This window comes from Flammeovirga aprica JL-4 (assembly GCF_012844305.1).
GTDB classification, from domain to species: Bacteria; Bacteroidota; Bacteroidia; order Cytophagales; family Flammeovirgaceae; genus Flammeovirga; species Flammeovirga aprica.
On the sequence record NZ_JABANE010000066.1, the window covers coordinates 1 to 49,971 of the forward strand.

A 49,971-nucleotide genomic window follows, 5' to 3' on the forward strand; every position below is an offset into this window, starting at 1 on the left:
GTACGCACGGTTCTGTGAGAGGGATAAATATGGGATAGACGTAGACTTATTCCATATTTACCCTACTTGATTATTATAGAATTGATTTTGATGAAGTACATCGATGAATATGTAATTTGATTTTATATCTTGCAGAATAGAACAGCATAACTCATTATGAAATTAATACAGATCTTATCCTTTTTTCTTTTCATTTTTTTACTTCAAGCTTGTAATGATACTATTACAGACCCTAATTATCAGTCTGGAACGGCCTATTATCCTATTGAAGAAGGGTGGTATATTCATTATCAGGTAGATAGAGAAGATTCGGAAAAAGAAGAAGGAAATGCTTCATATCAATTAAGAGAGATCATAGGAACACCTTATGATGACGGCTTTGGTGGACAGAATTATCCACTGTACCGCTATAAAAGAGATAGTGAAGGGATGGAGTGGGAGCTAGATTCTGTATGGGCTTTGGCTTATAGAAACAATCATGTGATCAGGTATGAAAATGCGATTCCTTATTTAAAATTAACCAATCCTTTAACGGAAGGAGCAAGATTTAATCAAAATACCTATAATGGTCTGGATGCCGTAACACCAACCGGTATGGATATAAGGTATAAAGTTGAAACCCTAGGAAGGGAACATTCTGTGGATGGGCAGACTTTTGAAAATGCTGCTGTGATTTTAGAAATTAATAATATAAGTACGATCACAAATTCTGAGGAGACAAAAAGAGCCGTTTATCAAAAAGGTATTGGTTTAGTATCTATAGATTATTTCAATATCAAAAAAGTGTATTATGAATTTAATACTACGCAACCTTCATTGGCAGGTAATCCTTATTGTGGCTTAAACGGTACTCAAGAGGTGATTACCCTTGGGAATGGAGAAAGAGTGGATAATCCTTTCTTCGAGCTAGATAACTGTGAAACCAATCCTATTTTTGGTGTGGATGATGATAGTGTTGCACGTTGGATTTTAAGGTGGGAAAACTCAGCTAATCCACCTATTATAGAGACGAAAGATGGAGATTCAGGATCTAAAATTTTAGTTTTGATTAATCCTGCCGAATTCAATGGTTTTAGAGAAACAGGGGAAACAATGAAGCAGAAAATTATAGGATATGGAATTGATAAGACTGTTGACTAATATTCTTTTATGAATACCCCTTAATACTTTTTTCTTTTTGGAATACAAACTCTAAATTGCAGTCCAATTTTTTCTAAAACACGTACCATTCAAAATTTATGGCATTTACGGCAGATTCTATAATGACAGAAATGAAAGCAGGCAAATTTTCGCCGCTGTATTTTTTACAGGGAGATGAGCCTTTTTTTATTGATCAAATCACTGCTTATATAGAGAAAAATGCACTTACTGATGCTGAGAAAAGTTTTAACCAAACGGTTTTGTATGGTAAGGACACTACGTTGACACAGGTTTTAGAAAGTGCAAGAAGGTTCCCTATGATGGCAATGCGTCAGGTAATCATTGTCAAAGAAGGACAGGATCTACCTGATTTGGGAAGAAAAGCAAGTTTGGATATTCTAAACAAGTATGCTGAAAACCCTGTTCCGTCTACAGTCTTGGTTATCGCCTTAAAAAATAAAAAACTTGATGGCCGTACACCCGTGAAGAAAACCATTGAGAAGAATGCCGTTTTCTTGGATGCTAAAAAAATGTACGACAATAAAATTCCTGCTTGGGTAAAACAGTATTGTAGGAGTGAGGGCTACAAAATCAAAGACCGTGCAGTCAACTTAATCACTGAATATATCGGTAATGATCTGGTTCGTATCACAAACGAGTTAGAAAAGTTGATGTTGAATTACAATAAAGAAGCTACTGAAATTACAGAGGCTTTGATTGCGAAACATATTGGAATCAGCAGAGAGTATAATGTTTTTGAATTACAAAATGCTTTGGGTACGAAAGATATCTTGAAAGCGAACAGAATAGTGATGTATTTCAATGATAACCCGAAAAGCAATCCATTTGTAGTAGTTGTAGGTACATTGTATGCTTATTTTTCTAAGCTATTAATGTTACATGAAAACTTCAGTAAAGGAGATCAGGAATTAGCCAAGATTTTGAGTGTGAACCCTTATTTTATCAAAGATTATAGATTAGCTGTAAATAACTTCTCTTACACTAAAGTTTTACAAATTATAGAACACCTTCAAGAAGCCGATTTAAAGGCAAAAGGGATTAGAGCATCACTTTCTGATGACGAAAATCTTAAAGAATTGGTGTTTAAAATCCTCCATTAGTCATTTTTTGATCATTTATCTTTGCGTGATTTTTATTAGAATTAATACGTAAAGATGAAAATATTCAAGTCATATACATTTGAAGCAGCGCATTTCTTGCCTCAAATGCCTGAGGGACACCCTTGTAGAAGAATCCATGGCCACTCATGGAAAATGGAACTTCATTTTGATGGGGAGTTAGTACTTCCTTATGAGTGGGTAATTGATTTTCATGAAATTGACTCAGTAGTTGATCCTATCTACAAAATACTTGATCATAATTTCTTAAATGAAGTGGAAGGATTAGAAAATCCTACTTCAGAAGTGATCTCAATTTGGGTATGGAATAAGATTAAAGAACAACTTCCTGCTTTATGTAAAGTTGTGATTTATGAAACGCCAGAAGCTGGTACAGAATACGTAGGGGAATAATTTATTCTACCTTAAACATAGAAAAAGCCTTAGGTTTATCGTTGAACAATGTTTTGGTTTTCTTCCAAGTAGATTGGAAAAAAGCAGATTGACGGTAATTATCTAAGGCTTTTTCATTTTCCCAGATACTAAACGTCATAAACTGATTTTTTGCAGTAGCATCTTGCAGTAGTTCGACGGATTTACACCCCTCAAATTTCTCAATTGTACCCTTCACTTCAAGGAATAAATTCTCAAATTCCTCAACGCATTCTTGTTTAAACGACATTCTTACAAAACGATGTAACATAATTGACTTGAATTCATGAAAAATATTACAAATTGTCCATGAAAATATGCAACTTTGCAGGATAATAAAAATCACTTCAAGTTATATTTTTAATAATGAAAGAGTCTAACATCAGAGTAAAGGTAGAATTGGATGAAAATAACGTTCCAGAGAAAATTTTCTGGAAAGCAGACGATTCTGATCAAGCGGGTCTACAAGAAACGCGTGCTTTTGATTTGAATATATGGGACCACGAACGTAAGGAAACATTGCGTATTGGTTTATGGGGCAAAGAAATGACAGTGGATGAGATGAAGTTCTTCTACATTGATACAATGGGAGGCATTGCTCAAAACATTTTCAATGCCACTGGAGATGAAAAAATGGCTCAAGAAATTCATGCTATGTGCAAGCGTTTGTCTGATCATGTACATGAAACAAAAAATAAAGGAGAGTAAGTTCTTTAAACAAAGAAGCAACGTTTTAAATAGCTTATTCCTTATCATTAGTCCACTATTCAAATGTGGACTAATGATGAATAAAAACTAATTTTATTGACTCTAAAGAGCATTCTTACCCAAGAAATAAATTTCGAAATGGCTATCCCTTTTAACTAAATTCCCCTTTTATTAGTATTCTATTCGAAATGTAACTAATCGATTTCTCTTTTAGTTTTGTTATTTAACTCCATATTTAGATTTTAAGAAAGAATAAAGAACTTCTTTCGACATGAGCTTTGTTAAAAATTAGAATTTCTATGAAAATTATTTCAATAGTTAGGAATCCTTATTATATTTGTGACAGCAATATTGCTCAACACTCAAAAACATTATTACAATGAGTAAATCAATTTTTTATCATGCAGGCTGTCCTGTTTGTGTAAGCGCAGAACAAGACCTTATCCATCTGATAGGAAAAGAAAAGGTAGAAGTGGTTCATCTAGGTGAAGAAAGTAGTAGAATTGAAGATGCTGAAAAAGCTGGTGTGCTTTCAGTGCCCGCTTTGGTAACTCCTAATGGTAATACACTACATATCAATTTTGGAGCATCTTTGGATGATTTGAAATCTTAGTCTATTTTTTTATCACTAAATGTTAGGAATCCTAATTTAAATAAAGATTGCATTTTATTAAGTTAGGATTCCTAATTAAAAACATTCGCTATGAAACAATTATCGAGTTTAATCTTGATCTTCATTTTTACATTACCAGTATTCTCTCAAGGGAAAAATGAAGATCCGACATTTAAGAATAGTTCAAATTTAAAAATCACGAATGCGACTGTGGTTTTCGATAGTCGATTACAACAGCTCATTTTCACAATGGAGACCGAAGGTTTAGCAGGTGAAGTAACTCCAAAACCTTATGGACAAATGGATGGAGCTCCGGTTTTAGGTTATGTTTTTCCAACTACATTGAGACCTGAAGATGTTGGTTTTAGTAGTACAGAAGGTATAGTAGCATTAGCGTTCACTTCTCATCCTGATTTTGATGATACTCCACTATGGAATGAAAATAACGATAAAAATTATGTGAATGATGGCGTGATTTGGCACCCACACTGGGTAGTGTTGACTCAAGATACTAGAGTACTTGGAGGTTTGGCAGTCAAACAATTCAACCCAAATGATGAAAATGTTGTTTTGCCCCCAACTAATCCTAGAATGCCAATGTATATGGATTCACCAGGGTATCCGGTAATCAATAAAGGAAATACGATAAAAGTGGTTGTTCCAGCCTATCGTATGAGTAACAAAACACAATTTAATTTCGATGCAGTAACCGTTTATATGCAAGTGAATGCCTCCAATTCTCAATATCCTATGCTAGGAGTCTATAATGTGTATTCAATTGCGTCGGGCGATTTGTCTTTGCCTTATTCAGTAAGTGAGAATTAAAAAGTAGTAAAATGAGAAAGTATAATAATATTCTGTCAGTCTTAATTTTAGGGATAATGTTTGGGTTAATTGGATGTTCAAAAGAACATGATATTCAATTAAAACCTGGTGTTGATGACAACTTTAATCTTACATCAGCCTCTGCTATTTACAATTCAGATTTAGAACAAGTTGTGATGTCTATGGAAGTGCAGGGTTTGGCTGGTGGGACAACCCCAACACCACTTGGACAATTGGACGGTGCATCAGTGTTTGGTTATGTTTTCCCGACAACGCTTAAAAGTAATGATGTTGGGTTTGGAATTACAGAGGGGATTGTGGCTATGGCGTTGTCTGGCATCCACACTGGGTTTTATTGATTGATGACCCAAGAGTAGAAGGAGGGTTAGCTGTAAAGCAATTTGAGGTGGATGATCCTAGTGTTATTTTACCTCCAACCAACCCAGGTATGCCAATGTACATGGATTCTCCAGGGTATCAAGTTGTGACGAATGGGAATACTATTTCGGTAGTGATACCATTGGCTTTTATAAATAATCAAACCAACTTCAATTTTGATGCTGTGTCTGTGAGGATGCAGGTGAATACATCAGATTCTGATTTGCCAATGTTGGGTGTTTATCAAGTTTATGAAATAATGTCAGAAAATTTATCATTGCCTTTTCAAGTACAATAAGATTATCTGAATTTATGTTCAGTTCTAGCATAAAAAGGAGTAAAATATTAACCTAAAACAGCTTAAAAAATGGAAGAAATAATACAAAGAGAGGTCAATGTATGGGATACTTATGTTACAAAAAAAGACGGTAATACCATGCACTTTGATATAATAGCTCCAGTGGAAGTGAGTGATGCCGAAATCATTTACAATTATGGTAAAGCTTATATGAAAATGAAAGGACAGGAAGGAGCTTCACTTTCCTCTAAGCAGTGTAAACTTTGCCATATTGAAACATTAAAACCGGAATGGTTAGAAGAAATTGTTCAGAAAGGGTATTTCATCATTGAGATGGAAGGATGTAATTAGTAAAATAAAATTAGGATTGCTAACTTTATGGTAAGTACTAAGTCAATAATTAATTTTTGGCTTAGTACTTCATCCTAATTTTTTAATTGCTATCAGTTTTGAATATCGAATCAAAAATACTCGGTGGATTAGAAAGGCTTTCAGAAGCTTTAAAAGCGTTGCTTTGGGAAAAGGCCAAAACGTTTGGAATTAGTCCTATTCAGATCCAGATTTTGTTGTTTGTGTCAAATCATAAAAGGGAAATTTGTAATGTGAGCTACCTAGCGAAGGAGTTTAATGTGACAAAAGCTACGATCAGTGATGCGGTAAGAATACTATTAAAAAAGGAATACCTAGAAAAGGATTATTCCCCAACAGATAACCGTAGGTATAATTTATTAATGACCTCATCAGGTGTAGAACTCGTTCATCAACTAGAGGGGTATGCTGATGTTTTCAATAAAGAATTATCCTCTTTCGGTGAACAGGAACTCGCTAATGTATTTAACACTTTATCAAAACTAATTTTCCAGTTAAATCAAAAAGGTATTATCCAAGTTCAAAGAACCTGCTACAACTGTAAATTTTATAGTGGAGATAAAATAGAAAACCATTATTGTAATCTACTAAATAGTAAACTTAGTGCTGAAGAAATACAAATTGATTGTGATGAATTTGAGGAGTAAATGATCCATTAGAAATCTGCAGTGCTGTCATAATAATTTTAGATAAGAGCTTGTTTTTATTTTTTCTGAACGTTTGATATGAACACAGGAATCCTACTCATTTGTTTAACTATTTTTGGATTAAGTCTTTGGAAAGTGTATCTAGGGGCTGTGATTGCCAATATTATAGGTCTTAATTACTTCCAAATGATCCTCTTGAATCTTTCTTCTGTTTTGACCTCATCCCTTATCACTATTTTTGTAGGGCAGAACATCAGTAATCTTATCATTAAAAAGAGGAAAAGTGGCTATAATAAAAATTTAAAGAAGGTAATGGTATTGTGGAGAAGATACGGTTTCTGGAGTGCGGTGACACTGGCGCCGGTCCTATTTGGTATCCCTACCTATATTTTGATTGGTATAAGGTTGAGAGAATCAAAATTCTCATTATTGGTATCAATTCTAATTTCTTCAACAATTTGGCTGACGGTCTGTTATTTCTTAATGGATATATGGGACTTTTCTAAATATCTTGATGTGGAGAAATATTTAACCTTTGTGTAGTTTATTCTAACTTATGTTAAAGTACTTTTAAAAATTTCTCATTCATTTTCTCAAGCTTTTATTTTGTCTTTGTACTAGAAGATTAAAATACAACTAAAATATAATGAAATACCTCTTTTTATTGTTTATCGCTTTATTTTTAAATACCTCTTTATACGCTCAAGAAGAACCTTTGTCCAAAACAGAAGCAGAAGAAAAGTTTAGACAAATTATGATGAGCAGTGATGTTAATGTTGGAGGTTTATCAGAGTTAAGGTATTATATCGAAACAGGAAATGTAAACTTTGATGATTACCTCTATATCGCTCAATTATTACAAGAATACCCTGCTTATACAGTGACACTTTTGGAAACAGCCCGCCAAATTTCCTTTTCTAGAAGAGAGACTACACTTTATAAAAGTTTGATTGAGTTGCCATTTTTAGATTTAGCCTCAAAGTATAAGTCTGAAATTCATAAATTTGTATTATTAGCACTGCGTTCAAAGAATGAAGAAGAGGATGCTAAATTGCAAGCCCAAATTGATGATTTGATCAGCAAGTGCCATTATAAAACAATGGAAGCCTTTAAGGAAGGTCAGACAAACTAAAAAATAAGGAAATGTGTATGGATTTTGGACGGTTAAAAGATATCTCAGGAGTTAATTTTAAACTTCCGGAGCAGGATCATTATTCTAAAATGATGCTTCGCAATCATCCAAACTTTATCAATTTATTTAATTTCAGAATTGGAGCTCCTGCTTGGTCTTGTTCTGAATGGAAAGGGAAAATATATCCTGATAAAGCACCACCCAATACCTTTTTACATTATTACAGTCAGCATTTTGATACCATAGAACTAAACTCCACCCATTATGGGATTCCAAAATCTGATACCTTGATCAAATGGAAATCTACCGTTCATGATTCTTTCAAGTTCAATCCGAAATTTCTGCAGTCTGTAAGTCATAAAAAAAGATTGCTTCACTGTAAAAATGATATTTATGAATTCACAGAAGAGATGCGGTTGTTTGAAGATAAATTAGGGTATACATGGTTACAAATGCCACCTGATTTCACAACCAAAGAATCACTTCCTCTGCTGAAATTTATAGAAGCCTTTCCTGATGATATGAAGTTAGCATTGGAGCTTCGACATCCTTCATGGTTTACTGATGAGCAAAAGTTGGATGAACTATCTGAGTTGTTGACAGCAAAAGGCTATGCAATGATCATTACTGATGTGGCAGGTAGAAGAGATGTGCTTCACATGAGAGTGACTACTCCTACAATTATGGTGAGGTTTGTTGGTAACGAAATGCACACAACGGATTTTTCAAGAGTGGATGATTGGATGAAAAGAATTCAATCTTTCAAACGACAAGGTTTACAGGAAGTCTACTTTTTTGCTCATCAACCCGAAGATATTTTATGTCCGGAGCTGGGGCATTATATCGGAACTCAGGTGAAAAAGTCACTCGATCCCAACATTATTTACCCAATTCTTAGAGAAAAGACAGAACAACGATCACTTTTTTGATCTAGTTACAAGCATTGACATACTTTATTTGCTAATTGAGAAGAACTCCTTTAGCTTTGCACAAACAAAATGTGAAATCTTCGAAGTATGTCTTCTCGTACACAAACAAAATTTATTTTTGTCACAGGTGGTGTGACATCATCCCTTGGAAAAGGAATCATTTCTGCGTCTCTTGGCAAACTATTACAGGCAAGGGGCTATTCCGTAACCATTCAGAAATTTGATCCATATCTAAATGTCGATCCAGGTACTATGAATCCTTATGAGCACGGTGAGTGTTATGTAACGGATGACGGTGCTGAAACTGACTTGGATTTAGGTCACTATGAGCGTTTCTTAAATGTTCCTACTTCTCAGGCAAATAATGTAACAACGGGTAGAATCTATCACAATGTTATCTCAAAAGAGCGTGAAGGGGCATATTTAGGAAAAACAGTTCAAGTAATTCCACACATCACAGATGAAATTAAAAACAATTTCTACAAAGTAGCTGATAATGGCGAGTATGATATCGTTATTACAGAGATCGGTGGTTGTGTTGGTGACATTGAGGCCTTGCCATTTATTGAAGCCGTTCGTCAAGCAAGATTAGAGCTTGGAGCTTCAAGATCTATGGTAATTCACCTTACGTTAGTTCCTTATTTAAGAGCTGCGGGTGAATTAAAAACAAAGCCTACACAGCACTCAGTAAAACAATTATTGGAAGCAGGTGTACAGCCAAACATCTTAGTTTGCCGTACTGAGCACCATATTCCAATGGACATGCGTCGTAAGATTGCATCGTTCTGTAACGTTGACCTTAATGCTGTAATTGAATCATGTGATGCATCTACTATCTATGATGTGCCGTTATTGATGCAAAAAGAAAAACTTGATGAAATCGTATTGATGAAATTAAGTTTGCCAGCTTACCAAGATCCAAATATTGATAATTGGTTGAGCTTCCTTCAAAAATTAAAGAATCCAAAAGATACTTTAAGAGTAGGTTTGGTTGGTAAGTATGTTGAATTGCCAGATGCTTACAAGTCAATCGTAGAAGGTTTTGTTCACGCAGGTGCTGTGAATGAAGTAAAAGTGCAGTTGGAATACATCAAAGCGGAAGAACTACTAGATAGAGAAGAAGCTGTGAAGATTTTGACAAGTTTAGACGGTGTTCTAGTAGCTCCAGGATTTGGTGAAAGAGGTATGGAAGGAAAAATCAACGCTTGTAGTATTGCAAGAGAAGAGAAAATTCCTTTCTTCGGTATCTGTCTTGGTATGCAGTCAGCAGTAATTGCTTTCGGTAGAGATAAGGTTGGTTTGTCAAGTGCTAATTCATCAGAGATGGATGAGACGACAACTGAACCGGTAATCGACTTGATGGAAGACCAGAAAAACCTTTCTCAAATGGGAGGTACAATGCGTTTAGGTGCTTATCCTTGTGAATTAAAAGAAGGATCTAGAGCACAAAAGGCGTATAAAACTTCAAAAATCTCTGAGCGTCATAGACACAGATATGAGTTTAACAACAAGTATTTGGAGCAATATGAAGCAGCAGGTATGATTGCTACGGGTATCAACCCTAAATCAGGCTTGGTAGAGATCGTTGAAATTCCTGATCATCCTTATTACGTGGGTGCACAGTTCCACCCTGAGTATAAGTCTACAGTAGAAAATCCACATCCTTTATTCGTTGCATTTGTAAAAGCAGTGAAGGATTTGAAAGATAGCAAAGAGGTTGTAAGTGCTTAATTACAATCTGTTTAAAAGTAAGCCCATAGGTAATTCTATCTATGGGCTTTCCTTTTTAAAATTCTTTTATTGTCTTTTTTCAAGATTAAGACAATAAAATTCGTAACTTTGCACGCATTTTAAGTACAAAAAGAACGAAATCATCAATAATATTTATTGATGTCGTAAATTAATAAGAGTAAAATGGATAAGAATCAAACGACAGGTTTTCTGTTGTTATCCGCACTATTAGTAGGGTACATGTTTTTCTTTCAACCGGAAACTCCGTTGGAAGAACCTACTCAGACGCAAGAAACTACTGCTCCTGTAGTAGAAGGACAAACAGAAAATCAAACTTTTCAAACAGCTCAAGTTGAAAGTGACTCAGTATTAATGCAAAAATTTGGTGTGTTCGGAAGTGTAATGAACGGCACATCTAAAGAAGTTGCGATAGAGAATGAAAGTGTAAAGATCACTTTTGATACTAAAGGAGGTCACGTTACCGATGTATTGTTAAAAACTTACCAAACATACGACAAACAACCTTTACATTTAGTTGACCCTGCACATTACAAAGTAGAAGAGAAAATACCTACGCAATATGGGATAATTGATATCAATACATTAAACTATACTGCAAACGTTTCTATTGCTAAAGATAAAGTGGAAATGATTGCTACAACTGCTGAAGGAAATGTTCTTATTAAGAGAACATACTCTTTAGAAGGTGAAGATTCTTATGTAGTGGATTATGATTTGGACCTTTCAGGTGCTCAGCCATTCATCCAAGGACAAGATATCTCTTATGTGTGGCATCAAGATATGAAAGCAGTAGAGAAGGATATGAAAACTTCTCGTCAGAAAACTACTGTAAACTACTTCACGAAGAAAGACGACTTTGATTACTTGTCAATGACTTCAACTTCAAAAGAAGAAGAAGCAATTCAAGAACCGTTAGCGTGGGTATCTGCAAAGCAAAAGTTCTTTAACGTTGCATTGATCACAGACCAGCAATTCAACAGAGCGAATTTGATTTCAGATTATGAAGAGAACAATACAGAGATCGTAAAATCTTTTGATATTGCTTTCCAAATTCCTTTAAATACGCTTCAAGCTGCGAACCTTAGATATTACTTCGGACCAAACGATTACCGTGTTTGTGAGGCTGTAACTACAGGTTTTGAAGATAACGTATACTTAGGTTGGGCTTGGACTACTCCACTTTCAAAATACATCTTTATTCCAATCTTCGAATTCTTAGAAGAATTTGAGTTAGGTTACGGATTGATCATCTTTATTATGGTGGTATTGGTGAAGTCAGTACTTTACCCACTTACTTTCAACTCTTACAAGTCAATGGCAAAAATGCGTTTGTTGAAGCCAGAGATGGATGAGTTAAAAGAGAAGTACGGTGATGACCAAATGAAGATTCAGCAAGAAACGATGAGCCTTTACAGAAAGGTAGGAGCGAACCCATTATCAGGTTGTATTCCTATGTTGGCTCAGATGCCTTTCTTCGTTGCACTATATAACTTCTTCCCTAATGCCTTGCAATTAAGAGGACAAGCATTCTTATGGGCAGATGATTTGTCAACATATGACTCGATCTTAGATTTACCATTCAGCATTCCTGCATATGGTGATCACGTGTCATTATTTACTTTACTTTGGGCGGTTTCAATGTTAGGTTATACTTACTTCCAGAACCAGTCACAGGTACAGTCAAACCCTCAGATGCAGATGGTATCTTACATCTCACCTGTATTCTTCTTGTTTTTCTTCAACAGCTTTGCAGCTGGTTTAACGTACTACTACTTCGTATCGAACTGTATCACTATCGTTCAGCAAATTGCTTCTAAGAAATTTGTAAACGAAGAGAAGATCCGTGCCGTCATGGAAGAGAATAAAAAGAAAAATGCCAATAAAAAAGCAGGTGGATTTGCTGCACGTTTAGACGAGGCAATGAAAGCACAGCAAAAGGCACAACAAGAAAATAAAAAGAAGAATAAATAATTCTCTTTTAGCGATAAGAAAAGCCCATCAAATTAAGTTTTGATGGGCTTTTTTGATGCTTTAAATTTTATATCAATAATTTTGATGCAAATTCTTTTCTAGTCGACATTATGAAAAGAACCCCTTAATCTTGTCCCAGATCGTTTCCTCAATTTTATTTATTTCTCCAACTTTTACAGAGGGGCTACTTTTTTTCTTTCCTTTTGGTTGTAAAGGAATTGGGTTGTTTGTCAGTCTTTTGAACCACTGTCTTTGCTCAATCTGTAATAGATAATCCTCTAGTGGCATATCCTGACCCCACATTCTCTGAAGTTTTTCGATTCTACCTTTAGCGTCATCTACACTCATTTCTGTGCGTGCAGCGATAGATTCATCAGATAGTTTTTGGTTAAAATGCAGTTGAAGTAAAAGTAGGTCTTCATCTTTAAATTTAATTTCTACTTCTTCTATATCAAACTCATCTGGATTACTTGGGAAATGCCTCTTGATGATATCAATAAATTCTTCCTCGCTAGAGGTCTTTGCATAAAGCGTATGAGTCAAGGCCTTACAGAAGCCTCTCTGGAATAAATATTTATCTTCTATATCCTTTTCTTCTAAAATAGGGTAGAAGAAGTCGTTGTAGGCTCTTTGAATAATTCTTTCTTCTTTATTCTGAAAACCTAATATATATCTTGACGAGGGGAGTAGTATTCTTTCTTTCATAGTTTAAAATTAAAAACAAAAAGGCTAAGATCTTTCAATCCTAGCCTTTTGTTGAGAAGAAAAGTTTTGCTTAGTAAGCTCTAACTTCTTTTCCTTCCATATAATTTACAAAAGCTGTGTGTACCACTTTCATACCCCCTTTAGTTGGGAAGTTACCAGTGAAGTACCAATCACCTAAGTGATTTGGACAAGCTTCGTTTAAGTTCTCTACAGATTGGTAGATAACCTCTACATCCGCCTTAATATGATCTAACTTGATAATGTTCGCAATTTCCTTGCTGATTTCATCATCTGTAAAGTTATTGTAAAGCGATTGTACGTGGTTTACTTCAAAGTCCTCAGCACGTAAGATTGATTTTGAACGATAGTAGATTTCGTCCAGTAAATCTTCTTTGCCTGTCTTTTTCATCAAGTTCACCATTGCTCTGAAAGCAACGAATTCCTTCATTTTCGACATGTTGATGCCGTAACAGTCAGGGTATCTGATTTGAGGCGCAGAAGAAACAACAATGATACGTTTTGGCTCTAAGCGGTCTAACATATTGATGATAGACTTTTCAAGCGTAGTACCACGAACAATAGAGTCGTCTAAAACTACTAGAGTATCTACTTTCTTTTTGATTACTTCGTACGTAGTATCGTATACGTGAGCAACCATATCGTCCCTCATAGTATCATCAGCAATAAAAGTACGAGCTTTTACGTCTTTGATTACTAATTTTTCCTGACGAGGTCTGAAAGTCATTAATTGTTCCAACTCTTCTCCAGAGACACCTTTTTCTACTGCTTCCAGACGCTTTTTCACTAAGTACTTGTCAATACCAGCCATCATACCCAAGAATGCAGTTTCAGCTGTATTTGGAATGTATGAGAATACTGTATTTTCAAGATCGTAGTTTAATGATTCAAGTACTTTTGGAACAAGCAACTCACCAAGTTTCTTTCTTTCGCTGTAGATAGCAGGATCAGTACCTCTTGAGAAGTAGATTCTTTCAAAGCTACACGAAAGTTTTTCTTTAGGAGTCAAGTATTCCACTTCCTTGTAATTGGCGTCCTTGTCAATGATAAGAGCATTACCAGGACCAATTTCCTGAATCTTATCATATTCAGCATTGAAAGCTGTTTTGATAGCTGTTTTTTCTGATGCAACAACGATGATCTCATCATCAGCATAATAATATGCCGGACGGATACCGTTTACGTCTCTTGCAACAAAACCAGCACCATGTCCTGTAAGACCCATGATAGCATAACCACCATCAAAATCTTTACAAGAACGAGAAAGTACTTTTGAAAGGTCAAGCTCTTTTTCAATACGCTCAGAGATAGCAATATTGTCTAAACCTTGCTCTTTGTACTGTTGGAATAAATCCTGAACTTCAATGTCAAGGAAATGACCGATTTTTTCCATTACTGTCACCGTATCAACATTTTCCTTAGGGTGTTGCCCTAAAGTAACCAACTTGTTGAATAACTCGTCTACGTTGGTCATGTTGAAGTTTCCAGCCATGATTAACTGTCTGCTTCTCCAGTTGTTGTTACGCATGAAGGGGTGGCAATGTCCAATAGTGTTTTTACCATGAGTACCATAGCGGAGGTGCCCCATGTAAACATCGCCCATGTAAGGAATGTTTTCTCTTAAATAATCTGCATCAAGATATTTGGTAGTGTCCTTGCTTATCTTGTTCAGTTTTTTTCCTACCTTTTTGAAGATGTCATTGATAGGATCAGCTTCAATCGACCGAGCTCTGTCAATAAATGGATTGCCGGGTTTCATATTGAGTTTGATACTCGCAATACCTGCACCATCTTGACCACGGTTGCGCTGCTTTTCCATTAATAGGTACATCTTACTGATCGCATATGTAGGAGTGCCATATTTCTCTATGAAATAAGACAGCGGCTTCCTAAGTCGTAGCATTGCAATGCCACACTCGTGTTTTATGACTTCACTCACTGGAGTATAGAGGTTAAATTAAATCCACTGCAAAAAAAGTCTTATTTCTATCTATTACCAAATTACCATCAATAAAATATTAAGGATATGTGATATAAAGATGAAATAAGACTCATTATTATGTCTCTTTTACAAGTATTTGAAGTTCTTAAAAGAAATCAGTTTCTACCTCAGGTCTTGCCTTTTTGAAAGCGTCTACATTCTCCGGACTCACTTGAGAGTCTCTGAAGTACATTATAGTGAGTGGCTTCACTTGCTCCATAGGTTTTACGTCATTGACTTGAGACCCTGTGATGATTAAAATGCTCAATGAAGGCAGAGCAATCAGTGGGTTTAGGTCCGTTACAGGTGTGTTGGAAAAAGTCAATTCATTCAAGCCCGTTGTTTTGGCTAATACTGAAATATCAGTGACTTTACTGTCAGAGAAATAGAAAGTATGGAGGTTTTTTAGTTTCCCTAAAGCTGAAATATCTTCGATTTCAGTATTGCTGATATTCAAGTGTTCTAGTTTTTTTAATTTCTTGATAGGGGACAAGTCCGTCACTTTTGTTTTTTGGATTTGAAGTAACGTCAGGCTTTTGCTTTTCTTGATAGGTGTTAAATCTTCTACTTGAGTATAAGAAAGCTTAAGCTCCTTCATATTTTTAAGTCCGCTTAAAAAAGAAAGGTCTGTCACTTTTGTTTCATCCAATGATAAATAAGACATCGTTTGGAAAGCAGACAGAGAAGCCCAATCCTCAAACGCTTTGTTTTGGAAAAGATCCAGCGTCTGCAAAGGGATATTAGCTAATGGAGCAAGACTTTTAACTCTCGTTCCAGATAGGAAAATTTCGTGTATTGTAGTAGAGTGATCCAATGCAGTAAGATCACTAACTCTTGTATATGCTAAATTCAACCTTTTAAGATGATGCATGTCTTTCAAAGGCGAAAGGTCTTTTACTCTGGTATAAGATAAATCTATATCTTCAAGTAGGGTTAATGTGGCAATGGGGTCAAGTTTTGTGATAATTCGCTCATCTCCAAAATCATCATAACCTGAAGCATTAATTGCCGTCAAGTTCTGAATCCTCACAAGTCCTTCTTCATTCATTTCATCTTCTTGCCACATAATCTGAGACATAAAGATTCCCTTCCAATATTTATCGAGTCCGTTCCACCATTCCATAGTTAGCTTTTCTTGAGCAAAGGAAAAAGTAGAGGACATAAAAAATATGGCTAAAAAGAGAAGGTTCTTTTTTAATGTCGTTAATTTCATTCTTGAAAAATGTTCAATTTCGTTATTTTAAGGAAGCGAAAAACTAATAAGCCTTCATTTTTAATACGATGATTTTGTATTCATATTGTGCTTCCTTTATAATTCTGTTATAGTATATCTTCTTTTTTGATGAATGAGGTCGCAGTGATCCTCTTTTTTTTCAAAAAACGAGTACCTATATTTCGCTATAAGATCGTACCAAAAATTAGTGAAACCATCAGGAAAGTACTTCCCAATCTTAAATAAATACCAAGGAAAGCTTAAGTGTGCAACAATTTTCAAGACGGCGTCTGCTTTTTTATAAGCATTATCACCATCTATCAGTACGATACTGTCGGTGTAGTCTTGAGGTAAGTGATGTTTATTTAATAGTGCAATTCCTTCTGGAGATTGAAGTGAAGCAAATCTGAATACTTCCTTTTTATCTCTTTTAATAATAAATTGAACACTCTTGTCACATAAATTACATATGCCGTCAAATAGAACTATTTTAGGTGTTTTATCCATTTCTGCTAGTCGATAATTTTACAAGAAGGGTTTCTTAATAAAACGGTTTGCAGTTGAGTTTGTTCTATTGCACAGCCTTTAATACTTAGAATTTTTAATGGTAAATCTATTATTTCTGTGATGTCATCTACAAAAGTATTATCGATGTAAATCTCTTCTAATCTTGAAGTCAACATCAAAGCATCTAACGCCATGATCGTAGTAGACTCAGCATGAATCTTTTTGGTCAATGGGAAATACATAATTGGGTCAATATCATCTACAGGAAGGTAGGCACAATAAATTTCTTCAAGGGGAGAAAGACGATGAAAGAAAGTAAAGTTGGGCCAGTCTTCAATCAGCATTTTTTCATTGAAAAGTAATTCATAAACTTTATTAGCTTCTTTATGTTCCTTCAATAAAGAAATAACTTTTTCACTATCCGTTTTTTCTTCTTGAATTTTAATACTCAAGACGATTATTTCTTTCCAAATTGATGGTATTTTTCTCCAAGTAGTAACTTTCATTTTCGTATTTTTATGTGATTTTGAATAACTCTTGCATTTTTTCGCAAGGTAGAAAACATATAGTAAAAAAGGTACAATGGGAAAAATAGTTTTTTTAGACGCCGCTTCATTGGGTAATGATATGCAAACAGAGCTTGATCGATTCAAGTCATTAGGTGAAGTGATTTTTTATGACGCAACAAAGCCAGAAGAAACCAAAGAAAGAATAAGTGGGGTAGAAGTAATTGTGACGAATAAAGTAGTAATCGACGGGGAAATGATGAAAGAAAATCCTCAATTAAAGTTGATTGCAATCACTGCCACAGGTATGAATAATGTAGATTTAGAGGCTGCTGAAAAGTTAGGAATAAAAGTGAAAAATGCTGTCAATTATTCATCTGAAAGTGTAGCACAGCAAACATTCGCAATGTTATTATCTCTTTTAAACCATATTCATGAATATGATTCTTTTGTGAAGACGAAGAAATACTCCAAATCAGATTCATTTACATGGATTGGGCAAAGTTTCTATGAGTTAAAGGATAAGACATATGGTATTTTTGGAATGGGGAATATCGGAAGAAGGGTGGCAGAGATAGCAACAGCTTTTGGGGCTAAAGTAATTTACTTTTCTACATCTGGAAAGGTAAGGGATGAACGTTTTGAATTAGTCAGCCATGATGACTTTTACAAAAGGGCAGATATAATCTCTATACATGCTCCATTAAATGAGAAAACGTTTAATGCTATTTCAATGAATGAATTTGAAATGATGAAGCCTAATACAGTTCTAGTTAATGTTGGAAGAGGTGGGATTGTGGATGAACATGCTTTAGCTTATGCTATTGATCAGAATCAGATTGCAGGTGCTGGAGTAGATGTTTTTATGTCAGAGCCAACTCCATTAGACAGTCCATTGATGAAAGTAAAAAAGAAGGATAAGTTGATACTTTCACCACATATTGCCTGGGCAAGTAAAGAGGCTAGAGTAAAATTGTTGGGAATTACCTTTGAGAATGTGAGAGGGGTGATTGCCGATTAGCTAAATTGGACAGAATATAATTAGAAGCTAGCATTTTTTAGATCAAAGTGTTGGCTTCTTCTTTTCGTTAGAGTTTGATCATCTTATGATATAAACACTTTAAAACTAGCATTTTATTTCACATATTAGCAAAAGGCACATTTACATCATTACAAACTACCGAATAGTGAAATCATTTTTCTTAAACTTACTCTTACTGTTTTTTTCTATCACTTCTTTTTGTCAGGAAACAAATACCAGAGGCCTTGTGCTTCAGGATGGAAAAAATAATCAAAACACCATAAAAGCATTAATTATTGGAGTTTCAAGGTATGCCAATTATCCTGAACAATCTCAACTAAGATATGCCGATAATGATGCTGAAGCTTTTGCAGAATTCCTCAGACAGCATACTTCCATCGATAATGAAAATATTCACCTTTTGACAAATGAAAAGGCTTTTTCAATTAATGTCAAAACTAAGTTGAAACAGGTGTTTGATAGTGCTGAAAAAGACGATTTAGTTATCATTTATTTTGCAGGACATGGTGATGTTGATAATGATGGGGAGGCCTATTTGATCACCAATGATGCGGTTGCACCTGAAGAAGGAGGTCATGATTGGGGGATTGAAGGGGCTATTGAAATTTTTAGGCTTCAAAGAAAAATCCTCTCCAGTACCACAAAAAAAGGGTTTCAAGTCCTGTTGATCACAGATGCTTGTAGATCAGGACATATTACAAAAATGGATAATAGTAATGCAACGATAAGTGCTTTGATGCAGGACTGGAATAATACTTATAAATATGTCTCTTGTGGTCCTAATCAGCTGTCACAAGAGGGATCACAGTGGGGTGGTGGTCATGGTGCTTTCACTTATTATTTTTTAAGAGGTTTGATGGGTGAGGCTGATCAGAGTGGTGATAAGAAAATTCTCCATGGAGAGTTGGGAGTTTACTTAAGCGGTAAAGTGAGTATGGATACTGATTTTAAGCAGATGCCACAATATAAAGGTAACGCCAGTGATGTCTTAATGAACGTAGATGATAAATTATTAGACCTTGTTAAACAAGATAACTATAACTTATTATCAGGAACTGTAGCTTCAAGAGGGACAGGAGAGATAAGTAATATATCATCCCCTATATTGAAGTCTTTTTATGAAGCAATTGATTCTAATAGGATTCTTCACCCTAAATATTTACCCTACACAGAAAACGTCAATATTAATTTTTTTGATGGTGTTCCGTTAGGTAAAGTCTCACAAGTGTCAGTGGATGATGATAAAATCTTAGTTGTAAAGAATGGTAGAACAGTAGAGGTTTTTGATCATAAGAAAAAGGATAAATTGGTTTTTACACTTCCTTCATTTCCTCAGTTGATAGGTTACTCTTCAAATCATTTTGCTTATTCAGATAAAAGCAATACCGTTCGAATTTATGAAGGAAAAAAGGAGTTAGTATCAGAGAATTACCATAAAACATCAATTACAGCGATCAAAATGACCTCTCGTCAGAAAGTATATACAGGAGATACAAAGGGTAATATTTATACTTTTTCATCTACCCAGAAACCGGCAAAAGAACATAGAATTAAAGGTGAGGTGACAGCTATTGCATTAAATGATATAGAAGACAGAATTGCTGTAAAAAATGAAAAAGGAGAGGTGTCTATTCTAGATGTGAATTACAATCTTATTTCGTCTTCAAAATTATCTGCATCCAAAACACAGAGCATGTTCTTTATGAATAATGGCAATTTGCTTTTAGGAATTAATTATGCAACAGTCAGGTCTATTCACACTTCAAATGGAAAAACCATTAAAGAATTTCGTTTGCCAAATAATGAAAAGCCAAACAAAATCATAAAGCTAAATGATAATTACCTTTTGGCTTTGAGTGAAAATGCCAATCTCTTTTTTATCAATGTGGTAGAGGGAAGTATTACACCTGCAGGTCGACATCCTCTAGGAAAGAATTTTAAATGGAGTGGAAGTCAAGGGGTGATATCTTCAATTAGTACTTCTTCTATTGTAAATGCTCAGATCGATGTTCCTATTCCTTTTGCAAGTGAATGGTATGATAAAATTCAGAAAGATAATTCGTTGAGTGAAAGAGAACGAAGTGATGCTAAAAATACATTGGCTGTGGCATTACAATACAAAGCACAGAAAATAATTACGCCGTTTGTTTTAGGGAAAACAATCACTCCGTCTGCCATTGAAATAAAAGAAGCAATTTATGAATTGAATTATGCTACTAAGCTTTACAGGGGGGAAACAGAGTTGATTGAGATGATTAATGTCAGAAGATGGTTTCTGCAGGCTTACCTGATTATTGTTGAAAATAATGTAAAAGACTTCCCTTTAGCGATTTCCTATTTGGAGAAAATACTTACGGTAACTCCTGATGTAGCTTATCCCTATAATGGCATTGCTTTGATCAACCAAAAATTAATGAAATTGGATAAAACCAAAGAGACAGTAGCCAAAGCAGAGCAAATTAAACCGACTTGGACAGAGCCTAAAAACACAATGGTAAATACTTACCTCAAAGAAGAGAATTATAAGGAAGCATTAAATGAATGAGGAGATCATTAAGATCATACCTAATGGTTTAAAGGGGTATTTAGGAAAAGCGAATATTTATTTAAAAATGGGTTATTACCAAAAGGCTTGGGAATTAGTACAAAAAATGGAAGGTATTAAAGTGGATGATCCTAGTGTTTGGGAAACAAAACTGCAGGTGCTTTTAGCTTTAGGGCAATTAAAAGAAGCTCTCGTATTGGTGAATGATAGTGATAAATTAGAGAAAATATCAGAGAAGGGATATGCGGTACAATCTAAGTTTTGGACGAAAATTTACGATAGGCAGACACAAACAGCAGATAAGTTATTCTTAGCTGAAAAGTCACTTTTGAAAGGTTTGGAGGTTTACCCCACTTCACCAGAATTAAAAGCACAATTAGGTAAACTATATACTGACTATGATTTTGTTTTCAAGAAGCCTAGCAAAGAAGTGAATGCCTTACTGGATAAAGCTTTGATCTTGGATCCATTCAATGCCACTGCATTAAGATATAAAGCTCAATATGCAATTCAAATAGAAGGAAATGTTTCAGTAGCGAAAAATTATACAGTGAAATACACCCAGAAAAGAGGGAAGTTCTCCGATTTAGATATTTTTCTAGGGTATGTAGCTTATGCACAAAGAGATTTAAAAACACTTGAAACTTGTTCTAAAGGAGCTTTGTTGAAGAACCCTTATAAATTAGAAAACTACAAACTTCTGTGGAATACCTATGTTGAATTGAATAAGGAAAAGGAACTTCAAAAGCTTTACTTAATGGGAAAAGATCTGTTACCGTCTTCACCATGGTTTGATTATAAGTACGGACTCTATTATGCAGGTCGAAAAGATTATAGAAAGTCAGCATCTTATATCGAAACAGCTCTAAAAATTGCTCCAAATTACAACTTTGCTTATGTGATGAAAAACCCTACAGTAGGGATAAAAAAGTTGTATGATTACAATACCGTCAAAAAGAAAGGAGCATTTTATTTAGTATCCAATAGAAGCGCACAAGGTTTGATTGATTATGCAGGGCGTGCAGTGATTCCGTTGGAATTTGTGAGTGTGGAAGTATTAAAGGATGGATTTACAATCAGTACAACAAAAGACGGTAAAAAACAATTTACATCCCCAAGCGGTGAGCTAATCGGAGGACAGAAATATGATCTTATGGAACGATTAGAATGTGGTTTGTTGAAAGTGCAGTTAAATGGTAAGATGGGATGTATTGATCCTAAATCTGGAAAAATAGTGGTACCATTGAAATATGATAAAATTACAAACGGGAGATGGTCAGGACGTCCAACCGCTTGTTGTAGATATAATGCAAATGACAGCGATAGGTCTGCTGATTTCTATGATGGGACAGGGAGGTGTGTTTCTTGTGATTAAGGAAGTCATTTGTTTTATTTGCAAGTATCTGAAAGCAAATTATTAAAGCAAAATGATTCAACTTACAAACAACTCCTTAAAAACTACATTATTCTTTAGTTTATTTCTAATTGCATTAAATGCCAAAGGTTATGATGTAGAGATAAAGAATTATGTACATGAAAACTTCAAACGGAATAAGGTAGTAAATGACTATGCAAAGGTCTTATCTGATAGTGATTCTGTGGCCTTAAACAATGAACTGTTAGAGGTGAATAATAGGTCTACTATTGAATATGCGATTTGTATTGTAGAAAATTTGGGTGGATTTGATAAAAAAGATTTGGCAATAAATCTTGGGAATTATTGGGGCATTGGGAATAGGTTTGAAAGAAGAGGATTATTGATTCTTATTTCCACAGAGGACAAATCGGTATTTGTTGCTACAACTAATGCTGCTCAAGAATTAATTTCTGATGATCAAGTACAAGAATTAGTTGATGAACATTTAATCCCTAAACTGAAAAATGCAAATTATAAGGAAGCAGTATTGTCGTCTTTGGAGATATGTGAAAGATTGTCTTATGAGGGACAAAAAGAAAAGCATAAGGATACATTTTATTTATATTGGGCAGGGATTGTATTGATGTTGCCTGCGATGTTTTTATTAAAATACATTCATGAAAATCATGTAGATCTTTACGGATCAGATCCTTACTGGTCTTCTGGTGGATCTTCTGGAGGAGGTTGGTCTAGTAGTGGAGGAAGCGGATCTTCCGGAGGAGGATTTGATGGTGGCGGAGGCGGAGGTGATTTCTAGTGTGAAAATAAGAAGTTTATATGTTATAAATCTTTATCAAATAAAGAATAAATTAGTGTTCACCTTCGTTTTTTAGTCTAATAAACTTTTATTTAATATTCGTAAAATATTGAAAACTAGCTCTTTATTAATCTTACTTTATAAGCTTCGTTATTTTCTAAATTATTAATACCCAATTCTTAATTTCAATCTGCTTTTTTGTTTAACTTTGCAGATCTGAATTCATGGGTGTTTTCATGAATTTACTTTATAATTTTAGTTTTTGTAATTATTAAATCATAGCTATGGAGCTAGCGTCAAAGTACAATCCTCAAAACATAGAGGACAAGTGGTACCAATTCTGGTTAGATAATAAATACTTCCATTCGGAGCCAAATCCTGAAAAGAAGCCGTTTACTGTCGTCATACCACCACCGAACGTCACTGGTGTGTTGCATATGGGCCACATGTTGAATAATACTATTCAAGATGTATTAGTTAGACGTGCTCGTATGAGAGGTTATGAAGCATGTTGGGTACCTGGTACAGACCACGCATCTATTGCAACAGAAGCTAAAGTTGTAAAGATGTTGAAAGAAGAGCATGGTATCAACAAGTCTGATATCTCTCGTGACGAGTTCATGAAATATGCTTTCGAATGGAAAGAAAAATACGGTGGAATTATCTTAAACCAATTACAGAAGTTAGGTGCTTCATGTGACTGGGACCGTACTCGTTTCACAATGGAAGACGAGCTTTCTAAAGCCGTAATCAAAGTTTTCGTAGACCTTTACAAAAAAGGTTGGGTATACAGAGGTGCTCGTATGGTAAACTGGGATCCGCAAGGAAAAACAGCTTTATCAGATGAGGAAGTAATCCACAAGGAGGTAAACTCGAAGCTTTATTATGTGAAATATCCTATCCTTGGTAAAGAAGGAGAGTTTGTAACAATTGCTACAACTCGTCCTGAAACAATTCCTGCCGATGCTGGAGTTTGTGTAAACCCTAACGATGAGCGTTTCAAACATTTAATTGGTCAAAAAGTAATCATTCCTACTACAGAGAGAGAAGTTCCTGTATTTGGTGATGACTATGTAGATATTGAATTTGGTACAGGTTGTTTGAAAGTAACTCCTGCTCACGATATCAATGACTACGAGTTAGGCTTAAAGCATAACTTAGAGGTGATTGACATTATCGAAGAGGATGGTACTTTAAATGCAAAAGCAGGTGCTAAATATGACGGTAAAGACCGTTTCGTAGTTCGTAAAGAGATTGTAAAAGACCTTGAAGAACTAGGTAACTTAGTGAAGGTTGAAGAACTTCAAAATAAAGTAGGTACTTCTGAAAGAACAGGTGCTGTAATCGAGCCTCGTATTTCTACGCAATGGTTCGTTTCTATGAAAGAAATTGCAAAGCCTGCTTTAGAAAACGTAATGAATGACAACATTCAGTTACACCCTGCGAAGTTCAAAAACACGTACCGTCACTGGATGGAAAATGTGAAAGATTGGTGTATCTCTCGTCAGTTATGGTGGGGACAACAAATTCCAGCTTTCTACCTTCCAAATGGTGAGTATGTAGTAGCAGAAACTACTGAAGAAGCTTTAGCTTTAGCTCAAGAAAAAGATCCTTCAATCACTTTAGAGCAATTGACTCAAGATGAAGATGTATTGGATACTTGGTTCTCTTCTTGGTTATGGCCAATCTCAGTATTTGATGGTATTACACAACCTGAAAATGAGGAAATCAACTACTACTATCCAACAGATGATTTAGTAACAGGTCCAGATATCTTATTCTTCTGGGTAGCACGTATGATCATTGCAGGTTATGAGTGGAAAGGTGAATTACCGTTCAAGAACGTTTATTTAACAGGTCTTGTTCGTGATAACCAAGGACGTAAAATGTCGAAGTCATTAGGTAACTCTCCAGATCCAATCGACTTGATGAAAGTGTACGGAGCAGATGGTGTACGAGTAGGTTTATTATTATCAGCAGCAGCAGGTAACGACTTATTGTTTGATGAGAAATTATGTGAGCAAGGTCGTAACTTCGCCAACAAAATCTGGAACGCTTTACGTTTAGTAAAAGGTTTAGAGGTAAGCGAAGAAGCACAACCTGAAGCGAATAAAATCGCTATCGATTGGTTTGAGTCTCGTTTCAATCAAGTATTGGAAGACGTAGAAGCAAACTATGAGAAATATAGATTGTCAGATTCATTGATGTCAATTTACAAATTGGTATGGGATGATTTCTGTTCTTGGTACTTAGAGATGGTGAAGCCTGCTTACGGTTCTCCAATCGACAAAACTACTTTAGAAGCAACAATCAACTTCTTTGAGAAAATCGTAAGATTGTTACATCCATTTATGCCATTCTTAACTGAAGAAATCTGGCATGCCATCAAGGATAGACAAGAAGGTGAGGCTTGTGTAGTAGCAGAGTACCCAACAGTACAATCTTTCGATACGGAATTATTAGCACAAGCTTCTGATGCTTTTGAAGTAATTTCTCAAGTGAGAAATGTACGTAACCAAAAGCAAATTGGTCCTAAAGTGGCACTTCCTATGTCAGTATTGGCAAAAGATACAACAGTGTATGACCGTTTCGGTGGTATCATTACGAAGTTGGCGAACCTTGAGTCACTGACTATGGTAGATGCAGAAGTAGAAGGTGCTACTCAGTTTGTATACAAGTCAGACAAATGTTTCATTGACGTGGCGGATCAAATTGATGTAGAAGCTGAAAAAGAAAAGTTAACGAAAGAGTTAGAATACACTAAAGGATTCTTAGCTTCAGTTCAAAAGAAATTATCGAACGAACGCTTTGTTTCTAACGCTCCTGAAGCAGTTGTTGCGACAGAGAAGAAGAAGCAAGAAGATGCAGAGAGTAAAATCAAAGCATTAGAAGAAGCTTTAGCAAAACTCTAAGAAGATAATGCTTATATTAGAAGGCAATCGTACATGTGCGGTTGCCTTTTTTTGAATAAAGAAAATTTTATCACATCATAAGCCCACGACTTAAGTCGTGGGCTTATGATGTGAAGTAAATTACAATGTTTCAAGTGATGCCTTTCGGTTTAACACTTGCGATATTGAAAGTTTCAGTTTAAAGCGAATTAATTTATCATGAAAAAATATTTACTCTTATCGCTAATTGTAGCAATGTTTGGTTGTCAGCCTAAGTATATCTCAACCACTTCAGGTGATAAGAATTCTGAACTAGATGTACGCAATTTAGAGTATACCTACCTTTCTACTAAAGGGAAATTAATCTTTAATAGTAAAGGAAAGGAAACCAAACTCGCTGTTGATACTCGTATTGAAAAAGACAAACAGATGTGGATGTCGATGCGTGTAGCAAAGATTGAAGGATTAAGAGTTCTAGCAACAAAAGATAGTGTATTTGCTTTATTGAAAATGGAAAAAGAAGCGTATGCCCTAAGCTATGATGATGTAGAATTGTTGTTAGGAACTCGTATTGATTATGACTTGTTGCAATCTATTTTTACAGGTGATTTACCCTCTACTTTTGAAGATTCAAGAGTGAAGATGGGTGAAGATGATTTTCTTTTAACTAGAAAGGATAAAGGATTGGAGTCAATTGCTTCTGTGAATAGAACTTCTCAAAAATTAGAGAAAATTGCAGTGCTTTTGAAAAAGGAAAAGAAAGTAGCAACAATTGATTATGATACTTTCAAGCCAGTGGTTAATACTGCAGATCAATCAGCACCTTTTCATTCGTTGGTGAAAGTAGGTGTGGGGAATCAAGATAAAGTGAAAGCGGAAACAACTGTAGAGTTGAATTTCTCAAAAATAGAAGTAGAACCAGAAGCTCAGAAAATGCCTTTTAAAATCCCTTCAAAATACAAGAAGAAGGGCAGGGAAGATTTGGTTGTGAAACAATAAAAAGCTTCTCAAATAAAAAACTCATTCTTAATCTTAGTTAGGAATGAGTTTTTTTGTTTCAATATAATCAGAGTTGAGATTAAAACTTCTGCTCAGGAATACCTTCCGTTAAGTATTTATACATGAGAGAAGCCGCCTTTTTAGAAGTTCCTTCCGTTTTGATCATAGCCTTCATCTCCTTGTAATCTTGAATGATTTTTTCTCTTTTCTCATTCAAAGTATAACCCAATTCTTTCTCAAGTTTTTCAGTAGTAAATTCACCTTGAATAAGCTCTTTTACCACTTCTTTATCTGCAATTAAATTCACCAAAGAAATAAAACGAACTTTGATTAAAGCTTTGATGATACTGTAAGTAACTGGACTTGTTCTGTAACAAACCACTTGAGGGACTTCAAATAAAGCCGTTTCAAGTGTTGCAGTTCCTGAAGTGACTACTGCAGAAGTAGCCTTCGTTAGCAAATCATAAGTTTGATTGAAGATCACTTTAACCCCAAGTTTTTTTGCTTCATCATAAAGCTCAGAAGGAAGGTGCTCAACACCTGCTACCACAAACTGGAATTCATTGCTGTCATATTTAGGAATGATAGTCAGCATGGTGTTCATGATAGAGCTGACTTCTTGATATCTACTTCCAGGAAGAATGGCAATGGCCTTTTTATTAGGATCAAGATTATTGTCTTCTAAAAAAGTAGGGGAAGGTGTAAATTGATTGATGGCATCAAACAAAGGATTGCCAACATAATCTACATCGTAGTCATATTTTTTATAGAATGCCTTTTCAAAATGCATGATCACAAACATTCTATCGACTACATTTCTTATTCTTTTAGCTCTGCTTTGATTCCAAGCCCAAACTTTTGGAGAGATATAATAGAATACCTTAGTACCTCTAGGCTTAACGTATTTTGCGATTTTCAAATTAAAGCCAGAGAAGTCAACAAGAATAACTACATCAGGTTTCCAACATAAAATATCTTTCTTACAGTAATTCATAAACCTTCTGATGGTCATCAAGTTTTTGGCAACCTCTAAAAACCCCATAAATGAGATTTCAGAATAATGATGAATTAATTCTCCTCCAACTTTTTGCATCTCTTCACCACCCCAAAAACGGAATTCAGCTTCCGGATCATTTTGAAGTATCTCTTTCATTAAGTTGGAAGCATGTAAATCTCCTGATTTCTCTCCTGCTATCAAATAATATTTCATCTGTAAATGGTATGGTGAAAAATGTTTATGTATTAGGTAAGATGTAAACGGGTAGTTTTAGATAATTACTTTTTATCCTAATCGAGGCAGATTTGCAGAGCATAGCCGTAGCTACGCGATAAAAATCTAACGAAGAGTAGGATAAAAAAGATAAGATAAAATATCCGATTACTTTTGTCCTAATACTTATTTTAAACAAAAATAAAAAAAGGATGCTTATTTAAAGCATCCTTTCATAAATATCATTGTAGCAATTGGCATTATCCGCCATAATACTGAACAAAGTTCTTTCTAGTTTCATGCAATTCAATGCAATGAAGCTCAGCATTAGGAGCGAAATCTTTCACCTTTGGAGCTAAAATTTTCCAGAATTCCATTGCCAAAGTCTCGCAGCTTGTCATTTTATCTTTCAAGAAGTCTACATCCATATTCAGGTTTTTGTGATCCACTTTATCGATGATTTCTTCTTTCATGATTTTACCTAAATCCTTCATATTCATTACATATCCTGTATCTGGATCAGGCTCACCTTTTACGGTTACAAGCATCTCGAAGTTGTGACCATGCCAATTCTCATTCGCACAAGGTCCAAAAAACGCCTCATTTTGTTCTTTTGTCCACTTAGGGTTGTACAGCTTGTGAGCTGCATTAAAGAACTCTCTTCTATTGATGTAAATCATAATTTTTCAATTTGAAGTGCAAAAATAACAACTTCATGTTTACGCACCACTTTTTACTTCAAAATAATTCTTTATTCATAAATGAGTTTAGTCAACTTGTGCGTTAGAAACCTGAAAAATGGTTTTCAATAAGTCTACAGTGGCGTTCAAAGCAGTTTCTCTGACTTTTTTTAAGTGGTCAATATCTCTTGGAGAAACTGTTGTATTGAGAGAATCTTTATTCAGAAGTAAGAAGTCGATATCTTTCTTTGCGACGGATAACTCTTTTTTGTGGTCGATAATAGTAATTCTATAGATATCTTTTTCGCCGTAACCGCCTTTTCTCGATGAAGAATAATAAGCGTGTCTGCCATTGGCACGCATCATAAAGTAAACATCATCATGAGGAGTGTTGATAGGAGCTCCTAAATTGACAGGTTTACTCCAATTACCTTGAAAGTCTTTGGTCGATTTAAATACATCATATCCACCCATAGAATCGTGTCCTCTTGAACTGAAGTACAATGTATTTCCATCTCTTGATAAAGCTACACCTTCTTCGTCGTATTCAGTGTTGATTACATGTCCTAGTGTTTTTCCTTTTTTCCATCTGCCATCTTCTCCTTTCACTGACATAAAAATATCTAGTCCCCCCATAGATAAATCTTCATTACTACTTACATAGTAGAGCGTGTCCATGCTGTAATTTAAGCAGGCCGATGTTTCAACGTACACACTGTTGATAGTATTTGGGAGTTTTTTAGGTTTGGACCAAGCGGAATCTTTTTTATATGAAATCCATAAATTCCCCTCACGGAATAAAATCATTTCACTGCCATCCATAGAAATAGAAACAGTAGCACTGTGACCGTCATTATTTAGAGGTGCTTCTGAAGGGTAGGGGGTTGTCCAGTTTTTAAAATCTTTTCTCTGACTGAAATAAATATTTTCAGTAAGGTGTGTTCTGATGTCTGGGTTATCAGACCTGAATTCATGCCTTCTACTAGTAAAAAAGAGGTCGTTTTCTACGGCATCTACCAAAGGGCAAAAGTCAGAATATTTTGAATTCACTTGAGGTCCTAAATTCCTTATGATGATATTTTTTTGAATCTTCGAATAAGCTTTTTTACCGTAAATCACTTCTGCAATCCGCTTATTGATTTTTTTTGATTCACTTTTTTTCATGGTAAGCTTCGCTTTATTGTAGTAAATCAAAGCACTGTCCCATTGTTCGTCATAATGATAGGCTTGACCTAAGTTATAATAGACCTCAGGATCTTTTTTGTCTTGTTTCAGTTCGATTGCTTTTACAAGGTAAGGAATAGCATTAGACTTCTCGTCTGTAACTGAAGCTAAAAAACACTGCCCTATTTTCATGTTAAGTGCAGGATCATCGACCATGTAATCATAACCTCCAAGATAATACTTAAAGGCCTCGTCAGGTTGTTTCAATTTAAAAAATAAACTGTCTCCTAAATGAATAAGTCTTCTTACAAAGCTCATGTCGTTTTCACTAAGCGACACTAAATTGTCAGTATAATTAATACTGTCCTTTACTGTTTCTTGAGACCATATGGAGTTTACCAGAAATAAAAAATAAAAGGTTAAAAAAAAATGCTTCATAGTTTAGGTTTTTAATGACATGCCGACTGGGTGTATTGGATACCAATCAAATTGCCAAGTTCAGCGGCTTTTTGCCAGTCTGAACAAGCTCCACTGTCATCATGCATGTACTCTTTTATGTCACCTCTTGTAATGTAGGCTTTGGCATAAAAAGGGAAGTTGTCTATAAGATCATTAATATCATCTAGACTTTCCTCGTAGTTGCCAAGAATACACCTTGCAAGTGCTCTGTTGTTTAAAGCCTCTTTTGCGGTGTCTTTACTGTGAAGAATTGCTTCAGAAAAGTCTTGTTCAGCTTGACTGTAATCTTCAAACAACATATAAATCAAGCCTCTGTTATTATAAGCGTCCACATAAGAACTGTCGTATTGGATGGCTCTGGTGAAATCATCAAAAGCCATGGAATATTGTTTCTGATTTTCATAAATAATCCCCCTGTGATTATAAGATATGGAAAGCTGTGGATTAAGAATCAGTGATTTTGTAAAACAATCTTTTGCTTTGTCAAGCATTTCTGTTTTATAATATAGTGCTCCTAGGTCATGCCATGTAATCGGGTTGTCAGGGTTGATTCTTGTAATGTCATCTAAAATGATGATTGTTTCGTCATAAGCTCCTAAAAAATAAAAGGATTGGGCTTTTTTCCATAAAGCCTCCAGATGTTGGGGATCCAAGTCGATCACACTGTCAAAATCAGAAATAGCATTCAAAAAGTCATTTTCCAAATAATAAGAAAGGCCTCTTAAATAAAATATCTCCAATCGATGTTTTGTTTTATCATCTTTTAAAGCAAGGGTCAAGTCGGTTTGAGCACCTTTAAAAGCACCCATTTCAATTTTAATCTTACCTCTTAAAAACAGGGCATTAGAATTCAATGGATCTTTTTTCAAGGTGTTATTGACCTCAAAAAGAGATTTACACTTATTACTGTTTGAGTTATTATCCTGAGAGATTTCAATTCTAGTTGCTTCAATAATTTGAGCGGTGCAGTTTGTTATACTCAGTCCAATAGATAATACAGTAAATTTGATAGTAAATAGAATAAGTAAGTAAGCAGGTTTCATCAGTGATTAAAAAAAATGCAGTAATAACATTAGTACCGCTATTTTACTAAATAAACGTAATATTTACCAATTTTTAATGACTAATATGGCTGAATATTAACGATTTAGTAGTATTTATCACTTTTTGGAGTATTTGAGGCACGTTTTATGGAATGCCCGAAATTTACTTTTAAGCTGAAAATATGGGAATATAGTGAGGCGGTAGAGATGTCGCCAATATTGGTGAGAGCGTAATCAACGGTGAAACCTTTAAAGGCTAGCCCTGCTCCAAAACTTGGCAGATACTCAAGTGTCTCATTTCCATTGAATTCCTTGATATACTGGAATTGAGAAATGCCTCCTCTTAGGAAAATCATTTTTTGATAGTGAATTTCAATACCTGCATGTGGATCCAAACTCATTAGATTAGATTTTACAACGGTATTTCTCTGTCCGTCAAAAGTGAGGTCAGCACCCAATGAAATTAAGACGCCCATCAACTCTTCGGCATCTTCTTGTTTACTTCTTTTCCACAAAGGGAAGTGTTTTGCCATGCCAAGAATTAACCGTGGCGTAGCTGCTTCAATTGAATTGTCAGGAATAGTATTGCCCGTAGAAGCAAAAACATCATAGAATGTAGCAGGGTTGTAGGTCCATATATTATATGTACCGGTAATGTCTTTGGCTGTGACGCCTACTTTCCAGTTGTCTTTTGACCATTGAAAACCGAAATCTAAACCAAAACCCCAAGCATTAGCAAATTGTCCTGCATTTCTATAAATGACTTTGGCATTTGCACCAAATCTAACATTGGGTAATTGGGGGAATTGTCGAGCGTAAGAAAAAAGAAAAGCATAGTCTGATGCAGAAAAACTTTTGACGTTGTCCCAGTTTAATGTACCATCCGGGTCAAACAAATAACGAGTGTCTGGAATGTCATCAACACCAAACCTAATAGCTGAGATTCCTAATGCAGATTGCTCATCAATTTTTGTAGCAAAACCAATAAAATCGTAGTTGGCGATTCCTGCAAAATATTGAGCATGCATAAGTGAGACAGTGTATTTGTCTTCAATGTTCAATAAACCGGCAGGATTCCAATAGCCAGAGGTGGCATCGTCTACCAATTCTGTTTGAGAATTACCCATCGCCAATGCTTTTGCACCCACACCGATCGCCAAGTATTCGTTTACATACTTTGGAGTTTCAACCTGAGCAAAAAGATCAGAAATGCAGAAAACAAGAGGGGTAATTAAACCAAGGTATTTAAGGATTTGTGCCAACAGAATAGATAAAGTTTTAATAAAATTGAGATATGATGATTTGCTTGACGACTTCCCTTCTTCCAGTGTAAAGTGTTACACTTTCTCTTTTTGAATCAAGCACCCCACATTCAGCGATTAGATTTTGACGTAAAATTACTTACATGAGTACTTAAACTTAGCAAACAATATCAAATATAACGCCTATCGGGTTTTTTTATAAGAAAATCAGAAGTAATTTAGTATAAAATAAAGATTAAGGGAAATTGAAGAGGTTAATATTAATGCGTCATGGGAAGTCAAGTTGGAAAAATCCAATCATTTCTGATTTTGACCGTCCTTTAAACAACAGGGGGAAGAACGATATTGTTAAAATCTCAGAGATTTTATTTGAGAAGTCGGTAAAACCTGAACTTATTATTAGTTCACCTGCAAAGCGAACGAAAGTGACAGCTGAGAAAGTAGCTGAAACGCTAAGCAAGAAATTGCATTTTGAAAAAGATTTTTATGAGGCGTTCTATGATGAGATTATAGAAATAATCAAAGATTTTGATGATCATATTCAAGATATCATGCTCGTCATTCATAATCCTGCGATTACAGATTTGAGAAATCATTTTCTGCCAGAAGACTACATTGAAAATATACCTACATCGGGTGTAGTGGCTATAGAATTTGAAGAAGCAAACTCATGGAGAAACTTGGGTAAAGGTAAAGAGCTTTTTTACGAATATCCGAAGAAAGGTAGCGATGTTGGCTAAAAGAAAAGTTATTTAGATTTTTACCAGCTTTCTAATAGAATAATAAACATTATTAATATAATAAATGTAAGAAGTAAAGCAAACACGTACTTTTATCACCTTAATATTATGTCATCTCAGCTACATTGCGATAAATATTAACCATAAATTATTTATCAAAAATCAAATGACATCATTTAAAGCTTTTGTTTCTGAAAAAGTAGGTGAAAAAGAATTTTCAACTTCAATCCAAACCAAACAGATAAGTGACCTTCCTGAAGGTGAGGTTTTAGTAAAAGTAGCTTATTCTTCATTAAATTATAAAGATGCACTTTCTGCTTTAGGTAAGCCAGGTGTGACAAAAAATTATCCGCATACACCTGGTATCGATGCTTCAGGAACAGTAGTTTCTAGTAAGTCTTCAGATTTCAAAGAAGGGGATGAGGTTATTGTAACAAGTTATGATTTGGGAATGAATACTTGGGGAGGTTTTTCTGAGTATATTCAAGTGCCTGCCGCTTGGGTGATTCCTATGCCTGCTGGCTTGGATTTGAAATCAAGTATGATGATGGGTACTGCGGGCTTGACTGCGGCAATGTCTGTTTACAAACTGATTGATAAAGTGTCACCAAATGATGGTAATGTTTTAGTTACTGGTGCTACAGGTGGTGTAGGAAGTATTGCGGTAAGCATCCTTAATAAATTAGGTTATGCTGTTGTGACCGTTACAGGAAAAGCAGATAAAGTAGATTACTTAAAAGGAATTGGAGCGGCAGAAGTCATCTCAAGAGAAGCATTTTTAGAAGGAAGTGAAAGACCTTTATTGAAACCACAATTTGCTGGTGTTATTGATACAGTAGGAGGTAATTTCCTAGCGACTGCTATCAAAGCTACAAATCCACTTGGAGTTGTAACATGTTGTGGAAATGCGGCTTCATTTGATTTGCCATTAAATGTATTCCCTTTTATTCTTAGAGGTGTAAGCCTGATTGGAATTGATTCTCAAAATTTCCCAAGGGAAGAAAGAATTAAAGTCTGGGAAAATGTAGGTAAAGATTGGTTGCCAAACAATTTGGACGAGATTTCAGAAGAAGTAAGCTTGGAAGGATTGAATGATAAAATCAATGCAATCTTCAAAGGACAAGTAAGCGGAAGAGTTCTAGTAAAATTATAATATAAAAAATAAGGTCATCTCTGATTTATCAAAGATGACCTTATTTTTTAATAGACTCTTTCAAAAAGTATTTCTTTTGTTTTCTCTAATTTCTCCTTATCCATTTTTGCAGGGTAAGACATAATATTCAACTCTACTTCTTCCTTAATATCCTCATTGTATTGGGGCTGAATAAAAGATCCTTTATTGTAGAAGAAGCCATTTCTTTTATAAAAGTTCACCCTTCTTTTCTGAATATTAGTCACAGGATGTTCAACTTCAAGAATAATCGTTCTGTCTTTAAACTTTTCAATAAAGAATTCTAAAAACTTACTGCCAGCACCAGAACCTCTGTTTGAAGATTTCATGGCTAAATATTCTATATAGACAAACTCCTCAAATACCCAGTAGCCTACTAGGCCACAATTTTTGTCTTTGAACTGAATACCATTGAAATAGTAGTTGTCCAACTCCATATTGCCTAACAGATCCTTTCTAGAACGCCTTTCAGCTGGGGAAAAAGCTTCTAAATATATTTCCCATAATGTACCAAAGATCTGATCACCATCTATTAATTTTACCATATTGAAATAATTTGTTTTAGGTATAAAAACGAAAGATTGTAATAATAAGTTAGTGAAGTAATTACTTACAGTTCCTAACTTTTGTGAATTTATTGAACTCATGAAAAAACAAAGACACAATTATTTAATTGAGATACAATATATAGGCTATAGGTTTCATGGCTGGATGGTTCAACCGGGTTTGAAGACAGTACAGGGGATGATCAACAAAACCATCAATTTTGTGTTGGGTGGTGAAATCAAATATAAAACATTGGGTACTTCTCGAACAGATACCTATGTCTCTGCCAATCATTCTGCTTTTGAGCTTTTTGTCTGGGAAGAATTAAATGAAGAGGAGTTTTTCGAGCTTTTCAATAAAAATTTACCCAATGATATCAGGGCCTTGTCCATTCAGAAAGTAGGTGACGAATTTAATATCATCCAGAGTTCTAAAAGAAAAGAATACCAATACCTGTTTTCTTTCGGGACAAAAAACCACCCTTTCTGTGCTCCCTTTATGACCAATATCACACATGATCTGGATTTGGAATTAATGATGGAAGGAGCAAAACTTTATGTAGGAGAACATTATTTCGGACGTTTTTGCAAACAGCCTAAGGAGGGAGTGTCTTTAGTAAGAAAGATTGATTACTGTGAAATAAAAGAAAATGATGTAATGTCAGCCTCTTTCTTTCCTGAGAAAAGTTATATTTTTCATGTGCATGGTAAGGGTTTTATGAGGCATCAGGTTAGACTTATGATAGGGACGCTTTTTATGTTGGGCAAGGGAGAATTATCTTTAGAAGATATTAAAAATGCATTAAAAGCAAGTGATGATAGAACTCCGTTGGGGTATGTTGCGCCTGCTTCAGGCCTGAATTTACATGCGATTAGCTACGAAGATGAAGTGAAATAAAAAAAGTCAACGGTAAAACCATTGACTTTTTAATTCCTTTAATAACCCAAAAACTATTTCTTATTGCTGTTTTATAATATAAATATATGAAGTTTTTCTATAAATATCCAAAGCAATCGGTTGTTTTAATAATTAATTATAAATAGTGAACAGTGTTATAGGTTTGTGTTTTAGTTTTTGATTGACCAGTATTATATTTTGATGTGTTTTGTATAAATAATCTAAAAAACAACTATTTAGTTTTATTTTCTAATTTTATTTGACGTTTGTGTGTATTTTTTGAAATATTATTCTGATGTGATTTATTGTGTGACTTTTGATTTAAAAAAATCTAATTTTTATTATTCATTTCTCATAATTTCTAAAAAATAGTTTCTATCTAAGATTTCTTAGCATCCTAAGAAGATTGTTGAGGCTTAATCTATATTAAACAAAAGGTTTTTTTATTGGAGATGTTTTTGTTATTTTCAAAGCACTTATAATCATTACATTTAATTAAGCTAACAGTACTTGCCATGAAAAAGGCTATTTTGTATTTACTAGGTGTCATTCTTCTTTTATTTGTAGGCACCGTCTCTTATTTCTTTTTTGCAGGGGAAATTAAAAACACACTGCAATTTGATGAGGGTAGATTTATCAGCATTCAAAAATTTATAAAACAGGGGAAAGTAGAAAGCCTGTCTCAAGCAAAATTACAATTAAATCTAATTGCTGACGATTACAAGCCTGACAGTGTTTTGCTCTTGAAGACAGAACTTAATGAAACAGCCTATAAGAATGCAAAAGTTTGCCTTCAAAAAAAATGGTTAGGTTCATGCCAAAAATACATTGACCTAATAGACACTGAATACAAAAAGGATGAAGTTGAAGTTTTGAAGGGGAAATTGTTTGTGGTAGTGAACGAAGAAAATATCACTAAAACTAAAAATTATCTGAAGGAAAGAAACATTGCTAAAACTAAAACCTACTTTGCTAAAATCGATACCGCTTACAATAAAAGAAAAGTGGAGGCATTAGGAAAAAAAGTGGCTCAACTAGACAATGAATTGAAGGTAGAAAAGGCCATTGAGCTTATGAATGATAAAGAGTTTTCTGATGCTAGAGAGGAACTTGCAAAAGTAGATGAAGATTATGATCCTAAATCCATAGAAAGTCTTTTAGAAGAAATTAAATTGAAAGAAGACTTGGAAGATCTTTTAGATGATGAGGGTGCAATTGCAGTCTTTGTTGATCATGTAAAGAAAGATATGAATGACCCGAATAGCTTTGAACATGTGAGAACATTGATTTCAGAAAAAGGAAAATACCTTAATGTGATTATGAAATACAGAGAGGTGAATTCTTATGGAGCAAAAGTTTTGACGACTGTTGAAGCGAAACTGAACAGAGATGGATCAGTAAAGAAAATTCTAAACAATAAAGGATAATAACTCATGACAATCAATTGGGATGACTTCGATAAAGTTGATTTGAGAGTTGGGACGGTATTGAAGGCAGAAGTTTTTAAAGAAGCTAGAAAGCCGGCCTATAAACTCTATATTGATTTTGGAGAATTGGGAGAGAAAAAGACCTCGGCACAAATTACAGATCAATACACTCCAGAGGGTCTAATAGGAAAACAAGTGATAGCCGTTGTTAATTTCCCGCCTAAGCAGATTGCCAATTTTATGTCAGAGTGTCTTGTGTTGGGAACGTTGGGCAGTGAGGGTGTAACTTTGCTCACAACGGATCAGAAAGTGCAGAACGGATTGAAAATAGGATAAAAAAAGGGATGGCCATTAAAAGTCATCCCTTTTTTAATAGGAATCGAATCTACTGAGGGTCAGTGTTTGTCATTCCAAAGTTCATCGGAAACTTAGGAGCTTCTTCAGTTTTACCGATAGGCCCGAATTGAGCCTCATATTTCTTTAAATTATCTTGAAGAGCCATATACAAGCGTTTTGCGTGTTCAGGAGTTAAGATAATTCTAGATTTTACTTTTGCTTTAGGTACTCCTGGCATCATTCTGATGAAATCCACAACAAATTCGCTGTTGGAGTGGGCAATCATAGCCAAATTGGCGTAAATGCCTTCAGCAACATCATCCGTTAATTCAATGTTGATTTGATTCTCAGGTTTATTTTCTTGGTCCATTTTATTTTGAATTAATAATACTCAAAGTTGAAAACCAAATTTCAAAAAAATGAGATATAAAACAAAGAAAATAGGGTGGATTGATCTTGTTAGTAAATATTAAAACTTTCTACTTCCCACAAAAACAGAAAAGTAACTGATTTAAAATTCATAATAAATCGTCATTATTTTACGGACTTTTTAAAAAAGAGCCAAAAATATGATTTATATACTTATGTCTTTTTTCTAAAATTTAATATATTTATAACTGCATGATAAAGAGACATTAACTACTTTTTATTATTTCACCTAGAAAGATATTGAGTTCAATTTGTTAATATTGAAAGTTTTTTGGATTTTCAGTGCGGAGAAGAAAAATCTCCTACCATACCCTTTAATATTTATAAATGAGCAAGATTAAATCATTTGATTTATCCAATGTCAAATTATCCCAACTTGTAATACACAAAGTTGGAAACAAGACGCAGGAAGAACCGATAGAGTTAGCAGAGTTTGAAATTGAAATTGAAAACTACAGTCCATTATACAAATCAGTGATGGATTACTTCTTGAAATCTTTCAAGCCGGGCCCAATGTATCACTTTGCTGCTCCGGAAGGTCAGGAATCATTTACAGACAACGAGGTGTTTGTTGCTACTGAAGCTATTTTCTCAAATCCATATGAGCAGTTTATGACACGCTCAAGAGAAATGGCAGAATTGCTCTTTGAAGCTTCTACTCACCCAAGAATAAAGGGAGGAGAATTATTCATTGCTGTACTGAGAGATTGTGTAGTTGACGGAGACGTTGTGGATGCTATTGGACTGTTTAAGGCAGAACATAAAGAGATGTTTTTGACTGTTGGAGATAAAACAGATGTTGGAAACTTTGAACTGGAACAAAGCGAAGGAGTCAGTGTTAAGAAATTAGATAAAGGATGTCTGATTTTTAAATGTGAAGAGGAAAAAGGCTTCAAAGTGATGCTGAAAGACAGTCCTACAAAATCTGTAGAGGCATTGTATTGGAAAGAATCTTTTCTGCAGTTGAAACCTAGGGAAGATAATTTCTTTCATACAAAAAATTATTTAGATATGTGTGTGGGTTTTGTTGAAGAAGTGTTCAATGAAGATCATGCCGTAGAAAAACCTGCTCAAATTGACCTTTTAAATCGTTCTTTGAAGTATTTTAACGAAAAAGAAGATTTTAATGTAGTCGATTTTGAAAATAATGTGATTGAAGAGCCTGAAGCAATCGAAGCTTTTCAAGAATATAAGGTCGATTTTCAGGAGAAAAAAGAGATACCAGTTTTCGATGAATTCAAGGTTTCAAAGGAGGCCGTTCGTAAGTCTAAGAAAGAATTTAAAAGTATTATCAAATTAGATAAGAAGATAAATATCACCATTAGCGGAAATGAGCAAAATGTGGAGAAAGGGTATGATTCTGAGAGAAATATGAATTATTACATGATATTCTTCAATGAAGAAGAGTGATGAATATCACTAAGAATAAATTGTATTATAACATTTTTTACGCAATTAACATTTGTTTAAACTTGTTATTTAAAACTCTTAGAGAGTTATTGCGTATATCTGTTTTGTACAAAGTAAAACAATATATATATACATCATTACATAAAACTTATTTATTAATACTATGGATGCAGTGAAGATTCTTCTTGTAGAGGATGATAGAATTATAGCCTCTCTTGTGAAAAAATATTTAGACATCAGAGGTTATGCTGTAAACCATGCCGAAGACGGAGTGGAAGGCATGAAAGAATACGACAAAGCAGACTATGATTTAATTATCATGGATGTTATGATGCCACACAAAGATGGGTATACTTTGGCTGAAGAAATTAGAGCTAAAGATCCATACATTCCGATCTTATTTATGTCTTCTAACAATCTACCGAAAGACAAAATTAAAGCGTTCAGAATTGGTGCGGACGACTACGTGACTAAACCAGTAAACGTAGAAGAATTATTGCTTCGTATTGAAGTGATTTTGAAGCGTCAAAAATCTGAGCCTAAAGTTGAGGTAGGTAACGAGGATGATCCTCATCAAATCAACATAGGAAATTATATCCTTGATTTCCCTTACCAAAAATTAAGTATTGGTGAAGACACAAGAAAACTGACAACTCGTGAAGCTGAGTTATTGAGATTCTTGCACCGTCACCGTAATACATTAATCAAACGTGAGTATATCTTACAAGAAGTTTGGGGTGATGATGATTATTATAAAGGACGTAGTTTGGATGTATTTATGTCTCGCTTGAGAAAATATTTAAAAGATGATCCTACAATCGAGATTTTAAACGTTCATGGTATCGGATTCAAATTCTTAGTTCAGGACTAGTTGAATTAAGTCTTTCTACTAAAAAAGCCTAATTGCTTAATGCAGTTAGGCTTTTATTTTTTTCAAAAAACCGATTCAGTATATTTGCTGAAAAAACAGTACAGATTAAGACAATATTTTAATGCTGATTGCGGAGTTTCTGATTGATGGAGAACAATACGATTTTTTTCTTTTTAAAGAAGAAGATGCACCCATTGCCACCAAGAGGTTTGTAGACCTGGTCAACGCCAATGTTTATGATAACTGGGTTGTGGAATTTATGGTGGAAGATGGTATGATAAAAATAGGGCCACAGAAAGAATTCGTTCCTTACGCAGAAAGACCAATGACAAGGGTGGACTTTGATGTGAAGCCTCATAAATACGGTTTTCTTTCTTTTGTAGGAGCAGATCCTTATAATGTTTCAGACCGGCTTGTGATTATGTTGGATACAGAAGAAGCTTCACATTATGATAGTGTGTGCGCTCCAATCGGTATGATTGCAACCAATCATCATGTTAAAATAAATTCAATAGAAAAAGGGCAGATAATTGAAAAAATAACAATTAATGACTACCCTGAAGAAGAAATATTCGCACGAAAACCTGCTTTTATTTGAATTCTGATAATAATAAGAGCATATTTGCCAATTGAAACAAACAAATAGGTATGATACCGTTTTCATATTATATGTTAGGTTCTGCATTTCTTTTTTGTATTGGGTTGGCAATAGCCCTTACAAAGCGAAGTGCAATTGTAGCCTTAATGGGAGTAGAGTTGATGTTGAATGCGGCTAATATTAATTTAGTGGCTTTTTCACACAGAGACCCAAGCTTTGGAGAAGGAACCGCCTTTTCTATTTTTGTCATTGTCATTGCAGCCGCAGAAGTGTGTGTTGCCCTTGCATTGATTATCCGACTTTTTCAACACTTTAGATCTGTTGATTTACACAAAGTCAATACTTTAAAAGAAGAATAAGAAGTTAAAAAATTAAACGACAAAGCGCTTTTTGAACTTTCTAGAAACCATAACTTCGATAACATTACTTTCTCCATTAATAGGTGCCTTAGTCCTATTTATCAGAAAGGGGAATTTATATTCAGATAAAATTGCAACAACTTTAATCGGGTTAAGTGTCGTTGGGAATTTGTGTGTGTTCTACTACACTTGGAGCAATAGCCCTATTGTTCTACAAGATGAGTGGTTCCTTTTGGGACAACATTCATTTAAGATGACCTTGAAAATTGATCAATTGAGCAGTGTGCTTTTGACAATGGTTTCAATTGTATCACTTTTTGTACACATTTTTTCATCTGCTTACATGCAGGGAGACCCTAAGTATAAAAAGTATTTTACGCTTTTAGATCTTTTTACTTTTTCCATGTATGGCGTATTGGTAAGTGATAATCTTATCATGCTTTATCTTTTCTGGGAACTTGTAGGTTTTTGTTCCTACATGCTGATCGGTTTTTGGAGAGAAAAGAATGAAGCGATTAAAGCAGCTAAAAAGGCATTTCTACTCAATAGAATTGGCGATGCAGGCTTTATGGTAGCTATCATTACACTGTATTCTACTTTTGGTACGGTAAGTATTGAAGCACTTTCAGCTGAAATCGACCAATTACAGATACTTCCATTATACATTGTAGGAATTGGAATAACAATGGCAGCAATGGGTAAATCAGCTCAATTGCCACTGTCGGTTTGGCTTCCTGATGCCATGCAAGGACCAACTCCAGTTTCAGCGTTAATTCACGCAGCGACAATGGTTGCAGCAGGTATTTATTTATTGGCACGATGCTTTTTCGTGTTACCGGCAGAAATACAATTACTGATAGGGATTGTAGGAGGATTGACCGCCTTTCTAGGTGCATTCTCAGCCTTATCTCAAAATGATATTAAAAGAATTTTAGCCTACTCAACAATTTCTCAGTTAGGTTATATGATGATTGGAATTGGTGTTGGAGATCCTGAGGCTTCTATTTTCCATCTAACTACTCATGCCTTTTTCAAAGCAGGTCTTTTCTTAGGAGCAGGTTCGATCATTCATAGCATGCATCAAGTGTCATGTGATATCTGTAAAGGTTTCGACCCGCAGGATATTCGTTGGATGGGTAATTTAAAACAATATATGCCAAAAACATTTATTGGTTTCAGTATATGTTTAGCAGGTTTGATGGGATTGCCGTTTACATCAGGTTTCCTTTCTAAAGATGCTATCCTTTCTTCTTTATTAGTGAAAGCATCAAATGGAGGCTGGGAGTGGACATTATTAGCCGTTTTAGGTTTTACAGCGGCGGCTTTTACGGCCTTTTATTCTATTCGATTATTGTATCAAGTCTTCTTCGGTAAGTTGGGTATCGCAAACCATAAGGTATGTAAAGACTGCTTAGTTTTACCTAAAGAAGTGAATAATAGAATGACAGTTCCAGTTATTTTATTGGGGTCGTTTACATTATGGTTTTTCTATGCCTTGTCACCTTTTGAGACCTCACATACATGGCTTCAAAACGGCTTAAGTCTGGCAACAGTTAATACTGAAAGTGTCCATACTTTAGGATTAATCTTGTCAATGAGTGTAGTATTGTTAGGGGCGGGAGGAGCATATATGGTTTACTTCAAAGAGGCTTTCTCATCTGTAAAGAAACAATTGAAATCGTCATCACTACATAAACTGTCTTATAACTTTGCCTACTTGGACGAAGGATATAAGATGGGAGTTAAAACCACGTTATTCACTGCAAACAAATTGGAGAATATTCCTCATGCAGATGAACACTTTGTCAATGTGACCATTCAAACTTCAGAATTTGTAAGAGGTTTCGATGATAAAGTGGTTGACTTCTTTGTAAAGGTATTTGCCGTAGCCAATGTGGTATTTGGTCATATGCTGGCTTGGTTTGATAGAGTAATTGTAGATGGAGTTGTTACTCTGATTACAAAAATACTAGCTCTTTTTGGAGATGTATTTAGAAAGCCACAAGGGGAAAGAACACAGAGTATGATTGCATGGTCAATCTTCTTACTCCTGATTATGGTACTAGTACTCTGGTTTATTTAGTCGTGTAAACTAACAAAAGTATATATATAGATTATGTCGCAGTTATTGCTCACATTATTAGTTTTTATTCCAATTTTTGGAACGTTTGTAATTCTTTTATTGCCGAATAGTTTAAAAAATCAGTTCGGTAAAATTACTATTGGTATTAACTCCTTTCAGTTGCTGATAGCGTCCTACCTTATGATGGGGTATGAAGGATTGTCAGAGAAAATGAATGGTATTTTATCATTGGATACTTTTCAGTATTTAGAAAAATCAGAGTGGATTGTGTTAAACCTCGGTACGTTTGGCCGTCTTTCGGCAGATTACACCTTGGGGGTTGACGGATTAAGTAACTCTATGATTCTTCTTACTGCAATAGTGATGGTAATTGGAGCAATTTCTTCATTAGAAATAAAACATAAAAGAAGAGGATTCTATGCTTTATACTTACTGTTAAGTGGTACAATCATGGGCTGTTTCCTTGCGTTGGATTTCTTCCTGTTCTATTTATTCTTTGAATTTATGCTACTACCTATGTACTTCTTAATTGGTATTTGGGGTGGAAAGAACAGTGAATATGCATCCATCAAATTCTTTATATATACGTTAGTAGGTTCGATTTTCATTTTGGTGATCATGATTGCTTTAGCGGCGTCAGTTATTGATCCAATTGCCACTGCAGTACAATTAGGCTTAGTAGAATCATTACAACAAGTAACACCTGATATTATTGAGAAGGTTCATGTAATGTTAGTTTCAGGAGAAATTGAGCAGTCTAACTTGGTGAGAACATTCTCATTAGTACACATGATGGACTCATCGAATTATATTCCAAACGCAATCCTATCACTGGATTCAGGAGCAATGCTATTCGGTACACATGTGAGATTCATAGCCTTCTTAATGGTCTTTATTGGTTTTGCAATTAAGTTGCCAGTCGTTCCATTACACACATGGTTGCCTGATGCCCACGTTGAAGCACCAACTTCGATTTCAGTTGTGCTTGCAGGTATCTTGCTTAAAATTGGTGGTTACGGCATGTTGAGAATTGCGTATTCGATCTTCCCTGATGGTGCCCATCACTTTGCTTGGTACATTGCTCTTGGAGGTGTGATTTCGATTTTATACGGTGCATTCGTAGCACTAGGAACTCATAACTTGAAGAGAATGATTGCATACTCATCTGTATCTCATATGGGATTTGTGATGTTGGGTATTGCTTCATTAACCGCTGAAGGTATTTCAGGTGCTATTTTCCAGATGTTCTCACACGGTATTATTTCAGCGGCCTTATTCTTGATTGCAGGGGTGCTTTATTATAGAACAGGTAATTTAGAAATAGAAAACTACAGTGGTTTATCTTCTAAAATGCCTCGTTATACAATGCTTGCGACCATAGCCTTTTTTGCCTCATTAGGTTTACCAGGTTTCTCAGGTTTTATGGCGGAATTATTTGTCTTTTTAGGAGCATTTAATTCATCAGCAGTAAACAATCTTGTGCCAAGATGGATGACAATTGTAGCGACACTAGGTTTGGTATTAAGTGCAGCTTATTACCTATGGGCAATGCAAAGAATCTTCCTTGGTAAATACTACTTGAAGGATGAAACGGTAGACGAGAAATTAGTTGATCTCTCAATGAGAGAGTTAATCATGCTTTCACCATTAGCTGTGATTACATTAGTGTTGGGTGTTTATCCAAAATTATTAATCAACCTTATTGAAGGAAGTGTAACTGTATTTGTAGAGTTTGCCAACTACGTAGGTTTGGATTATATCAAAGCAATCATTGGTGCTTAATAGATAAATTATGGAACAAGACTTATCGTCAAAATTATCAAATATCGTTGAGAGCTTGCCTTTTTTAGTTTCAGAATTAGGTATTGCTGTTCTATTGATTGCGATTATTCTTATTGATTTAATTTTTAAGCAGATCAATAAAAAACACCTTTATATCTTAGTGGGTTTAGGGCTTTTGGTGGATATCTTATACTTGACATTTCTTGCTGAAGCTACCGTAAGCAAACTTATGCTGTTTACGCTGATTCAAGACAGTTGGAGTATAAAACTTAGAATTTTATGTGATGTTTGTACAATTTTGTTGCTCATTCATCTGTATTTTAATTCAAGTGAAAGGACCTCCAAAACAAAACTTTCAGGGGAAGGTGAATGGATGACGATGGCACTTGGTATCTTACTTGGTGCTCATGTACTTACAATGGCCAATGATTTTATTGTGGCCATTTTAGCTTTAGAATTAATGTCTCTTCCGTCTTACTTATTGACTGCCTTTAAAGGAGATAAGAAAGGTGTAGAAGCGTCCATAAAATATTTCCTCTTTGGAGCTGTAGCAACCGCCATTACTATTTATGGTATGTCACTGCTTTATGGGTTAACCTCAACAATCGATCTTCAAGGAATAGCATCTTATTCAAAATCATTTTCACCTCTATATATCACAGGTGCGATTTTAGTAATGATGGGTTTTGTATTTAAGCTTGGAGGTTTCCCGATGCATATTTGGGTACCCGATGTTTATCAATCTGCACCGATAGAAGCAGTCGCATTTTTCTCTACGTTGCCAAAAGTAGGTGCAACAGTTTTCTTGTATAGATTCTTAGTTGAAGCTCAATTAATCGATAATCCATACATCAGTAACTTCCTTTTAGCAACTGGCGTACTGTCAATGTTTATAGGTAACCTTGCAGCAATCTTCCAGAAGGGTTTGAGAAGGTTAATGGGTTACAGTACTATTGCTAGTGCTGGATTGATCATTATTGCGCTATTGAATAAAGAAGAAATTGCAGCAAATGCCCTCTTTTACTTTTTATGGGTATATGTAATTGCCAATTATGTAATGTTCTATTTTATTGGTGAAGTTGAAAAAGAAAAAGGGACAGATAATCTGCAAGAGCTTGAAGGTTTAGGCTGGTCAAACAATGCCGTATTGTGGGGCCCTGCAACTATCTTGGCAGTAGTATCTTTGATAGGTCTTCCACCATTAGCAGGTTTTACAGCAAAACTCTTGATTTTTACATCGCTTTGGGAACTTTATAATACCAATTCAGACATCGTTTATGTAGTTGTATTGTTCCTTGGACTTTTGAATACAGCCATTTCGTTAGTTTATTATCTGAAAATCCCTTTCTTCCTTTACAGACGAAACACAAAGGGACAGATCAATATAAATATTGCTTTATCTAGATTTATTGTTATTTTGGGGGTGTTCTTGGTACTAACCTTCCTGGTGCCTTCGCTTATCATATAATGACTAACAGATAAAATGTATATCAACTCTTTTGTTTTCGCGATTCTAATCTCTTTTACCATTGGTTTAATTATCATTTTGGTATCAATGTATGTGCGCCTAGTAGCAAGACAAAAGAAGACTATTGCCAATGGTATTCGTAACTTCAGAATGCTCAATCTCCTAATGGAGCATTCCTCTGATGTTATTTTTTCTGTTGATAAATCCTTCAATTATCTCGCTTTTAATAATGCACATGCTCAAACCATGTATTCTGTCTATGGAAAAAAAATAGAAGTTGGCAAGAATATATTGGATTACATGAGGGTGAAAAATGATGCTGATGTAGCTGAGAATGATATAAAAAGGGCATTAGAGGGAGAGAAATATTCTGTGATACGGTCTTATGGTGACGAGCAGAATTTTACTAGAGCCTATTTTGAAGCTACATATAACCCCATAATGAGCGATGATGAAATTGTGGGGGTATCAGTTGTGGTAAGAAATGTGACGGAATATATTTTATCTCAAGAAAACCTAAAGCGAAGCGAAAGAAAATACAAACAACTTTTCCATTATAATTATTTAGGTGCCTTAATTATTAAGGATAACACCATTATTGATGCTAATGATACAGCAACTCATCAATTAGGGATGGAAACCCATGACTTGTTGGGTATGTCATTTGAAGAACTTTTTGGTATTGGTGAACTTGATATTACGGAAGGGGAAAAGATTGTGAAATTTGCCAGACTTGAAAGGGTCTTCAATCTAAGAAAAGAAACAATAGGGGATGAGAAGAATCTTCAAGATATCGTTTTCATCGATAATATTACTGAAAAGTACGCAGCAGAACAGGAGCTAAAGGAGGCTCATAAGCAAACTAAAGTCTTAATTGAAAGTGCTAAAAGTTATATCTTCTCAATCGATACCAATTTTAAATTCATTTCTTTCAATACCAAATTCAGAGATCTAATTAAAAACCTTTTAAATATTGATATAGAAGAAGGTGATTGTTTAAATAGTGCTCCTTATACAAAACTTTTTGAATATTATAGTCCTCATTTTGAAAGAGCTTTCCAACAAAAGGAAATTTTTGAGACAGAATTCCAGTTTGATAATAATGTTTTCATCCAATCGGTTTTTTCACCATTGGTCAATGTCAATAATGAGATTTATGCCATAGCGGTGTATAACTTAGATATAACAGAAAAATGGAAACACGAATTACAGATTAAGCAGCTGAATAGCTCATTGGAACAAAAGGTAAAGGAGAGAACTTTTGAGCTGAATCAACAACAGCTAAAACTTGATTTAGCTCTAAATGCCGCCAAAATTGGTGCATGGTCTTTTACTCCTGATGAGAAATTTACATGGGATCAGAAAATCAGTAAGATTTTTGGGATTAGTGATACCCCCGCTCATAAACCATTAAAAACTTTTTTAGGTACTGTAGTAAGGGAAGAACGCCTGAAAATTGTGTCTTTATTCCACAAAATCTTTTTAGGACAGCTTCATAATGTAAATATATCTGTAAAGATCAACCATAGTGTCAGAGGGATACAGTATATTCAGATTTATGGTAAATCTAGACTTCAGAATGGGAAGTACGAAATGCACGGTGTATGCTGGAACTTAACACAACAGAAAAAGGTAGAATTTGAATTGAAGGAAGCTCGTAATGCAGCTGAGAAATCAAATAAAGCCAAAAGTATGTTCTTGGCGAATATTTCACATGAAATACGTTCTCCTTTAAATGCGATAATTGGTCTAAGTAATGTATTGTATCGTAAGTCTTTCTCCGAAAATCTTTCTGAAGAGTTTATTGAACAGCTAAGGTATATCTACTTTAATGGCGAATACCTGTCAGAGCTGATCAATAATATTTTAGATTATTCCAGAATTGATGCAGGGAAAATGCAGGTTTTCCATGAAAGAATTGATATTAGAAGTTTTATCAATTTAGTTGTGAAAATCCATACGCCTTCAGCTCACGAAAAAGAAGTGGTCATCAATACTGAAATTAGTGAGAATGTACCCACTCATTTTGTGACAGATTCTACTAAATTCAGACAGGTCTTGACCAATCTTCTTACCAATGCGATTAAATTTACCAAGGAGAAAACAAAAATTAAGATCATAGTGTCTGCCAATGATGAGTGCCTGCAACTCTCTGTACACGATCAGGGTATTGGTATTTCTGAAGATAGAATTGATGTGATTTTTGATTCTTTTGAGCAAGCGGATAACTCTGTGACAAGGCAATATGGAGGGACTGGATTAGGTTTGGCAATCTCTAAAAAACTAGTAGAAATGCTGAAAGGGCAGATCAGAGTTTATAGTATAGAAGGAGAAGGAGCAACATTTATTGTTCAGTTGCCGATTATTGAAGCGGATCGTAATGAGATCTTGGAAGAGAATGGCAGAGAGGCAGAGGTTTCGTTTAAGCCAGATTCTAAAGTGCTGATTGTAGAAGATAATAAAATGAATCAGTTCATGATGAAAGCACTTTTCAAACAGCTTTCATTGGAATGTGAGATAGCTGAAAATGGCCAAGAAGCAATTGAACAGATCAAAGAAACTAACTATGACCTTATTCTGATGGATTTGCATATGCCAATCCTGGGAGGTATTGAAACAACGGAAAAACTACGTCAGGATTTAGGGGTGACAACGCCAGTTGTTGCTTTGAGTGCTGATGCTTATTGGGATAAGAGATTCCATGCTTTTGCAGTGGGAATTAATGATTATCTGACGAAGCCTTTGGATAGAAATGACTTGATCAATACATTGAAAAAGTACTTGCTAAAAGATCAGGCTCATATTAAGAAATACTTTGATCCTAATGATCATAAAGAATTGATTCTTGAAATTAAAGAACTCACTATGGCTACAAGTCTTAGTGCAGAACATAGACTTTCAAGGTTGAAATCAATTTATATTCTGCTTCAAGAGTATGATACTGGCTTCAGCAAGTATATTGATTACTTAGGGAACCCTGGTAAATACTTAATCTACTAACAATGAGTTATTTACTTGTTATAAAATGTAAAAAAGACCCCGAAAAATGTCGAATTAGGCTTTTTTCGGGGTTTTAACTTGCATAAATTTGAGTTCCAACAAAAAATCTATTACAAGTCTGACTCAAATATAACATGCAATTC

Annotated in this window: 47 protein-coding genes; 34 read left to right on the forward strand and 13 right to left on the reverse strand. The window is 34.9% G+C overall.

Going from position 1 to position 49,971, the window contains the following annotated elements; translation table 11 throughout:
* Positions 1-156: 156 nt before the first annotated feature.
* The 3 genes from HHU12_RS21115 to queD all read left to right on the forward strand — a co-directional run bounded on the left by HHU12_RS21115 (position 157) and on the right by queD (position 2,672).
* Positions 157-1,140 carry a hypothetical protein gene (locus HHU12_RS21115; RefSeq protein ID WP_169658727.1) on the forward strand — a complete coding sequence of 328 codons (984 nt, stop codon included), beginning with the start codon at positions 157-159 and terminating at the stop codon, positions 1,138-1,140.
* 98 nt (positions 1,141-1,238) lie between these two features.
* Positions 1,239-2,261, forward strand: coding sequence for a DNA polymerase III subunit delta (holA, locus tag HHU12_RS21120; RefSeq protein WP_169658728.1), 1,023 nt, complete (start codon positions 1,239-1,241; stop codon positions 2,259-2,261).
* A gap of 54 nt (positions 2,262-2,315) precedes the next feature.
* Positions 2,316-2,672, forward strand: a complete 357-nt coding sequence (gene queD / locus HHU12_RS21125) for a 6-carboxytetrahydropterin synthase QueD (RefSeq protein WP_169658729.1) — start codon at positions 2,316-2,318, stop codon at positions 2,670-2,672.
* Between the two features lies 1 nt (position 2,673).
* Here the strand turns inward: queD and HHU12_RS21130 are convergent, their stop codons facing one another.
* Positions 2,674-2,961: a putative quinol monooxygenase gene (locus tag HHU12_RS21130; RefSeq protein ID WP_169658730.1), complete on the reverse strand. Its 288-nt coding sequence runs from the start codon at positions 2,959-2,961 to the stop codon at positions 2,674-2,676.
* Positions 2,962-3,056: 95 nt separating this feature from the next.
* Between HHU12_RS21130 and gldC the strand changes: the two genes are divergently transcribed.
* From gldC to yidC, 12 genes are all read left to right on the forward strand, one after another.
* Positions 3,057-3,398, forward strand: coding sequence for a gliding motility protein GldC (gene gldC, locus HHU12_RS21135; protein WP_044201750.1), 342 nt, complete (start codon positions 3,057-3,059; stop codon positions 3,396-3,398).
* A gap of 379 nt (positions 3,399-3,777) precedes the next feature.
* The gene (locus HHU12_RS21140) at positions 3,778-4,011 is read left to right on the forward strand and encodes a thioredoxin family protein (RefSeq protein ID WP_169658731.1); all 234 of its coding nucleotides are present in this window, start codon (positions 3,778-3,780) and stop codon (positions 4,009-4,011) included.
* A 90-nt stretch (positions 4,012-4,101) separates the two neighbouring features.
* Positions 4,102-4,836: a hypothetical protein gene (locus HHU12_RS21145; RefSeq protein ID WP_169658732.1), complete on the forward strand. Its 735-nt coding sequence runs from the start codon at positions 4,102-4,104 to the stop codon at positions 4,834-4,836.
* A 56-nt stretch (positions 4,837-4,892) separates the two neighbouring features.
* Entirely contained in the window at positions 4,893-5,195 is a 303-nt protein-coding gene (locus HHU12_RS35080; RefSeq protein ID WP_205959946.1) for a hypothetical protein, read from the forward strand.
* Positions 5,192-5,512 (forward strand): hypothetical protein, encoded by a 321-nt coding sequence (locus tag HHU12_RS35085; protein WP_205959947.1) that lies wholly within the window; start codon positions 5,192-5,194, stop codon positions 5,510-5,512. Before HHU12_RS35080 ends, HHU12_RS35085 begins: the two co-directional genes overlap by 4 nt.
* 69 nt (positions 5,513-5,581) lie before the next feature.
* Entirely contained in the window at positions 5,582-5,863 is a 282-nt protein-coding gene (locus tag HHU12_RS21155) for a DUF2024 family protein (RefSeq protein WP_169658733.1), read from the forward strand.
* Between the two features lie 98 nt (positions 5,864-5,961).
* Entirely contained in the window at positions 5,962-6,528 is a 567-nt protein-coding gene (locus HHU12_RS21160) for a MarR family winged helix-turn-helix transcriptional regulator (RefSeq protein ID WP_205959948.1), read from the forward strand.
* A 78-nt stretch (positions 6,529-6,606) separates the two neighbouring features.
* Positions 6,607-7,071 (forward strand): hypothetical protein, encoded by a 465-nt coding sequence (locus tag HHU12_RS21165; RefSeq protein WP_169658735.1) that lies wholly within the window; start codon positions 6,607-6,609, stop codon positions 7,069-7,071.
* A gap of 103 nt (positions 7,072-7,174) precedes the next feature.
* Positions 7,175-7,660, forward strand: coding sequence for a hypothetical protein (locus HHU12_RS21170; RefSeq protein WP_169658736.1), 486 nt, complete (start codon positions 7,175-7,177; stop codon positions 7,658-7,660).
* Positions 7,661-7,677: 17 nt separating this feature from the next.
* A complete protein-coding gene (locus HHU12_RS21175) occupies positions 7,678-8,589 on the forward strand; it encodes a DUF72 domain-containing protein (protein ID WP_169658737.1) in 912 nt (303 codons plus the stop codon).
* Between the two features lie 87 nt (positions 8,590-8,676).
* The gene (locus HHU12_RS21180; protein ID WP_169658738.1) at positions 8,677-10,320 is read left to right on the forward strand and encodes a CTP synthase; all 1,644 of its coding nucleotides are present in this window, start codon (positions 8,677-8,679) and stop codon (positions 10,318-10,320) included.
* Positions 10,321-10,503: 183 nt separating this feature from the next.
* Complete coding sequence (yidC, locus tag HHU12_RS21185; RefSeq protein WP_169658739.1) at positions 10,504-12,312, forward strand: membrane protein insertase YidC; 1,809 nt, start codon at positions 10,504-10,506, stop codon at positions 12,310-12,312.
* Positions 12,313-12,420: 108 nt separating this feature from the next.
* On the opposite strand, the gene HHU12_RS21190 is transcribed toward yidC, so the two are convergent.
* From HHU12_RS21190 to HHU12_RS21210, 5 genes are all read right to left on the reverse strand, one after another.
* The gene (locus HHU12_RS21190; RefSeq protein WP_169658740.1) at positions 12,421-13,017 is read right to left on the reverse strand and encodes a PDDEXK family nuclease; all 597 of its coding nucleotides are present in this window, start codon (positions 13,015-13,017) and stop codon (positions 12,421-12,423) included.
* A 70-nt stretch (positions 13,018-13,087) separates the two neighbouring features.
* Positions 13,088-14,974 (reverse strand): amidophosphoribosyltransferase, encoded by a 1,887-nt coding sequence (locus tag HHU12_RS21195; RefSeq protein WP_169658741.1) that lies wholly within the window; start codon positions 14,972-14,974, stop codon positions 13,088-13,090.
* Between the two features lie 148 nt (positions 14,975-15,122).
* A complete protein-coding gene (locus HHU12_RS21200) occupies positions 15,123-16,229 on the reverse strand; it encodes a leucine-rich repeat domain-containing protein (protein ID WP_169658742.1) in 1,107 nt (368 codons plus the stop codon).
* 96 nt (positions 16,230-16,325) lie between these two features.
* Positions 16,326-16,736 carry a thiol-disulfide oxidoreductase DCC family protein gene (locus HHU12_RS21205; RefSeq protein ID WP_169658743.1) on the reverse strand — a complete coding sequence of 137 codons (411 nt, stop codon included), beginning with the start codon at positions 16,734-16,736 and terminating at the stop codon, positions 16,326-16,328.
* 5 nt (positions 16,737-16,741) lie between these two features.
* The gene (locus HHU12_RS21210) at positions 16,742-17,242 is read right to left on the reverse strand and encodes a hypothetical protein (RefSeq protein ID WP_169658744.1); all 501 of its coding nucleotides are present in this window, start codon (positions 17,240-17,242) and stop codon (positions 16,742-16,744) included.
* 76 nt (positions 17,243-17,318) lie between these two features.
* Between HHU12_RS21210 and HHU12_RS21215 the strand changes: the two genes are divergently transcribed.
* The 6 genes from HHU12_RS21215 (at position 17,319) to HHU12_RS21240 (ending at position 26,893) form a co-directional block, all read left to right on the forward strand.
* The gene (locus HHU12_RS21215; RefSeq protein WP_169658745.1) at positions 17,319-18,263 is read left to right on the forward strand and encodes a D-2-hydroxyacid dehydrogenase; all 945 of its coding nucleotides are present in this window, start codon (positions 17,319-17,321) and stop codon (positions 18,261-18,263) included.
* A 166-nt stretch (positions 18,264-18,429) separates the two neighbouring features.
* Positions 18,430-20,829, forward strand: a complete 2,400-nt coding sequence (locus tag HHU12_RS21220; protein WP_169658746.1) for a caspase family protein — start codon at positions 18,430-18,432, stop codon at positions 20,827-20,829.
* A complete protein-coding gene (locus HHU12_RS21225) occupies positions 20,822-22,204 on the forward strand; it encodes a tetratricopeptide repeat protein (protein ID WP_169658747.1) in 1,383 nt (460 codons plus the stop codon). The genes HHU12_RS21220 and HHU12_RS21225 overlap by 8 nt, the downstream gene beginning before the upstream one ends.
* Before the next feature lie 52 nt (positions 22,205-22,256).
* Complete coding sequence (locus HHU12_RS21230; RefSeq protein ID WP_169658748.1) at positions 22,257-23,003, forward strand: TPM domain-containing protein; 747 nt, start codon at positions 22,257-22,259, stop codon at positions 23,001-23,003.
* A gap of 284 nt (positions 23,004-23,287) precedes the next feature.
* Positions 23,288-25,915, forward strand: a complete 2,628-nt coding sequence (locus HHU12_RS21235; RefSeq protein ID WP_169658749.1) for a valine--tRNA ligase — start codon at positions 23,288-23,290, stop codon at positions 25,913-25,915.
* A 198-nt stretch (positions 25,916-26,113) separates the two neighbouring features.
* Positions 26,114-26,893 carry a DUF4292 domain-containing protein gene (locus HHU12_RS21240; RefSeq protein WP_169658750.1) on the forward strand — a complete coding sequence of 260 codons (780 nt, stop codon included), beginning with the start codon at positions 26,114-26,116 and terminating at the stop codon, positions 26,891-26,893.
* 79 nt (positions 26,894-26,972) lie between these two features.
* On the opposite strand, the gene lpxB is transcribed toward HHU12_RS21240, so the two are convergent.
* The 5 genes from lpxB to HHU12_RS21265 form a co-directional block, all read right to left on the reverse strand.
* Positions 26,973-28,103: a lipid-A-disaccharide synthase gene (lpxB, locus tag HHU12_RS21245; RefSeq protein WP_169658751.1), complete on the reverse strand. Its 1,131-nt coding sequence runs from the start codon at positions 28,101-28,103 to the stop codon at positions 26,973-26,975.
* 260 nt (positions 28,104-28,363) lie between these two features.
* Positions 28,364-28,783, reverse strand: a complete 420-nt coding sequence (locus tag HHU12_RS21250; protein WP_044201704.1) for a 6-pyruvoyl trahydropterin synthase family protein — start codon at positions 28,781-28,783, stop codon at positions 28,364-28,366.
* A gap of 87 nt (positions 28,784-28,870) precedes the next feature.
* Positions 28,871-30,385: a PD40 domain-containing protein gene (locus HHU12_RS21255; protein ID WP_169658752.1), complete on the reverse strand. Its 1,515-nt coding sequence runs from the start codon at positions 30,383-30,385 to the stop codon at positions 28,871-28,873.
* Positions 30,386-30,396: 11 nt separating this feature from the next.
* Positions 30,397-31,449, reverse strand: a complete 1,053-nt coding sequence (locus HHU12_RS21260) for a tetratricopeptide repeat protein (protein WP_169658753.1) — start codon at positions 31,447-31,449, stop codon at positions 30,397-30,399.
* A gap of 104 nt (positions 31,450-31,553) precedes the next feature.
* Entirely contained in the window at positions 31,554-32,711 is a 1,158-nt protein-coding gene (locus tag HHU12_RS21265) for a putative type IX sorting system protein PorV2 (protein ID WP_205959949.1), read from the reverse strand.
* A gap of 245 nt (positions 32,712-32,956) precedes the next feature.
* Here HHU12_RS21265 and HHU12_RS21270 point away from each other — a divergent pair, with 245 nt between their 5' ends.
* Together HHU12_RS21270 and HHU12_RS21275 are read left to right on the forward strand one after the other, a co-directional pair.
* On the forward strand, positions 32,957-33,451 hold the full coding sequence (locus HHU12_RS21270) for a SixA phosphatase family protein (RefSeq protein WP_169658754.1): 495 nt from the start codon (positions 32,957-32,959) through the stop codon (positions 33,449-33,451).
* Positions 33,452-33,617: 166 nt separating this feature from the next.
* A complete protein-coding gene (locus tag HHU12_RS21275) occupies positions 33,618-34,604 on the forward strand; it encodes a YhdH/YhfP family quinone oxidoreductase (RefSeq protein WP_169658755.1) in 987 nt (328 codons plus the stop codon).
* A 47-nt stretch (positions 34,605-34,651) separates the two neighbouring features.
* Here the strand turns inward: HHU12_RS21275 and HHU12_RS21280 are convergent, their stop codons facing one another.
* The gene (locus HHU12_RS21280; RefSeq protein ID WP_169658756.1) at positions 34,652-35,167 is read right to left on the reverse strand and encodes a GNAT family N-acetyltransferase; all 516 of its coding nucleotides are present in this window, start codon (positions 35,165-35,167) and stop codon (positions 34,652-34,654) included.
* 100 nt (positions 35,168-35,267) lie between these two features.
* On the opposite strand from HHU12_RS21280, the gene truA reads away from it, so the two are divergent.
* From truA to HHU12_RS21295, 3 genes are all read left to right on the forward strand, one after another.
* On the forward strand, positions 35,268-36,065 hold the full coding sequence (truA, locus tag HHU12_RS21285; RefSeq protein WP_169658757.1) for a tRNA pseudouridine(38-40) synthase TruA: 798 nt from the start codon (positions 35,268-35,270) through the stop codon (positions 36,063-36,065).
* A 515-nt stretch (positions 36,066-36,580) separates the two neighbouring features.
* Positions 36,581-37,492 carry a hypothetical protein gene (locus tag HHU12_RS21290; protein ID WP_169658758.1) on the forward strand — a complete coding sequence of 304 codons (912 nt, stop codon included), beginning with the start codon at positions 36,581-36,583 and terminating at the stop codon, positions 37,490-37,492.
* A 6-nt stretch (positions 37,493-37,498) separates the two neighbouring features.
* Complete coding sequence (locus tag HHU12_RS21295) at positions 37,499-37,828, forward strand: tRNA-binding protein (RefSeq protein ID WP_169658759.1); 330 nt, start codon at positions 37,499-37,501, stop codon at positions 37,826-37,828.
* Between the two features lie 49 nt (positions 37,829-37,877).
* On the opposite strand, the gene HHU12_RS21300 is transcribed toward HHU12_RS21295, so the two are convergent.
* Positions 37,878-38,198 (reverse strand): DUF3467 domain-containing protein, encoded by a 321-nt coding sequence (locus HHU12_RS21300; RefSeq protein ID WP_169658760.1) that lies wholly within the window; start codon positions 38,196-38,198, stop codon positions 37,878-37,880.
* A gap of 386 nt (positions 38,199-38,584) precedes the next feature.
* Here HHU12_RS21300 and HHU12_RS21305 point away from each other — a divergent pair, with 386 nt between their 5' ends.
* The 8 genes from HHU12_RS21305 to HHU12_RS21340 all read left to right on the forward strand — a co-directional run bounded on the left by HHU12_RS21305 (position 38,585) and on the right by HHU12_RS21340 (position 49,828).
* Positions 38,585-39,667: a nucleoid-associated protein gene (locus HHU12_RS21305; RefSeq protein ID WP_169658761.1), complete on the forward strand. Its 1,083-nt coding sequence runs from the start codon at positions 38,585-38,587 to the stop codon at positions 39,665-39,667.
* Positions 39,668-39,830: 163 nt separating this feature from the next.
* Complete coding sequence (locus tag HHU12_RS21310) at positions 39,831-40,538, forward strand: response regulator transcription factor (RefSeq protein ID WP_044201675.1); 708 nt, start codon at positions 39,831-39,833, stop codon at positions 40,536-40,538.
* Between the two features lie 121 nt (positions 40,539-40,659).
* A complete protein-coding gene (locus HHU12_RS21315; protein ID WP_169658762.1) occupies positions 40,660-41,136 on the forward strand; it encodes a peptidylprolyl isomerase in 477 nt (158 codons plus the stop codon).
* Positions 41,137-41,186: 50 nt separating this feature from the next.
* Complete coding sequence (gene nuoK, locus HHU12_RS21320; RefSeq protein WP_169658763.1) at positions 41,187-41,495, forward strand: NADH-quinone oxidoreductase subunit NuoK; 309 nt, start codon at positions 41,187-41,189, stop codon at positions 41,493-41,495.
* 31 nt (positions 41,496-41,526) lie between these two features.
* Positions 41,527-43,578: an NADH-quinone oxidoreductase subunit 5 family protein gene (locus tag HHU12_RS21325; protein ID WP_169658764.1), complete on the forward strand. Its 2,052-nt coding sequence runs from the start codon at positions 41,527-41,529 to the stop codon at positions 43,576-43,578.
* 33 nt (positions 43,579-43,611) lie between these two features.
* Entirely contained in the window at positions 43,612-45,360 is a 1,749-nt protein-coding gene (locus HHU12_RS21330; RefSeq protein ID WP_169658765.1) for a complex I subunit 4 family protein, read from the forward strand.
* Positions 45,361-45,370: 10 nt separating this feature from the next.
* A complete protein-coding gene (locus HHU12_RS21335) occupies positions 45,371-46,828 on the forward strand; it encodes an NADH-quinone oxidoreductase subunit N (protein WP_169658766.1) in 1,458 nt (485 codons plus the stop codon).
* Between the two features lie 15 nt (positions 46,829-46,843).
* A complete protein-coding gene (locus tag HHU12_RS21340; protein ID WP_169658767.1) occupies positions 46,844-49,828 on the forward strand; it encodes a hybrid sensor histidine kinase/response regulator in 2,985 nt (994 codons plus the stop codon).
* Positions 49,829-49,971 lie beyond the last annotated feature (143 nt).

Excerpts from the sequence above, each read along its gene's own strand:
- HHU12_RS21180 (WP_169658738.1), top strand. The coding sequence starts at position 8,677 with ATGTCTTCTCGTACACAAACAAAATTTATTTTTGTCACAGGTGGTGTG.
- gldC (WP_044201750.1), top strand. The coding sequence starts at position 3,057 with ATGAAAGAGTCTAACATCAGAGTAAAGGTAGAATTGGATGAAAATAAC.
- HHU12_RS21235 (WP_169658749.1), top strand. The coding sequence starts at position 23,288 with ATGGAGCTAGCGTCAAAGTACAATCCTCAAAACATAGAGGACAAGTGG.
- HHU12_RS21335 (WP_169658766.1), top strand. The coding sequence starts at position 45,371 with ATGGAACAAGACTTATCGTCAAAATTATCAAATATCGTTGAGAGCTTG.
- nuoK (WP_169658763.1), top strand. The coding sequence starts at position 41,187 with ATGATACCGTTTTCATATTATATGTTAGGTTCTGCATTTCTTTTTTGT.
- HHU12_RS21230 (WP_169658748.1), top strand. The coding sequence starts at position 22,257 with ATGATTCAACTTACAAACAACTCCTTAAAAACTACATTATTCTTTAGT.
- HHU12_RS21175 (WP_169658737.1), top strand. The coding sequence starts at position 7,678 with ATGGATTTTGGACGGTTAAAAGATATCTCAGGAGTTAATTTTAAACTT.
- HHU12_RS21305 (WP_169658761.1), top strand. The coding sequence starts at position 38,585 with ATGAGCAAGATTAAATCATTTGATTTATCCAATGTCAAATTATCCCAA.
- HHU12_RS35080 (WP_205959946.1), top strand. The coding sequence starts at position 4,893 with ATGTTTGGGTTAATTGGATGTTCAAAAGAACATGATATTCAATTAAAA.
- HHU12_RS21225 (WP_169658747.1), top strand. The coding sequence starts at position 20,822 with ATGAATGAGGAGATCATTAAGATCATACCTAATGGTTTAAAGGGGTAT.
- holA (WP_169658728.1), top strand. The coding sequence starts at position 1,239 with ATGGCATTTACGGCAGATTCTATAATGACAGAAATGAAAGCAGGCAAA.
- HHU12_RS21115 (WP_169658727.1), top strand. The coding sequence starts at position 157 with ATGAAATTAATACAGATCTTATCCTTTTTTCTTTTCATTTTTTTACTT.
- queD (WP_169658729.1), top strand. The coding sequence starts at position 2,316 with ATGAAAATATTCAAGTCATATACATTTGAAGCAGCGCATTTCTTGCCT.
- HHU12_RS21275 (WP_169658755.1), top strand. The coding sequence starts at position 33,618 with ATGACATCATTTAAAGCTTTTGTTTCTGAAAAAGTAGGTGAAAAAGAA.
- HHU12_RS21280 (WP_169658756.1), bottom strand. The coding sequence starts at position 35,167 with ATGGTAAAATTAATAGATGGTGATCAGATCTTTGGTACATTATGGGAA.
- yidC (WP_169658739.1), top strand. The coding sequence starts at position 10,504 with ATGGATAAGAATCAAACGACAGGTTTTCTGTTGTTATCCGCACTATTA.
- HHU12_RS21340 (WP_169658767.1), top strand. The coding sequence starts at position 46,844 with ATGTATATCAACTCTTTTGTTTTCGCGATTCTAATCTCTTTTACCATT.
- lpxB (WP_169658751.1), bottom strand. The coding sequence starts at position 28,103 with ATGAAATATTATTTGATAGCAGGAGAGAAATCAGGAGATTTACATGCT.
- HHU12_RS21290 (WP_169658758.1), top strand. The coding sequence starts at position 36,581 with ATGAAAAAGGCTATTTTGTATTTACTAGGTGTCATTCTTCTTTTATTT.
- HHU12_RS21210 (WP_169658744.1), bottom strand. The coding sequence starts at position 17,242 with ATGAAAGTTACTACTTGGAGAAAAATACCATCAATTTGGAAAGAAATA.
- HHU12_RS21205 (WP_169658743.1), bottom strand. The coding sequence starts at position 16,736 with ATGGATAAAACACCTAAAATAGTTCTATTTGACGGCATATGTAATTTA.
- HHU12_RS21315 (WP_169658762.1), top strand. The coding sequence starts at position 40,660 with ATGCTGATTGCGGAGTTTCTGATTGATGGAGAACAATACGATTTTTTT.
- HHU12_RS21240 (WP_169658750.1), top strand. The coding sequence starts at position 26,114 with ATGAAAAAATATTTACTCTTATCGCTAATTGTAGCAATGTTTGGTTGT.
- HHU12_RS21155 (WP_169658733.1), top strand. The coding sequence starts at position 5,582 with ATGGAAGAAATAATACAAAGAGAGGTCAATGTATGGGATACTTATGTT.
- HHU12_RS21190 (WP_169658740.1), bottom strand. The coding sequence starts at position 13,017 with ATGAAAGAAAGAATACTACTCCCCTCGTCAAGATATATATTAGGTTTT.
- HHU12_RS21330 (WP_169658765.1), top strand. The coding sequence starts at position 43,612 with ATGTCGCAGTTATTGCTCACATTATTAGTTTTTATTCCAATTTTTGGA.
- HHU12_RS21310 (WP_044201675.1), top strand. The coding sequence starts at position 39,831 with ATGGATGCAGTGAAGATTCTTCTTGTAGAGGATGATAGAATTATAGCC.
- HHU12_RS21170 (WP_169658736.1), top strand. The coding sequence starts at position 7,175 with ATGAAATACCTCTTTTTATTGTTTATCGCTTTATTTTTAAATACCTCT.
- HHU12_RS21260 (WP_169658753.1), bottom strand. The coding sequence starts at position 31,449 with ATGAAACCTGCTTACTTACTTATTCTATTTACTATCAAATTTACTGTA.
- HHU12_RS21295 (WP_169658759.1), top strand. The coding sequence starts at position 37,499 with ATGACAATCAATTGGGATGACTTCGATAAAGTTGATTTGAGAGTTGGG.
- HHU12_RS21250 (WP_044201704.1), bottom strand. The coding sequence starts at position 28,783 with ATGATTTACATCAATAGAAGAGAGTTCTTTAATGCAGCTCACAAGCTG.
- truA (WP_169658757.1), top strand. The coding sequence starts at position 35,268 with ATGAAAAAACAAAGACACAATTATTTAATTGAGATACAATATATAGGC.
- HHU12_RS21200 (WP_169658742.1), bottom strand. The coding sequence starts at position 16,229 with ATGAAATTAACGACATTAAAAAAGAACCTTCTCTTTTTAGCCATATTT.
- HHU12_RS21145 (WP_169658732.1), top strand. The coding sequence starts at position 4,102 with ATGAAACAATTATCGAGTTTAATCTTGATCTTCATTTTTACATTACCA.
- HHU12_RS21140 (WP_169658731.1), top strand. The coding sequence starts at position 3,778 with ATGAGTAAATCAATTTTTTATCATGCAGGCTGTCCTGTTTGTGTAAGC.
- HHU12_RS21255 (WP_169658752.1), bottom strand. The coding sequence starts at position 30,385 with ATGAAGCATTTTTTTTTAACCTTTTATTTTTTATTTCTGGTAAACTCC.
- HHU12_RS21130 (WP_169658730.1), bottom strand. The coding sequence starts at position 2,961 with ATGTTACATCGTTTTGTAAGAATGTCGTTTAAACAAGAATGCGTTGAG.
- HHU12_RS21300 (WP_169658760.1), bottom strand. The coding sequence starts at position 38,198 with ATGGACCAAGAAAATAAACCTGAGAATCAAATCAACATTGAATTAACG.
- HHU12_RS21215 (WP_169658745.1), top strand. The coding sequence starts at position 17,319 with ATGGGAAAAATAGTTTTTTTAGACGCCGCTTCATTGGGTAATGATATG.
- HHU12_RS21165 (WP_169658735.1), top strand. The coding sequence starts at position 6,607 with ATGAACACAGGAATCCTACTCATTTGTTTAACTATTTTTGGATTAAGT.